Annotated in this window: 56 protein-coding genes, 1 tRNA gene and 1 pseudogene (2 of these 58 running past the window's edge); 27 read left to right on the top strand and 31 right to left on the bottom strand. The window is 59.1% G+C overall.

All coding sequences use genetic code 11. From position 1 onward, the window contains the following. Positions 1-699, bottom strand: partial view of an NAD-glutamate dehydrogenase gene (locus tag HGP14_RS21120; protein ID WP_168831843.1) — the 5' portion only. Its footprint begins 4,080 nt before the window's first position; only the first 699 of its 4,779 coding nucleotides appear in the window; it begins with the start codon at positions 697-699; its stop codon lies beyond the left edge, outside the window. A 266-nt stretch (positions 700-965) separates the two neighbouring features. On the opposite strand from HGP14_RS21120, the gene pdxY reads away from it, so the two are divergent. Both pdxY and HGP14_RS21110 read left to right on the top strand, forming a co-directional pair. After that, a complete protein-coding gene (pdxY, locus tag HGP14_RS21115) occupies positions 966-1,844 on the top strand; it encodes a pyridoxal kinase PdxY (protein WP_168831842.1) in 879 nt (292 codons plus the stop codon). Positions 1,845-1,916: 72 nt separating this feature from the next. Next, entirely contained in the window at positions 1,917-2,558 is a 642-nt protein-coding gene (locus HGP14_RS21110) for a carbonic anhydrase (RefSeq protein WP_168831841.1), read from the top strand. Between the two features lie 17 nt (positions 2,559-2,575). Here the strand turns inward: HGP14_RS21110 and HGP14_RS21105 are convergent, their stop codons facing one another. The 3 genes and pseudogenes from HGP14_RS21105 to HGP14_RS35250 all read right to left on the bottom strand — a co-directional run. Next, entirely contained in the window at positions 2,576-3,397 is an 822-nt protein-coding gene (locus HGP14_RS21105) for a lytic transglycosylase domain-containing protein (protein WP_168831840.1), read from the bottom strand. A gap of 179 nt (positions 3,398-3,576) precedes the next feature. Next, a complete protein-coding gene (locus HGP14_RS21100; RefSeq protein WP_168831839.1) occupies positions 3,577-4,611 on the bottom strand; it encodes an aspartate-semialdehyde dehydrogenase in 1,035 nt (344 codons plus the stop codon). A gap of 111 nt (positions 4,612-4,722) precedes the next feature. Then, a pseudogene (locus tag HGP14_RS35250) lies at positions 4,723-4,902 on the bottom strand (hypothetical protein); the annotation flags it as partial. A 249-nt stretch (positions 4,903-5,151) separates the two neighbouring features. Between HGP14_RS35250 and HGP14_RS21095 the strand changes: the two are divergent. Further along, complete coding sequence (locus HGP14_RS21095; protein WP_168831838.1) at positions 5,152-7,038, top strand: MFS transporter; 1,887 nt, start codon at positions 5,152-5,154, stop codon at positions 7,036-7,038. Positions 7,039-7,092: 54 nt separating this feature from the next. Here HGP14_RS21095 and lpxE read toward each other — a convergent pair whose 3' ends face one another. From lpxE to leuB, 3 genes are all read right to left on the bottom strand, one after another. Next, on the bottom strand, positions 7,093-7,821 hold the full coding sequence (gene lpxE, locus HGP14_RS21090) for a lipid A 1-phosphatase LpxE (protein WP_168831837.1): 729 nt from the start codon (positions 7,819-7,821) through the stop codon (positions 7,093-7,095). A 79-nt stretch (positions 7,822-7,900) separates the two neighbouring features. After that, positions 7,901-8,659: a phosphatase PAP2 family protein gene (locus HGP14_RS21085; RefSeq protein ID WP_168831836.1), complete on the bottom strand. Its 759-nt coding sequence runs from the start codon at positions 8,657-8,659 to the stop codon at positions 7,901-7,903. Positions 8,660-8,767: 108 nt separating this feature from the next. Beyond that, entirely contained in the window at positions 8,768-9,880 is a 1,113-nt protein-coding gene (leuB, locus tag HGP14_RS21080) for a 3-isopropylmalate dehydrogenase (protein WP_168831835.1), read from the bottom strand. 173 nt (positions 9,881-10,053) lie between these two features. Here leuB and HGP14_RS21075 point away from each other — a divergent pair, with 173 nt between their 5' ends. Continuing rightward, positions 10,054-10,986, top strand: a complete 933-nt coding sequence (locus tag HGP14_RS21075) for a pyridoxal-phosphate dependent enzyme (protein WP_168831834.1) — start codon at positions 10,054-10,056, stop codon at positions 10,984-10,986. A 52-nt stretch (positions 10,987-11,038) separates the two neighbouring features. On the opposite strand, the gene leuD is transcribed toward HGP14_RS21075, so the two are convergent. The 3 genes from leuD to HGP14_RS21060 form a co-directional block, all read right to left on the bottom strand. Further along, complete coding sequence (gene leuD / locus HGP14_RS21070) at positions 11,039-11,647, bottom strand: 3-isopropylmalate dehydratase small subunit (protein ID WP_168831833.1); 609 nt, start codon at positions 11,645-11,647, stop codon at positions 11,039-11,041. A 136-nt stretch (positions 11,648-11,783) separates the two neighbouring features. Beyond that, entirely contained in the window at positions 11,784-12,203 is a 420-nt protein-coding gene (locus tag HGP14_RS21065; protein WP_168831832.1) for a glyoxalase/bleomycin resistance/extradiol dioxygenase family protein, read from the bottom strand. A gap of 129 nt (positions 12,204-12,332) precedes the next feature. Then, the gene (locus tag HGP14_RS21060; RefSeq protein WP_168831831.1) at positions 12,333-12,563 is read right to left on the bottom strand and encodes a hypothetical protein; all 231 of its coding nucleotides are present in this window, start codon (positions 12,561-12,563) and stop codon (positions 12,333-12,335) included. Positions 12,564-12,676: 113 nt separating this feature from the next. Between HGP14_RS21060 and HGP14_RS21055 the strand changes: the two genes are divergently transcribed. Further along, positions 12,677-13,579, top strand: coding sequence for an HpcH/HpaI aldolase/citrate lyase family protein (locus tag HGP14_RS21055; RefSeq protein WP_168831830.1), 903 nt, complete (start codon positions 12,677-12,679; stop codon positions 13,577-13,579). Positions 13,580-13,583: 4 nt separating this feature from the next. Then, the gene (locus HGP14_RS21050) at positions 13,584-13,790 is read left to right on the top strand and encodes a DUF1737 domain-containing protein (RefSeq protein ID WP_168831829.1); all 207 of its coding nucleotides are present in this window, start codon (positions 13,584-13,586) and stop codon (positions 13,788-13,790) included. A 2-nt stretch (positions 13,791-13,792) separates the two neighbouring features. Here the strand turns inward: HGP14_RS21050 and HGP14_RS21045 are convergent, their stop codons facing one another. Continuing rightward, positions 13,793-14,230: a metallopeptidase family protein gene (locus tag HGP14_RS21045; RefSeq protein WP_168831828.1), complete on the bottom strand. Its 438-nt coding sequence runs from the start codon at positions 14,228-14,230 to the stop codon at positions 13,793-13,795. A gap of 162 nt (positions 14,231-14,392) precedes the next feature. On the opposite strand from HGP14_RS21045, the gene HGP14_RS35570 reads away from it, so the two are divergent. The 5 genes from HGP14_RS35570 to bfr all read left to right on the top strand — a co-directional run bounded on the left by HGP14_RS35570 (position 14,393) and on the right by bfr (position 21,397). Then, positions 14,393-15,340, top strand: coding sequence for an ImuA family protein (locus HGP14_RS35570; protein ID WP_246704525.1), 948 nt, complete (start codon positions 14,393-14,395; stop codon positions 15,338-15,340). Then, entirely contained in the window at positions 15,252-16,796 is a 1,545-nt protein-coding gene (locus tag HGP14_RS21040) for a DNA polymerase Y family protein (protein ID WP_312862160.1), read from the top strand. The genes HGP14_RS35570 and HGP14_RS21040 overlap by 89 nt, the downstream gene beginning before the upstream one ends. Next, on the top strand, positions 16,793-20,251 hold the full coding sequence (locus HGP14_RS21035; RefSeq protein WP_168831826.1) for an error-prone DNA polymerase: 3,459 nt from the start codon (positions 16,793-16,795) through the stop codon (positions 20,249-20,251). The genes HGP14_RS21040 and HGP14_RS21035 overlap by 4 nt, the downstream gene beginning before the upstream one ends. Before the next feature lie 314 nt (positions 20,252-20,565). Further along, complete coding sequence (locus HGP14_RS35565; RefSeq protein WP_246704520.1) at positions 20,566-20,940, top strand: (2Fe-2S)-binding protein; 375 nt, start codon at positions 20,566-20,568, stop codon at positions 20,938-20,940. Further along, positions 20,906-21,397: a bacterioferritin gene (bfr, locus tag HGP14_RS21025; protein WP_168831824.1), complete on the top strand. Its 492-nt coding sequence runs from the start codon at positions 20,906-20,908 to the stop codon at positions 21,395-21,397. Before HGP14_RS35565 ends, bfr begins: the two co-directional genes overlap by 35 nt. A 111-nt stretch (positions 21,398-21,508) precedes the next feature. On the opposite strand, the gene HGP14_RS21020 is transcribed toward bfr, so the two are convergent. The 6 genes from HGP14_RS21020 to rsfS form a co-directional block, all read right to left on the bottom strand. After that, positions 21,509-22,042: an RNA pyrophosphohydrolase gene (locus HGP14_RS21020; protein WP_168831823.1), complete on the bottom strand. Its 534-nt coding sequence runs from the start codon at positions 22,040-22,042 to the stop codon at positions 21,509-21,511. Between the two features lie 12 nt (positions 22,043-22,054). Then, positions 22,055-23,248, bottom strand: coding sequence for a divergent polysaccharide deacetylase family protein (locus tag HGP14_RS21015; protein ID WP_168831822.1), 1,194 nt, complete (start codon positions 23,246-23,248; stop codon positions 22,055-22,057). A gap of 81 nt (positions 23,249-23,329) precedes the next feature. Then, positions 23,330-24,652 (bottom strand): S41 family peptidase, encoded by a 1,323-nt coding sequence (locus HGP14_RS21010; protein ID WP_168831821.1) that lies wholly within the window; start codon positions 24,650-24,652, stop codon positions 23,330-23,332. Further along, positions 24,642-26,087, bottom strand: a complete 1,446-nt coding sequence (locus HGP14_RS21005) for a murein hydrolase activator EnvC family protein (RefSeq protein ID WP_409527093.1) — start codon at positions 26,085-26,087, stop codon at positions 24,642-24,644. Before HGP14_RS21005 ends, HGP14_RS21010 begins: the two co-directional genes overlap by 11 nt. A gap of 140 nt (positions 26,088-26,227) precedes the next feature. Next, positions 26,228-26,710 (bottom strand): 23S rRNA (pseudouridine(1915)-N(3))-methyltransferase RlmH, encoded by a 483-nt coding sequence (gene rlmH / locus HGP14_RS21000; protein WP_168831819.1) that lies wholly within the window; start codon positions 26,708-26,710, stop codon positions 26,228-26,230. Between the two features lie 113 nt (positions 26,711-26,823). After that, positions 26,824-27,264 (bottom strand): ribosome silencing factor, encoded by a 441-nt coding sequence (gene rsfS / locus HGP14_RS20995; protein ID WP_168831818.1) that lies wholly within the window; start codon positions 27,262-27,264, stop codon positions 26,824-26,826. Between the two features lie 200 nt (positions 27,265-27,464). Between rsfS and HGP14_RS20990 the strand changes: the two genes are divergently transcribed. Next, the gene (locus tag HGP14_RS20990) at positions 27,465-27,851 is read left to right on the top strand and encodes a winged helix-turn-helix domain-containing protein (protein ID WP_168831817.1); all 387 of its coding nucleotides are present in this window, start codon (positions 27,465-27,467) and stop codon (positions 27,849-27,851) included. Here the strand turns inward: HGP14_RS20990 and modC are convergent. From modC to modA, 3 genes are all read right to left on the bottom strand, one after another. After that, positions 27,842-28,909 carry a molybdenum ABC transporter ATP-binding protein gene (gene modC, locus HGP14_RS20985; RefSeq protein ID WP_168831816.1) on the bottom strand — a complete coding sequence of 356 codons (1,068 nt, stop codon included), beginning with the start codon at positions 28,907-28,909 and terminating at the stop codon, positions 27,842-27,844. The genes HGP14_RS20990 and modC overlap by 10 nt on opposite strands. Next, on the bottom strand, positions 28,906-29,607 hold the full coding sequence (gene modB / locus HGP14_RS20980) for a molybdate ABC transporter permease subunit (RefSeq protein WP_168831815.1): 702 nt from the start codon (positions 29,605-29,607) through the stop codon (positions 28,906-28,908). The genes modC and modB overlap by 4 nt, the downstream gene beginning before the upstream one ends. A gap of 71 nt (positions 29,608-29,678) precedes the next feature. Then, complete coding sequence (gene modA, locus HGP14_RS20975; RefSeq protein ID WP_168831814.1) at positions 29,679-30,473, bottom strand: molybdate ABC transporter substrate-binding protein; 795 nt, start codon at positions 30,471-30,473, stop codon at positions 29,679-29,681. A 293-nt stretch (positions 30,474-30,766) separates the two neighbouring features. On the opposite strand from modA, the gene HGP14_RS20970 reads away from it, so the two are divergent. Continuing rightward, complete coding sequence (locus HGP14_RS20970; RefSeq protein ID WP_168831813.1) at positions 30,767-31,552, top strand: class I SAM-dependent methyltransferase; 786 nt, start codon at positions 30,767-30,769, stop codon at positions 31,550-31,552. 253 nt (positions 31,553-31,805) lie between these two features. Here the strand turns inward: HGP14_RS20970 and HGP14_RS20965 are convergent, their stop codons facing one another. The 4 genes from HGP14_RS20965 to obgE are packed head-to-tail and all read right to left on the bottom strand — an operon-like array spanning position 31,806 to position 35,939. Further along, entirely contained in the window at positions 31,806-32,453 is a 648-nt protein-coding gene (locus HGP14_RS20965) for a nicotinate-nucleotide adenylyltransferase (protein ID WP_205927258.1), read from the bottom strand. After that, positions 32,428-33,711, bottom strand: coding sequence for a glutamate-5-semialdehyde dehydrogenase (locus HGP14_RS20960; protein ID WP_168831812.1), 1,284 nt, complete (start codon positions 33,709-33,711; stop codon positions 32,428-32,430). Before HGP14_RS20960 ends, HGP14_RS20965 begins: the two co-directional genes overlap by 26 nt. After that, entirely contained in the window at positions 33,704-34,873 is a 1,170-nt protein-coding gene (gene proB, locus HGP14_RS20955; RefSeq protein WP_168831811.1) for a glutamate 5-kinase, read from the bottom strand. Before proB ends, HGP14_RS20960 begins: the two co-directional genes overlap by 8 nt. Continuing rightward, a complete protein-coding gene (gene obgE, locus HGP14_RS20950; protein ID WP_168831810.1) occupies positions 34,860-35,939 on the bottom strand; it encodes a GTPase ObgE in 1,080 nt (359 codons plus the stop codon). The genes proB and obgE overlap by 14 nt, the downstream gene beginning before the upstream one ends. A gap of 84 nt (positions 35,940-36,023) precedes the next feature. Here obgE and HGP14_RS20945 point away from each other — a divergent pair, with 84 nt between their 5' ends. Beyond that, entirely contained in the window at positions 36,024-36,887 is an 864-nt protein-coding gene (locus HGP14_RS20945; RefSeq protein ID WP_168831809.1) for an endonuclease/exonuclease/phosphatase family protein, read from the top strand. A 39-nt stretch (positions 36,888-36,926) separates the two neighbouring features. Here the strand turns inward: HGP14_RS20945 and HGP14_RS20940 are convergent, their stop codons facing one another. From HGP14_RS20940 to rplU, 4 genes are all read right to left on the bottom strand, one after another. Further along, entirely contained in the window at positions 36,927-37,514 is a 588-nt protein-coding gene (locus HGP14_RS20940) for a GNAT family N-acetyltransferase (RefSeq protein ID WP_409527091.1), read from the bottom strand. Next, complete coding sequence (locus HGP14_RS20935) at positions 37,511-38,167, bottom strand: GNAT family N-acetyltransferase (RefSeq protein ID WP_168831808.1); 657 nt, start codon at positions 38,165-38,167, stop codon at positions 37,511-37,513. The genes HGP14_RS20940 and HGP14_RS20935 overlap by 4 nt, the downstream gene beginning before the upstream one ends. 122 nt (positions 38,168-38,289) lie before the next feature. After that, positions 38,290-38,559, bottom strand: coding sequence for a 50S ribosomal protein L27 (gene rpmA, locus HGP14_RS20930; RefSeq protein ID WP_022717527.1), 270 nt, complete (start codon positions 38,557-38,559; stop codon positions 38,290-38,292). Between the two features lie 36 nt (positions 38,560-38,595). Next, positions 38,596-38,913 (bottom strand): 50S ribosomal protein L21, encoded by a 318-nt coding sequence (rplU, locus tag HGP14_RS20925; RefSeq protein WP_168831807.1) that lies wholly within the window; start codon positions 38,911-38,913, stop codon positions 38,596-38,598. 303 nt (positions 38,914-39,216) lie between these two features. On the opposite strand from rplU, the gene HGP14_RS20920 reads away from it, so the two are divergent. Then, positions 39,217-39,306, top strand: a tRNA-Ser gene (locus HGP14_RS20920). 244 nt (positions 39,307-39,550) lie between these two features. On the opposite strand, the gene HGP14_RS20915 is transcribed toward HGP14_RS20920, so the two are convergent. Further along, complete coding sequence (locus HGP14_RS20915; RefSeq protein ID WP_168831806.1) at positions 39,551-40,060, bottom strand: hypothetical protein; 510 nt, start codon at positions 40,058-40,060, stop codon at positions 39,551-39,553. Positions 40,061-40,150: 90 nt separating this feature from the next. Next, on the bottom strand, positions 40,151-41,239 hold the full coding sequence (locus HGP14_RS20910; protein ID WP_168831805.1) for a DUF937 domain-containing protein: 1,089 nt from the start codon (positions 41,237-41,239) through the stop codon (positions 40,151-40,153). A 697-nt stretch (positions 41,240-41,936) separates the two neighbouring features. Between HGP14_RS20910 and rfbC the strand changes: the two genes are divergently transcribed. From rfbC to HGP14_RS20895, 3 genes are all read left to right on the top strand, one after another. Further along, a complete protein-coding gene (gene rfbC, locus HGP14_RS20905) occupies positions 41,937-42,500 on the top strand; it encodes a dTDP-4-dehydrorhamnose 3,5-epimerase (RefSeq protein ID WP_168831804.1) in 564 nt (187 codons plus the stop codon). A gap of 211 nt (positions 42,501-42,711) precedes the next feature. After that, positions 42,712-43,695: a UDP-glucose 4-epimerase GalE gene (gene galE, locus HGP14_RS20900; RefSeq protein ID WP_168831803.1), complete on the top strand. Its 984-nt coding sequence runs from the start codon at positions 42,712-42,714 to the stop codon at positions 43,693-43,695. A gap of 12 nt (positions 43,696-43,707) precedes the next feature. Further along, complete coding sequence (locus HGP14_RS20895) at positions 43,708-45,225, top strand: alkaline phosphatase family protein (protein ID WP_168831802.1); 1,518 nt, start codon at positions 43,708-43,710, stop codon at positions 45,223-45,225. A 5-nt stretch (positions 45,226-45,230) separates the two neighbouring features. Here HGP14_RS20895 and HGP14_RS20890 read toward each other — a convergent pair whose 3' ends face one another. Next, positions 45,231-45,734, bottom strand: coding sequence for a DUF1993 family protein (locus HGP14_RS20890; protein ID WP_168831801.1), 504 nt, complete (start codon positions 45,732-45,734; stop codon positions 45,231-45,233). A 278-nt stretch (positions 45,735-46,012) separates the two neighbouring features. On the opposite strand from HGP14_RS20890, the gene HGP14_RS20885 reads away from it, so the two are divergent. From HGP14_RS20885 to HGP14_RS20845, 9 genes are all read left to right on the top strand, one after another. Next, complete coding sequence (locus HGP14_RS20885; protein WP_168831800.1) at positions 46,013-47,071, top strand: dipeptidase; 1,059 nt, start codon at positions 46,013-46,015, stop codon at positions 47,069-47,071. 45 nt (positions 47,072-47,116) lie between these two features. Then, positions 47,117-48,760 carry an ABC transporter substrate-binding protein gene (locus HGP14_RS20880; protein WP_168831799.1) on the top strand — a complete coding sequence of 548 codons (1,644 nt, stop codon included), beginning with the start codon at positions 47,117-47,119 and terminating at the stop codon, positions 48,758-48,760. Between the two features lie 18 nt (positions 48,761-48,778). Further along, complete coding sequence (locus tag HGP14_RS20875; RefSeq protein WP_205927257.1) at positions 48,779-49,846, top strand: ABC transporter permease; 1,068 nt, start codon at positions 48,779-48,781, stop codon at positions 49,844-49,846. After that, positions 49,843-50,778: an ABC transporter permease gene (locus tag HGP14_RS20870; RefSeq protein WP_168831798.1), complete on the top strand. Its 936-nt coding sequence runs from the start codon at positions 49,843-49,845 to the stop codon at positions 50,776-50,778. The genes HGP14_RS20875 and HGP14_RS20870 overlap by 4 nt, the downstream gene beginning before the upstream one ends. Beyond that, the gene (locus tag HGP14_RS20865) at positions 50,775-51,608 is read left to right on the top strand and encodes an ABC transporter ATP-binding protein (RefSeq protein ID WP_168831797.1); all 834 of its coding nucleotides are present in this window, start codon (positions 50,775-50,777) and stop codon (positions 51,606-51,608) included. Before HGP14_RS20870 ends, HGP14_RS20865 begins: the two co-directional genes overlap by 4 nt. Then, positions 51,605-52,354 carry an ABC transporter ATP-binding protein gene (locus HGP14_RS20860; protein ID WP_168831796.1) on the top strand — a complete coding sequence of 250 codons (750 nt, stop codon included), beginning with the start codon at positions 51,605-51,607 and terminating at the stop codon, positions 52,352-52,354. Before HGP14_RS20865 ends, HGP14_RS20860 begins: the two co-directional genes overlap by 4 nt. A 161-nt stretch (positions 52,355-52,515) precedes the next feature. Beyond that, positions 52,516-52,701: a hypothetical protein gene (locus HGP14_RS20855; RefSeq protein ID WP_168831795.1), complete on the top strand. Its 186-nt coding sequence runs from the start codon at positions 52,516-52,518 to the stop codon at positions 52,699-52,701. Positions 52,702-52,838: 137 nt separating this feature from the next. Continuing rightward, positions 52,839-53,003, top strand: coding sequence for a hypothetical protein (locus HGP14_RS20850; protein ID WP_168831794.1), 165 nt, complete (start codon positions 52,839-52,841; stop codon positions 53,001-53,003). Positions 53,004-53,569: 566 nt separating this feature from the next. Further along, on the top strand, positions 53,570-56,527 hold the start of the coding sequence (locus HGP14_RS20845; protein WP_168831793.1) for a GH36-type glycosyl hydrolase domain-containing protein. It continues 5,535 nt past the right edge of the window; 2,958 of the gene's 8,493 nt are visible here — the first part of the coding sequence; it begins with the start codon at positions 53,570-53,572; its stop codon lies beyond the right edge, outside the window.

Raw genomic sequence — 56,527 nt, 5'->3', positions numbered from 1 at the left:
GGAATAGACATACTCGCGCATGCCGAGGAAGGTGAAGTTTTGGTCGCGTAGCCAAGTCAGGAAAGCCAGTGCCTCGTCGCGATCGGCCTTCTTGCGGCTGGCATTGTAGCTGCTGAGTTCGGCAATGACCGTGTCGAGCTTGGAAAGCATAGGCTTCCAGTCGGAAACGGCCTGATGAACCTGCTCCAACACCCCGAGAACGCGCTGCCGGAGGTCGGCGGATTGCTCGGCAGTCAGGGGCGAGATGTGAAGCTGGATATGGCTGACACGTTGTTCAGGATCGCTTGGTTCCTCGGCAGAATAAAGCACCGGCGCTTTGCCCTGCTCGATCACCAGGATCGGATGCACGGCCATATAGAGATCGCGGTAGGTGCTCGTAACCTCACCCATGACCGATTCGTAAAGGAACGGCATGTTGCGATCGGTGATCGTCAGGACCGAGACGGCCACGCCGGCGGGCTCGACATCGGGAAGCGTATCAACACTGACGCGAGGCGTCTTGCCATCCCAGGCCGAAAGCTCCTTTGCGGAATGAATGGCGGAAAGCGCCAGCATCTCCGGCGTGTAGCAATCGAGGTCGTCACCGCTTGCCCGGCCGAAAAGAATCTCCGGATCGAGATGCCGCTCGCCCGTCGCCGCAGCGATCTTCTGCGCGCTTTCGATTGGCTTTTCCCGTCGCGGATTGTTTCTGACAGCCATTTTAAGAGTTCCCCAGTTTGCGTGATTTCCTGCAAGTTAGCAGAAGATTTGTCGAAAAAATCTCTAAAAGAGGCCTCGCGACAGCAGCTTTCGTGCGTTTTTGACCCGCTTTGGATAAAATTCTGGAAGATTCTCCAAATTCTGGATCAGTCGAATCCGAAGCCTGCCAATTCGGCGAGAATTCCACGCGTCGATGAAGAACTGTTGACAGCCGCGCGGCAAAAGGATCATCAACAGCGCGTCGAATTCAGGGTCAAAAATCAATCATGTCGGATATCAACCAAGCAGGAACGGTGATTGTCGTCTCCAGCCATGTCGTTCGCGGTTCAGTCGGCAATCGGGCGGCTGTCTTTGCCCTCGAAACGCTCGGCCATCAGGTTTGGGCCCTGCCGACGATCGTTCTGCCTTGGCATCCCGGTCACGGCCGCTCGACACGGCTTACTTTTGCGGAAGCTGATTTCGATGCAGCCATCGACGATCTCATTCGCGCGCCATGGATCGGAGAGGTAAAAGCAGTGCTGTCGGGCTATTTCGGCAATGCTGCCCAGGCTCGCTCCGTCGCCCGTCTCGTCAGCGCCTTGCGCGAAAAAAATCCGGACCTGTTCTATGTCTGCGATCCGGTCATGGGAGATCTCGGCGGTCTCTATGTACCGGAAGCGACGGCGGCAGCGATCCGCGACCATCTCATCCCGCTTGCTTCGCTGGCAACACCCAACCGTTATGAACTGGCCTGGATGGCAGGTGCGCCACTGGAGGACAACACGGCGGTCATGGAGGCGGCCCTCTCGCTCGGTCCCTCACGCATGCTTGTTACCTCTGCGGTCCCCATGATGGCGGGAGGGACCGGAAATCTCTATCTCTCCGGCCGCCACGCGCTGCTTGCCGAACATCGCGTCATCGAGAATCCCCCGAATGGGTTGGGCGATCTTCTGGCGGCGGTCTTTCTCTCGCGGCTTCTTTCCGGAATGGATGACGAAAAAGCGCTGCAGCTTGCGACGGCCAGCGTTTACGAAGTGCTGGCGCGCGCGGTCAAACGCGGCAGCGATGAGCTCACGCTGGCAAGCGATTCTTCAAGCCTCTCGACGCCGATGGCCATGGTGCAGATGCGCCACCTCATGCATCCCGCGCAGCGGCGGAGGAATTAGCCGCAGGCGCTAGCTGCGCATTTCGCGCCTGCGGTAGTTGATCTTCGGGCGTTTGCGCGCTAATCGGAAGTCATGCAGCGTTTTCCAACCCCTCTTCTGGACGGTTACCGCAACTTCATGAACGGGCGGTATGCCGACGCTAGCGACCGCTACAGGACGCTGGCTGAAAACGGCCAGAACCCGACCACCCTGGTCATTGCCTGTTGCGATTCCCGCGCCGCGCCGGAGCTCATCTTCGATGCCGGCCCGGGCGAGCTTTTCGTCATCCGCAACGTTGCCAATCTCGTTCCGCCCTATGAGCCGGACGGTCATTTCCATGCTACCTCGGCAGCGCTGGAATTTGCCGTCCAGGCGCTGAAGGTGACGGATATCGTGGTGATGGGTCATGGCCGTTGCGGCGGCATTCGCGCGGCGCTCGACCCGAATGCCGAACCTCTTTCTCCCGGCGATTTCATTGGCCGCTGGATGTCTCTGGTGAAGGACGCCGCCGAGCAGATCGGCAGCAACGACATCATGACCCAGACCGAGCGCCAGACGGCTCTCGAACGCGTTTCGATCCGGAACTCCATCACTAATCTGCGTACCTTCCCGGAGATCAAGGCGCTCGAGAAAGAAGGCAAGATCGCCCTTCACGGCGCCTGGTTCGACATCTCAACCGGGGAATTGTGGGTCATGAACGCAGAGACACGCGACTTCATTCGCCCGGAAGTATAGCGCCTCCGGGCGGAAGCTTATTGGCCGTCGATCTGCTGGCCGATATAGGCGATTGCCTGCTGATACACCGTCGCAGCGTTCCAGCCCGCGATTGCGGAAAAATTCGGCTGACCGGGCTGATAACCGGCGCCGGCCTGCCAGCCGTGGCCCCTGAGAAAGTTCGCGGTCGAAGCCAGGGCGTCAGCCCGTGAGCCGACCATATCGACACGGCCGTCGCCATCGCCATCAGCGCCGAAACGGACGACATTGCGCGGCAGGAACTGTGTCTGGCCGATTTCGCCATGGGCCGCACCGCGGGCCTGCGGGTTCAGGTAGCCTTCGGAGACAAGCTGAAGTGCGGCATAGAGTTGATCGGTGAAATAATCGGAGCGACGGCAGTCGTAAGCGAGCGTCGAAACAGCAGACAGCGTATGCTGGTTGCCCATATAGCTGCCAAACCCGGTTTCCATACCCCAAATCGCAATCAGCGGGCCGGCCGGGACGCCGAAGCGGCGCTCGATGGAGGCAAACAGTGCCTGATTGGAGCGCTTCACGCCCCTGCCCCGGGAAATGATCGCCGCCCCGCCCCGCTTCTTCATGAAGGCGTCGAACGACAGCTTGAAGCTCTTCTGGCCGCGGTCGGCGGCGATGGTTTGCCTGTTATAGTTTACGTTGGCGAAGGCCCGGTTCAGGACCGATGGGCTGACGCCATTGGCCGCTGCTTCCTGCTTGAAATCGGCTACCCAGGCTTCGAAGCCTGCGCCGTTGGTGCCGCACTGGGCAGCCTTTGCCGCTGCCGGAACAGTGTGGAGCGCGCCCGCCGCCGCGATGGCCGCCACGAGGAATTTTGTCATGCGCATGAGAAACCCCGATCTCGATCTGCATAGGCCTAGCGCTGGGCAAGGATGCCATCGTGAGGTGATTTTGTCACGATCACCATTGGCGAGCCTGCTTCAGCGTGATTTTCCGGTCTTCGCAGGTAACCCCGCATATCCGGCGATATACGGGGCTGATAGCAAATTATGGTTAATGTTTGGTATCAGGCAGCCTTTTTGCGTGGCTTGACGAGACCGCGGTTGACGAGCAGCTCTGCAATCTGGATCGCATTGAGGGCAGCGCCCTTGCGCAAATTGTCTGAAACCACCCAAATGTTGAGGCCGTTCTCGACGGTCGCATCCTCGCGGATACGCGAGATGTAGGTCGCGTCTTCGCCGGCGGATTCGTATGGGGTGATGTAGCCGCCGTTTTCGTGCTTGTCGATGACGAGGCAACCGGGCGCATCGCGCAGGATGTCGCGCGCCTGATCGGCGGTGATTTCGTTTTCGAACTCGATGTTGACCGATTCCGAATGGCCGATGAAAACAGGAACGCGGACCGCGGTGCAGGTTACCTTGATCTTCGGGTCGAGCATCTTCTTCGTCTCGGCCAGCACCTTCCACTCTTCCTTGGTATAGCCATCTTCCATGAAGACGTCGATGTGCGGGATGACGTTGAAGGCAATGCGCTTCGTGAACTTCTTGTTCTCGATCGGATCGGCGACGAAGACGGCGCGAGTCTGGTTGAAGAGCTCGTCCATGCCTTCCTTGCCCGCGCCGGACACGGACTGGTATGTCGAGACGACGACGCGCTTGATCTTCGCGACGTCATGCAGCGGCTTCAAAGCCACGACGAGCTGAGCCGTCGAGCAATTCGGGTTGGCGATGATGTTGCGCTTCGTGAACTGTGTGACAGCGTCCGGGTTTACCTCCGGAACAATAAGCGGAACGTCGGCGTCATAGCGCCAGGCCGAAGAGTTGTCGATGACGACGCAGCCCTGCTGGCCGATCTTCGGCGAGAACCTCTTGGACACCTCGCCGCCCGCTGACATGAGGCAGATGTCGGTATCGGAAAAATCGTAATTTTCGAGATTGGAAACCTTCAGCGTCTTGTCGCCGTAGGAAACTTCCGTGCCTTGCGACCGTGCGGAGGCAAGGGCCACGACTTCATCGGCGGGAAAGCCCCGCTCGGAGAGGATGTTGAGCATCTCCCGGCCGACATTTCCGGTTGCTCCCGCAACTGCAACTTTGAAACCCATTTTCAAGCTCTCTTTCTCTTCTCTCCTCTTGTCCGGTGAGGGGAAGGCTGCGAAACGATCGCAGCTTCCTGTCCCCAGCCGGGCCGGGGAGAGAGCGGCAGGCCAGAGACGTCAGACGGTTTTCGTCGTCGTTTTGGCCTTGGTTTTGGAAGAAACCGGAACGGCAATACCCATCCCGGCACTCAGTGCCTGGTCATTGCGTTCAGCAATGGCGTGCTCGTCGCGAACCATGGATATTCCTTTTCCGTCGCTGCTCTTAGAAGGTTTTCCACAGGAGTCAAGGTTCTTGCGGCGTCCTTGCCCATTGAGGGCTTAGCAAAGGCGGCGTCTTGTTGCTTCTTCGCTGCAGTGAGGCCGCGCCATCGGATCACCCGCGTCAATCTGTCATTGCGTCTTAGACTAAAGTCATAATCCCAAAGCCTCTCTCTTTATCGGAATCCTTTTCTGTCACACTCGCGCTAGGCGAGTCGCATCCCAGGGACATGCTTTGAGGAGAGCATGGGGTGGGCTCGTTGCTCATCACTCTGTGGAGGACAGACAATGGCAAATGTCGCAAGCGTCGGCGGCGCAAAGGCCGCTCCGATGACGGGCGAGGAGAAGAAGGTTATCTTCGCTTCCTCGCTCGGCACGGTTTTCGAATGGTACGATTTCTACCTTTACGGTTCCCTCGCGACCTATATCGGCGCGACCTATTTTACCCAGTATCCGGAAGCGACGCGCAATATCTTCACGTTGCTCGCTTTCGCGGCAGGCTTCCTGGTTCGCCCCTTCGGCGCGCTGGTATTCGGGCGCCTCGGCGACCTCGTCGGCCGTAAATACACCTTCCTGGTCACGATCCTGATCATGGGTCTCTCGACCTTTCTCGTCGGTATTCTTCCGGGTGCTGCGACCATCGGCATTGCAGCTCCGATCATCCTGATCGCGCTCCGCTTGCTGCAGGGTTTGGCGCTCGGCGGTGAATACGGCGGTGCCGCCACCTACGTTGCAGAGCATGCACCGAACGGCCGCCGCGGTTACTTCACGTCGTGGATTCAGACCACGGCAACGCTCGGGCTTTTCCTCTCGCTGATCGTCATCGTCGCGGTTCAGTCTCTCATGGGATCGACAGCCTTTGCTGCTTGGGGCTGGCGCATTCCGTTCCTCGTTTCAGTCGTCCTGCTCGGCATCTCTGTCTGGATCCGTTTGAGGATGAACGAGTCGCCCGTCTTCCAGCGTATGAAAGAGGAAGGCAAAGGCTCGAAGGCGCCGCTGACGGAAGCGTTCGGAACATGGAAGAATGCAAAGATCGCGATCATTGCGCTTCTCGGCGCGACCATGGGCCAAGCCGTCGTCTGGTATGGTGGCCAGTTCTATGCGCTGTTCTTCCTGCAGAACGTGCTCAAGGTCGATTTGCAGGCTGCCAACATCATGGTTGCCATCGCGCTTGCGCTCGCAACGCCGTTCTTCGTCGTCTTCGGTGGGCTTTCCGACAAGATCGGCCGCAAGCCGATTATTATGGCGGGCCTGTTGATCGCGGCGGTCACCTACAACCCGCTGTTCAAGGCGATGACGTGGACTGCGAACCCGGCGCTCGCCGAAGCCCAGGCTTCGGTCCGTGCAACGGTTACGGCCGATCCGGCGGATTGCAAGTTCCAGTTCAACCCGACAGGCACGGCAAAGTTCACCAGCTCGTGCGACGTGGCAACGGCGTTCCTGACCAAGAACTCCGTGCCGTATGATGTTGTGCCAGGCCCGGCCGGCCAGCCGGCCACGGTCAAGATCGGCGACGAGACGGTCACCAGCTTCGATGCCGCCGCTGCCGGCGACAAGGCGAAGGGCATGACCGCCGCCTTCGAAAAGGGCGTCAACATTGCGCTTCACGATGCCGGTTATCCGCTGAAGCGCGCCGCCGCCAAGGTTCCCGATTCCAAGCTCGATGCCTTCATTGCCGCGAATCCGGAACTCGCTCTCAATGCCGACGCGGTACGCGCCGGCGAGAAGGAAACGATGCCTGCCGACAAGCTCGTGGCCGGCAAGTTGCTGACGGCCGAAGAGACTAACGGCGTCACCGACATGGCAGTGTATACGATTGCCAATGGCGGTACCTTCGCCATGGTCGCCGATCCGGCGCGCGTCAATTGGATTGGCACAATCGCCGTTCTCTTTGTCCTCGTTCTCTATGTGACGATGGTGTACGGCCCGATCGCGGCCCTGTTGGTCGAGCTTTTCCCGACCCGCATCCGCTATACCGGCATGTCGCTGCCCTACCACATCGGCAATGGCTGGTTCGGCGGTCTGCTGCCGGCAACCGCCTTCGCTATGAGCGCGGCGGCTGGCGATATCTACTACGGTCTGTGGTATCCGATTGTCTTTGCGGCAATCACGTTCGTCATCGGCCTGATCTTCCTGCCGGAGACGAAGAACCGCGACATCCATACGATGGATTGAGGTTTATCGACGCAAGGCTGAAAACACCCGGCGTTCGCAAGACGCCGGGTGTTTCTATGCGCGCAGGATGCGCTTGGGTGCCGGCCAGCCTTCGACGAGCTTGAAAAGGACGCCATAGCGCGAAAACACGATGGCGATCATCAGAGAAAACCAGCCGCCAAGAGCCAGCCCCGCGATCACGTCGCTCGGATAGTGCGCGCGGACCATGACGCGGGTCATGCCGAGCCAGAGCGCGCAGGCGAGAAAGGCGATGCGATAGCGCGGGAAGAGCAGCGAGAGGGCCGCGAAGAACGCTCCGATGGTGGTCGCATGTCCGGAGGGAAAGCTCTCAAAGCCGGAATGGCCCGAAAAGGGCGAGAAGGAAACAATACCGTAGTCGTCGAAATATTGCGGCCGGGCGCGGCCGATGGCGCGCTTCAGCAGGTTGGCGAGGACGCCGGAGAGCGCGATCGACGTCAGCAGATAGGCGCCGATCCAGCACATTTGCAACGCCTGGATCCGCGTGCGGAGTGATTTGACGATACGCAGCGCCGCGAGGCCCTCGAAGAAAAGGAAGGCGCTGACGATGATGATCCAGCCGGACGTGCCGAAATCCGTCAGCATGCGCCCGACGCGGCGGATGACCGGTGGCACGTGATTAGCGCCGACAGGGCCGTCGAGCAGGAGGATCGAGAGAATGACGGCATTGCAGGTGATGAAAAGACAGGTCTGCCACCGCAATTGAGGCATCCGGCAGGTGCTGCGCCGCCAACGCCTGTCGAGCGAGGAAAGTATTGCCTGCATCAAACCTTACCCGTTCGAAAGTAATTTTTTAGAACGGATTGACGCTATCAGTTCGCGGCGACAGTTTTTTTACGGAGGCTTAAATAAGCCGACTCAGCCGAGGGATGGGCCATCCATCGCGGCCGACGGCAAAGATCAGGCCGAAGCGGGCAAAAAGGATCGACATCGCAAAAGCAAACCAGGCACCGAGCGCCAGCCCGGCGGCGACATCGCTTGGATAGTGGACACCAATGATGACGCGGCTTGCGCCAAGCCAGAGGCCGACGCCAATGAAGACAAGCCTGAACCGCGGAAAGAGCAGTGCGAGCGCCACGAAGAGCGCGCCGATATTGGTCGAGTGGCCCGACGGGAAGCTCTGATGCAGGAAATCCATGCTGAAGGGCGAGAAACTGAAAATACCTTCCTGCTCATAGAGGAGTGGCCGCGCCCGGCCGATCAGAAATTTCAAGGTGTTGGCGACGGCGCTGGCGCAAATGACCGAAAGCGCGACATAAGCGGCCATCTGGCCGAAATAGACCATGCGGAACTTGCGTCGCACCTTCCAAAGCCGTCGTCGAACCGCGTAACCGGTGGCGAGAACCGTGCAGAGCCCCGCGAGAATCCAGGCAAGCCGGCCGATATCCGTCACGTCGCCGGCTATGGTGACCAAAGGCGGCGAAAGGCTTTTCACCGCCTCGCCGAGCGGCTTGTCGAAGACGAAAAAGGCAATGGCGACGACGTTGATTGCGAAAAGGGTAAATGCCTTCCAAGGAACTCTGCGATGGATCGTGCGCCGGGCCTCGTAGCGCTTGCGCAGGTACGACAGGAAGCCTGGCTTATGATTGACGGTGATGCTCATCCCATTCCTTCGAGGTTCGGGAATGGACATAGGAGCCGGAGCCTGGACCTTCAATAAAAAAGCCCTCGCGCCGGCCGGCGCGAGGGCAGAAACGTTTCACGTGAAATATCAGGCAGAAAGCGCCTTGAACTCGGAGAGGATCGCCTCGCCCATTTCAACCGTTCCGACTTTCCTTGCACCTTCGGCCATGATGTCGGCCGTGCGGATACCCTTGTCGAGAACGTTGGCGATTGCCTTTTCGAGGTTATCGGCTTCGGTAACCATATTGAAGGAATAGCGCAGGCACATGGCAAAGGAGGCGATCATGGCAATCGGATTGGCGATGCCCTTGCCGGCGATGTCGGGCGCGGAGCCGTGGACCGGTTCGTAAAGTGCCTTGCGTTTGCCTGTCTTGCCATCCGGTGCGCCGAGAGAAGCGGACGGCAGCATGCCGAGCGAGCCCGTGAGCATTGCGGCCACGTCGGAAAGCATGTCGCCGAACAGGTTGTCGGTGACGATGACGTCGAACTGCTTCGGCGCGCGTACGAGCTGCATGCCGCCGGCATCAGCCAGCATATGCTCGAGCTTGACGTCGGAATACTTCGCCTTGTGCGTCTCGGTCACCACCTGGTTCCAGAGCACGCCCGACTTCATGACGTTGCGCTTTTCCATGGAGCAGACGCGGTTCTGGCGGGTGCGGGCCATTTCGAAGGCGACGCCGGCGATGCGTTCGATTTCATAGGTGTCATAGACCTGCGTATCGATGCCGCGCTTCTGGCCGTTGCCGAGATCGATGATCTCCTTCGGCTCACCGAAATAAACGCCGCCCGTCAGCTCGCGGATGATGAGAATATCGAGACCTTCCACCAGCTCCGGCTTCAATGAGGAAGCCGACGCAAGTGCCGGATAGCAGATTGCAGGTCGCAGATTTGCGAAGAGCTCCAGATCCTTGCGAAGGCGCAAGAGACCGGCCTCCGGACGCACTTCGTAAGGAACGCTATCCCACTTGGGACCGCCGACGGCACCGAAGAGAACGGCATCTGCCGCAAGCGCCTTCTTCATGTCGTCTTCGGAGACGGCTGCGCCATGCGCATCATAGGCGCTGCCGCCGACCAGGCCTTCATCGGTGACGAAACCGGCCTTCATCTCCTCGTTCATGTAAGCAATGATCTTGCGGACCTCGCCCATGGCCTCGGGACCGATGCCGTCGCCCGGCAGCAGGAAAAGATTGCGCACTGTCATGAAATCCTCCACGGAAAAACAAGTTGCGGTTTCTTAGACCCCGGAAAACGGCATTTCAAGCAAGGGAGAGGCCGAATCGGTACGGTTTGCCGCGGTACCGGCCTTCCCTGATGTGTTGACCCCTGCCCGTCTCCGCGCCAAAAGATGGTCACGTTTCAAGAATGGAATTCAGAATGTCCTCTTCTCCACTGCATCTCAATACGCCGCTCCTTCGCACCGCCACCGATTACAGCGCCAATGGCAAGCCTTTGTGGCTCAAGCTCGATGCGCTGCAGCCTTCAGGTAGCTTCAAGATGCGCGGCGTCAGCAGGCTTTGTCAGCATGAGGTGGAAAATGGCGCGAAGGAAATCTTCTGTGCTTCAGGTGGAAATGCCGGGATCGCCGCGGCCTTCGCAGGCCGCGCGCTAGGTGTTCCGGTAACGATCGTCGTTCCCGAGACGACGTCGGCGGAGGTTCGCCAATCGATCGAGGCGACCGGGGCTTCGGTGCTGGTCCATGGTTCCGTCTTCGACGAGGCCAACGCCTATGCGATCAAGCTCTCGGAAGCCCGGCAGGCCGCCTATGTGCATCCGTTCGACCATCCTCTGCTTTGGGAGGGGCATGGCACGCTGATCGATGAGGTCGTGGCGAGCGGCACGCGCTTCGACTGCGTCATTGTGAGCGTCGGCGGCGGCGGCCTGCTTGCCGGTGTCGTTGCGGGGCTGAAGCGTAACGGGCTATCGCATGTGCCGGTCATCGCGGTGGAGACGGAAGGCGCTGCTTCGTTTCATGAGAGCCTCAAGGCAGGCGAGCGCATCACGCTGCCGGGGATCACATCGATCGCCAACTCGCTTGGCGCGCGGCAGGTTGCGCAGCATGTTTTCGATCTGCCGAAGCACCACCCAATCGAGAGCGTAACGGTGAGCGATGCTGAAGCCGTTGCCGCTTGCCTGAAATTCGCCGATGCCCATCGCATCCTGGTCGAGCCCGCTTGCGGGGCAGCGCTTGCCGTAGCCGACGTCCATCCGGGCCTGCTTTCGCGTTTCGAAAACCCGCTCGTCGAAGTCTGCGGCGGCATCGGTGTCTCGCTCGACAAGCTGAAGGTTTGGAAAGAGCGCTTTCTCTAAAAGAAAAAGCCGGGCGAAAGCCCGGCTTGATCGGTAAGGTGTTCCTGCTCGCTCAGGCAGCCCAGGGGTGCGAAGCGGCATTTTTCTTTTCGAAGCTGTCGATCGCCTTACCCTTTTCCATCGTCAGGCCGATGTCATCGAGACCGTTCAGCAGGCAATGACGCTTGAATTCGTCGAGATCGAACTTGATCGAGCCGCCGTCGGGGCCGGTGATTTCCAAATTTTCGAGATCGACCGTCAGTATGGCATTGGAGCCACGCGAAGCGTCGTCCATCAGCTTGTCGAGGTCTTCCTGGCTGACCATGATCGGCAGGATGCCGTTCTTGAAACAGTTGTTGTAGAAGATGTCCGCAAAGCTCGTGGAGATGACGCAGCGGATGCCGAAATCCAGAAGCGCCCATGGCGCATGCTCGCGCGAGGAGCCGCAGCCGAAGTTGTCGCCGGCGACGAGGATCTTGGCGTCGCGGTAAGCCGGCTTGTTCAGCACGAAATCGGCGTTTTCGGAACCGTCCTCGTTGTAGCGGGCTTCGGCGAAGAGGCCCTTGCCGAGGCCGGTGCGCTTGATGGTCTTCAGATAATCCTTCGGAATGATCATGTCCGTGTCGATGTTGACGACAGGCAGGGGCGCGGCGACGCCGGTGAGCTTCACGAATTTATCCATGACCTAGGCTCCAAATTCAGCGGATGTACGTTCGTTGATCAGCATCTAGTCCAGTTTCCCGCCGAAATGAAGGAGAATCTTTCTAAAATGGCGGCCACGCGGCGTTTCGCGCGGCCTGCCCATCGTGCATGCTCCGTTACTTGGACGTTTCGTTCAGCCCCCAGAGCACGCCGAATGGATCGCGAAGCTGGCCGTAGCGGTCGCCCCAGAACATCAGTTCGACCGGCATGACGACTTCGGCACCGGCAGCGACGGCGCGCTCCCACCAGGAGTCGATATCGTCGACGACCAGCTGGATGGCGAAGCCTTCATGGCCTTTGAAGGGATGACCGTATTCGGGATAGGCATCAGACAGCATGAGAGAGCTGCCGTTGATATAGAGATGCACATGCATCGTCCGGCCCTTCTCGTCGGCCGGCACGACATAGGCTTCTTCGGCGTTGAATGCCTTCTTATAGAATTCCGCGGCCTTGAGCGCGCCGTCGACCGTCAGATAGGGCAGCAGGCCGTTCTTGACCGCCGGCATCTTGGCGGGGGCGTTTTCATTGCTATCCATGTTCTTCCTCCGTCTCCTGATTTTTTAAGGTCCGGCATCATGGCCGACCGCTTCAAGGACGTAGGATTAGAACGGGAGCCGACAGCTCCATAAAGAATTTTTTGTGAAGGGCTGAATGGCCGGTTGCGATCAGAGGTCGATGATCGTGCCGCGGCCGTCGTTCCAGACGCGCATTTCGCGCTTTGCCTCAGCCTTGGCACGGACCGGAGCCGGCTTCATCTTCATCGAAAGCGCGCGGGCGGCCATGAGCACAGTCAGGATGCCACCGACGGCGAGCGTCACCGAAAAGGTGAGAGCGGCAAGCGCCACGAATACAGTGAACCCTGCCAGCATGACGAAGATGAAGCGTATATTCTGCATTGAGCTTAGAACCTTTCTTCGAAAGGGATGTGGTCCTTCTTCTGCCTCTCTGCAAGTCAAGCATGGCATTTTGTTGTCTTGCCAGGCTTCACAAAGCTTGGCACACATTTGTGATGAGCCGAAATCTTCCCACACGTTCCTTCAGCCTGCACCGTTCTGTGCTCAGCGTCCCCGCGATCAATACCCGCGCACTCGAAAAGACCTATAGCCTCGATTGCGATGCTGTTATTTTCGACCTGGAAGATTCGGTGGCGCCGGAGAAGAAGGAAGAGGCGCGCGAAGGGCTGAAAGCCTTCTTCTTCTCGGCGCGGCCCCTTGAAAACAAAGAAAAAATCATCCGCATCAATCCGCTATCATCGAACTTCGGCCATGCCGATATGGAGCTGGTTCTGGCGCTCGAGCCGGATGCGGTGCTTTTGCCGAAGGTTGACGAGCCACAGGACGTCATGACGGTCAGCGACCTGCTGAGCGATGCCGATGCGCCGGAAACGCTCAGAATATGGGCGATGATCGAAACGCCGCGTGGGATTCTGAACGCTGCGGCCACCGCCGAGTTCGGACGCACGCCGGGCTCACGGCTCGACTGCTTTGTCGTCGGACTGAACGACTTGCGGAAAGAGACGGGCGTTCTGCCGCAGCCGGGCCGCACCTATCTTGTGCCTTGGTTGATGCAGGTGATCCTTGCTGCGCGTGCCTATGGTCTCGACGCCATCGACAGTGTCTTCAATGATTTCAAAGAAATGGATGGCTTCGACGCCGAGTGCGCGCATGCGCGGGCCATGGGCTTCGACGGCAAGATGCTGATCCATCCGGCACAGATCGAGGCAGCCAACCGGCATTTCGCTCCGGACGAGGCGGCGACCCGTGAGGCGGAAGAGATCATCGCCGCGTTCGCCGATCCTTCAGCCGATGGCCTCAACGTCATCAATTTGAACGGCCGGATGATCGAGCGGCTGCATCTTGTCCAGGCGGAAAGTCTGGTTCATAAAGCCCGCCTCATTGCTGAACGGAAATGATAACATGAAGCTCTACCGTGTTCTGACTGGCCAGGACGACGCCGCATTCTGCCATCGCGTAACCGATGCCCTCAACAAAGGCTGGTCTCTGCACGGCTCTCCCTCACTGACCTTCAATGCCCAGACCGGCCAGGTGATTGCCGGTCAGGCGATCGTGAAAGAGGTCGAAGGCAAGCATTATCATCCGGACATGAAGCTTTCCGAGCAATAATCTCAGCGGCCGACGGCTTCCTCGGCGCTGGCTTCGATCCGCTCCATGTCTTCGTCGCTGAGCCCGAAATGGTGGCCGATCTCATGGATGAGGACGTGGGTGATGATGTCGCCCAGCGTTTCATCGTTTTCCGCCCAGTAATCCAGAATGGGACGCCGGTAGAGGCGGATGCGATTGGGCATCTCGCCGGTTTCGACGGTGAAGCGTTCGGAAATACCCCTGCCCTCGAAAAGGCCTAACAGATCGAACGGTGTTTCCAGCGCCATGTCTTCGAACACGTCGTCGTCTGGAAAATCCTCGATTTCGATCGTCAGATTGCCGGTCAACGACCGGAACTCATCCGGCAGATGGCTGTAGGCCTCCATCGCCAGGGACTCGAAGGTACTGAGCGTTGGGGCGTGGCGGTCGCGCCAATCCTCGCTCTGGTCTATGCGGGCCATGAAAATTCCCTTCCTTTGGCGCGCATATAGAGCCTTTGCGAAGGATTTTCGAGTGTGAAATCAAGGCAGGAATAAATTCACATGAAATTGCCTGTTGACTCTTCCCGGAAGCTCTGGAATCCATAAGAACATAACATGAACAAGACAATTGGAGTGAACGTCATGGCGAAGACAGCCGTGGCGCGCGAGCGGCTTTTTGCGCTCCGCGAAACCATTGCAAAGCTCGAGGGAAAGCCGGTGCCGGGGTTGGCCGCTGCCGAGCAGGAAGCGCTGGGCGAAGGCGGTTTTAGGAAGAAAACAAAAAGATCTCCACGCTTCTCCTTCCACATACCGGCGCTGGACGAGGCCTTGGATGGCGGCTTGCCGCTTGATGGACTAACGGAAGTGCGAACGCCGATGCTGCGCGATGCGGCGGCCAGCAGCGGGTTTGCATTGGCCCTTGCAGCAGTATTGCAGCGGCAGGACGAAGAGGAAGCGCACGGTCCCGGGCCCATCCTCTGGATTGCCGATAAAGTAGCCGCGATGGAGGCGGGCATTCCTTATGCGGTCGGCCTGAAGGATTTCGGCCTGCGGCCGGAGCGCTTTTTCTATGCGAGCCCGCGCAAGCTCGAAGACGCTCTGTGGCTTGCGGAAACGGCCATTGAAAGTGGGGTCTTTTCTGCAACCATTCTGGAGGTTCGCGGCAATCCAAAATCTTTCGGCCTGACCGAGAGCCGGCGCCTGCATCTCAGGACGAAGGCTTCGGGGCGCCCGCTTTTCCTGTTGCGGCAAGCTGGCGAGGAGGAAGCAAGCAGCGCCTGTTTCCGTTTGCTTTCCGAAACTGTGCCGGCTCAGGCGCGGCCACTGCCGGATGGTTTGATGCTGGGCGGTAGCATCGGCAATCCGGTCTTTCGTCTCACCCTGGAGAAGAGCCGTAATCCGGCTCCCCTCTCTTTTCTTTTGGAGTGGAACCCTCATGACCGCCGGTTTTTCCCTATTCACCAATCAGCCGACTCTCGCTTTCCAGGCGAGCTCGCAGCGCATTCTGGCGCTCAACTTCCCGCATCTTCCGACCGACCGGATAGCACGCAAGAGATGGGGTCTCTCCTGGCGTTCGGCCGGGCGTCCTGACGCGCCGCCGATCGTCTGCTCCGGACGGCTCAACAATGCCATGCGCCTGACGGCGTTGGATGAAGTGGCGGAAAAGATCGGACTGAAGCCGGGATTGGGCGTTGCCGAGGCACGGGCGATCCATCCGATCCTCGATGTCGTGGAGGAGGATCCCGCAGCCGACCAGCGTCTGCTCGAAGGCATTGCCGACTGGTGCGACCGTTATACCCCGCTGGTGGCACTTGACGGCAAGGATGGCCTGTTCCTCGATATCACGGGTTGCGCCCATCTTTTCGGGGGTGAACGGGCGATGCTCAAGGAAATATTGTCGCGCCTTCATCAAATGGGACTTGATGTCTACGGCGCCATATCGTCGTCGCCGGGACTTTCCTGGGCCGTCAGCCGCTACGGCCAGGGCGGAGTTATTGCGCCGGAGGAGGCCGAAAATGTTCTGGCCCCTCTCCCCGTCGCATCGCTTCGCCTCGACGAGAATGTCGTCGAGTCCCTGCAGAAACTGGGCTTGCGATATGTCGGCGATCTTCTGCAAGCGCCGCGGGCGCCGCTGACCCGACGTTTTGGCGCCAGCGTTCTGTTGCGGCTCGATCAGGCCTTGGGGCTGGATGAGGAGCCGGTTTCCCCTCGCCTGCCTGTGGCAAGCCTTTCTGCCGAACGCAGGCTCGCGGAGCCGATCGGCACCGAAGACGATATTCTTGCCTTGGCCGGACAGGTCGCCATGTCCTTGAAACCCTCCCTTGAAGCGCGGGGCGTTGGCGGCCGGCTTTTCGAGCTCGTTCTTTTCAGGGTCGATGGCCGCGTCTTTCGGATTTCCGCTGGCGCATCACAGCCGCTTCGTGAGCCTCACCGCATCGCATCGCTTTTTTCCGAAAGGCTGACGGCGATCCATGATGATCTCGACGTGGGGTATGGTTTTGAAATCCTGCGGATAAATGTGCAGCGCCACGAGGATTTCGCGATGCTGCAGGGCGATTTCGATGGTGACCGGCAAAAGGATGTTTCACTGGCGAATTTCGTCGATCAGGTTTCGGCCCGGCTTGGTGCGGATTGCCTGACGAGCTTCGATCTACGCGAAAGCCATGTGCCGGAGCGGGCTGCCTTCGCCGTTCCAGCAATCGACACTCTCTCGTCGCCTGCAGGGAAAGTGCAGGGCAGTTTTCCTGCAGCAAGAAGTGAACGGCCCTTGCGGCTACTCGGCCGGCCGGAGCTCATGGAGGCCTTCGCGATTGAAGTTCCGGACGGTGCGCCGGCCAATTTTCGCTGGCGCCGCATCCGGCATCGTATCGTCCGGAGCGAAGGACCCGAGAGAATCGGCATGGAATGGTGGATCGATGGCGCGGATGCCCCAGACCGCGATTATTTTCGCGTCGAGGATGACAGAGGCTATCGTTTCTGGATCTACCGCGAAGGTCATTATGGGCCGGCCATGCCCCAATGGTTCATGCATGGAGTTTTCGCATGAGCATGGGCTTCTTCGAAATCGGCGCAAAAACGAACTTTTCCTTTCTGGAAGGTGCTTCCAAGCCTGAGGAGATCGTGACCCAAGCCGCCATCCTTGGCCTTTCCGGGATCGGGATCGCCGATAGGAATTCCGTGGCGGGTGTCGTGCGTGCCCATGCCCAGATGAAGGCTCTTCGCAACAAGCATGAAAGGAAGCTGGCAGGGCGCCTGGAAGAGAAAGAGAAGGCGGAAGACATACTTACGCCCGTGCCATTCCAGCCGGGTGCCCGTCTCGTCTTCTGTGATCAGACGCCTGATATCCTGGCCTACCCGAAAGACCGGAAAGGCTGGGGGCACCTCTGCCGCTTGCTGAGTGCCGGTAACCTGAAGGACGGTGCCGTAAAGGGAACCTGCTTACTGGAAGAAGCGGACCTGATGGAATGGGGTGATTGCATGATGCTTGCTGTCGTGCCCGATCCTAACCTCATCAAGGATATTGGTCGCCGAAGCCTGTTTTCGGATTGCCTCCGGCTTCTGAAAGACCGGTTCGGCGCCAATCTTTTTCTGGCACTAACCCCCTCCTATAACGGCCATGATGCGCTGACATTTGCCGCTTTCTCCAACATGGCGGTACAAAACGGTGTGCCGCTGATCGCAACCAATCAGCCACTTTATCACGATAGGGCGCGTAGGCCGTTATCCGACGTCGTAACTGCCATTCGGGAGCATGTGGCAATCCCGAAGGCCGGTTTTCTGTTGGCGCCGAATGCCGAGCGCTATCTCAAGGAAAGCCGGGAGATGTCACGGCTCTTCAGGAACTATCCGGAAGCGATCGGAAATACCGGCAAATTTTTTGCCGGGCTGAAATTCTCATTGGACGAGATCAGTCACAACTATCCGGCTGAGAATGCGCCGGGAGAAACGGCGTATGAGACGCTTGATCGCCTGACACGAGCCGGTGCGGTGAAGCGGTATCATCCCGAGCCAGTTCCCGAAAAAATCCAGGACCAAATCGATTACGAACTCGATTTGGTCAGGCAGAAAAACTACGCGTCTTACTTCCTGACGGTTCATAGGATCGTCCAGCATGCGCGTTATGAAAAAAAGATCCTCTGCCAAGGCAGAGGGTCGGCAGCCAATTCCGTTATCTGCTACTGCCTGGAGATAACGGAAGTCGATCCTGCAAAAAGCACCCTGCTCTTCGACCGGTTCCTTTCCATGGATCGCGACGAGCCGCCGGATATCGATGTCGATTTCGAGCACGACAGGCGCGAAGAGGTCATTCAGTTCATCTATGAGACCTATGGTATAAACCATGCCGGGCTGACGGCCGGGGTGACCACCTACCGCACCCGCTCGGCCGGGCGTGAGGTAGCGAAGGCTTTCGGCCTGTCGGAGGACGTCCAGTCGGCGATCGGCAGTCTGGTGTGGGGTTGGTCGGATGACACTCTGTCCGAGCGCGAGGCAAAAGCGGCAGGCCTCGACATGTTCGATCCGATGACGAAAAACGTGCTGCAATATGCATCGGAGCTTCTGTCGTTCCCGCGCCACCTGACCCAGCATGTGGGCGGCTTCGTCATCACGCGGGACCGGCTCGACGAGATCGTGCCGATCATGAAGACGGCAATGCCCGGCCGTTACATGATCGAATGGGATAAGGACGACCTGGACAATCTCAAAATTCTGAAGGTGGATGTGCTGGCGCTCGGCATGCTGACCTGCCTGCGCAAGGCTTTCACGCTTCTTGAAGATCATTATGGGGTCCGGAAAACCCTCGCCGACCTCGGCAATAAGGAACATGGAGACGAGGGTAAGCCAGTCTATGCGATGATGTGCCGCGCCGATACGCTTGGCGTCTTCCAGATCGAGAGTCGGGCGCAGATGAGCATGCTGCCGCGGCTGAGGCCCGAGCGTTTCTATGATCTTGTCATCGAAGTCGCGATCGTGCGGCCAGGCCCGATCCAGGGCAATATGGTCCATCCTTATCTCAAGCGGCGCGAGCAGTTCAAAAGTGGTGCCGAGGTGGACTATCCAAGCCCAGAACTTAAGGATGTACTGGAGAGAACGCTTGGCGTCCCGCTTTTTCAGGAGCAGGCGATGCAGATCGCCATTACGGCAGCCGGCTTCGCGCCGGCGGAAGCGGACAAGCTTCGGCGCGCCATGGCGACATTCAAGCGAACCGGCACGATCGGAAATTTCGAGAGCAGGTTCATAGACGGCATGGTCGCCAAAAATTATCCTCTCGAATTCGCGCAGCAATGTTTTAATCAAATCAAGGGCTTCGGCGAATACGGCTTTCCGGAAAGCCACGCGGCTTCCTTCGCGCTGCTCGTCTATGCCTCGTCCTGGGTCAAAGCCTATTATCCCGATGTCTTCTGCGCGGCGATGCTGAATTCGCAGCCGATGGGCTTCTATGCGCCGGCGCAGCTGGTGCGTGATGCGCGGGAGCATGGCGTGGAAATTCGCGAGATCGATGTCAATCGTTCGGATTGGGACTGTCTTTTGGAGGAAGCGCGTTTCGACAGGCCGAAAGTCGATTTCCGGCACAAGGACATGCGCGAAATCATCCGAACGAAAAGAGCGGTTCGCCTTGGTTTCCGGCAGGTGAAGGGCCTTTCCGAAAAAGCCATCAACGAAAAATTGATTGCAAATCGAGGTGCCGGGTACGGATCGATCCGTGAACTCTGGCTGCGCTCAGGCCTCGAAAGATCGGAGATCGAACGGCTGGCGGATGCGGATGCCTTCCGTTCGATTGGTCTGTCTCGGCGGGAGGCGCTCTGGGCGGTGCGGGCGCTTGATGTGAAAAGTGCCGCAGAGAAACTGCCCTTGTTCGATCAGGTGTCTCATGCCGAACTGCAAATCGAGCCAAGCGTGACGCTGCCCGAGATGTTGCCGGGGGCGCAGGTCGTCGAGGACTATCGCTATCTTTCGCTATCGCTGAAGGCCCATCCGGTTTCCTTCCTGCGAGAGGATTTCCGGAGAGCAGGCATTACGCGTAACGTCGATCTTCTCAGCGTCCCGAACGGAAAGAGGGTGACGATTGCCGGGCTGGTGCTGGTGCGTCAGCGTCCGGGCACGGCCAAGGGAGTAATCTTCATGACGCTGGAAGATGAGACGGGTGTTGCCAATGCCATCGTCTGGCAAAAGGTTTTCGAGAAATACCGCCCGATCGTCATGGGAGCGCGGCTCGTAAAAATCCGAGGTAAACTGCAAAGTCATGGTGGTGTGATTCACACTGTCGTCGAGCATATCGAAGATATGACGCCCGCCCTCGGCCTCCTGAAGAAGGAAGCTCGGAGCTTCGGGGTCAGCGAGCGCGCCGACGAGACAATGAGGGCGACGGTCGATGCACGCGAAAAGAAGATGGCACGCATGCTCGAAAAGGCCGCGATTGAAAGGCGAATGAGGTCAACAAGCGGGCAGACGGATGGCGTAGAGACTGCTCAGGTCATGCCGAAGGGGCGCAATTTTCATTGATGCTGCCGTGCGACGAGAACGTTGCCGGGACGCCCCTCAGCGATCTGCATCATTGAAGCGATCCGATCCGGCCCAATCAATATCGTTTCAACCTGCTGAATCGTCACCTGTTTCGAAGAAAAACGGCAAGGACCATGACCTGTCTGTTCACCCACTGCGGTCGTGCCACCTCCGAGATCTCTAGGTGATGAGTGCCCACAATTCTTACGAGGCGCTTGCAGGATCGGAAGCGAAATGCGCGAGTTCACCCCGAACCTCACACGGCCATGTGAACGGGGGACAACCAGTCGCATGCTTTCGATCTCGATTTTTTCTTGACAGCCACCATCTTCTTTTGCAGAAAAGACGATAGTGAATGTCATGTTTGGAATGAAGACGTGCTTGTCTGCAGCTGCAATTACATAACTGACCACGAAATCCGCGAAGTCATCAACGAGCTTCTCGATCAGGATTGTTGGCAGCTTATTGTTCCGGCGAAGGTCTATCACGCCATGGAAAAGCGTGGTCGTTGCTGCGGCTGCTTCCCCAACGTCGTCGATATCATCATCCAAACAACCGAAGAATATCATGCTCGCCGCGACTCGACGGAGGGTGAGATATCTGATTTCATGTCCCGCCTGAAACAATTCCACGAGGATAACAGGAGGGCGGACATTGAAAGGCGACAAAAAAGTCATCGAGCGGCTTAACGAGGCGCTATTCCTCGAACTCGGTGCCGTCAATCAATACTGGGTCCATTACCGTCTTTTGGAAGACTGGGGCTACACCAAGCTCGCAAAGAAGGAACGCGCCGAATCCATCGAGGAAATGCACCATGCCGACCGCCTGGTCGCGCGGATCATCTTCCTTGAGGGGCATCCGAACCTTCAGACACTCGCGCCTTTGCGCATCGGCCAGAACGTCAAAGAAGTTCTCGAAGCCGACTTGGCCGGTGAGTATGACGCCCGCACGGCCTACAAGAAATCACGCGACATCTGTCATGACGCCGGCGACTATGTCTCCATGAAGCTGTTTGAGGATCTCCTCGCAGACGAGGAGGGCCATATCGACTTTCTCGAATCTCAGCTGCAACTGCTCGAGAAGATCGGCGAATCCAAATATGGCCAGCTCAATGCAGACTCGGCCGACGACGCAGACAAGGACTGAGGTCTGCCCACCGGCCGAAAAATTCGGCCGGTCCTCTTTTCCGTCGCATCGAGGCGATGTTCCTTTATCAGAGCTGCAGACTGGAGTCCTTCTTCGCGGAAGACGCCCTTCTTAATCCGGCGCTCTCAAGCCTGCCAGGTGGCTGAACTCTGATATGACCCGATCATAGACCGCTCGTTTGAAAGGCACGATCAAGCCGGGTAACTCCTGCATGGGCCTCCACTCCCAGGCATCGAATTCCGGCTCATGACCGCCTGGCGGTGGATTGATGGCGATCTCGCTTTCGTCGCCTTCAAACCGGAAGGCGAACCAACGTTGTGTCTGGCCACGATATTTTCCCTTGAGGCCAATGCCGATCAGCTGCGGCGGCAGATCATAATTGATCCAGTCCTTGGTCTCTGCCAACAGTGTCACGGTTCTGATGCCGGTTTCCTCGTGGAGCTCCCGGTAGGCGGCCTCCAGGGGATCCTCGCCCTTGTCGATACCCCCTTGCGGCATCTGCCAGAGGTGCGGTGAACCATCATACTCGGCATTGCCGTCCGGAATACGTCGGCCAGCCCAGACAAGGCCGTCGCGGTTAAGGATCATGACACCGACGCAGGGGCGGTAAGGCAGGTCTTCGGCTTTGACTATCGCCTGGTTCACGGGGCATGCTCCTCAAGGGTTTTTCGGATCGGTGGCGAGAGCCGCGACGCCGACGACCTCGATGCCGCGCATGCCTGCCTCTTCGCTCCATTTGGCGATAGCGTCAATACTCTCGTCGAAGGCCGAGGCGACACCGATAGCTTGACCGTTCCGCTTGGCGATGCGCTCGAGCTCGTCGAGTTTCTGCAGGATCGCGTTGGTATCGACCTGTCCGTCGAGTTGCAGATCCGCGAACGCATAGGGAAGTTCGGTGCCTTTTGCGACAGCCTCCGTCTTTGACTGCGCGGAAGACCCGTCGTCGAGAAACAGCAAGCCGCGCTTGGCGACATCGCGCATCACCGGTTCAAGAGCGTCCGGATTGGAGAGAAAGCGTCCCCCCTGGTAATTCATGATGCCTGTGTAGTTGGTGATTTCGCCCATCGCCCGGTGCAGGCTCTCGATGTTCTTTCCAGGCGATTTCGACGTCAGCAGCGTCTCCGGACCAGGATCATTAGCTGGGTAATCGAATGGCTCCATTGGAATTTGCATCATGATCTCATGACCGCTGCGACGCCCCTCCTGCATCCAGCGCTGCAGGCTGTTCCCGCTCGCTGCGAATGCGAGGGTGATCTCTTCGGGAAGTTCCTTGATAGCGCGTTGCGTGCCCGTCTGGCTGAGGCCAAGGCCGCTGACGACAATTGCAACCCGGGTGCCGCGAGCGCCGGACCACGGCCGCGCATACTGATCCATCGGGCGGCGGCCATCCGGTCCGACAATCGGCAGCCGGCCGAAGGAGCTGTCTTCCAGCAGGCTTTCGTTCGGCATCGCCGCCATCCGCGGATCCTGGCCGATCTGCATAGCGTCCACCAGCACCGGACCGCTGCCGTCGCGTGGTCGCGGACTGTACTTTGTCACGACGGAGCCATCACCCGTCGTCATCTTTTCGACGTTGGCGCCGGAGCGAGGGTCCGAGCGAGGCATGCCGCTTCCCGTCTGGCTTTGCGTGGAGGCTCTTTGGGTCGTGTCCGTTGGCGGTGACGCCGCCACATCCGTCGCAGGCGGTTTCGCCTGTTGAAGGCCGTCGTCACGGAACGCTGAGTAGAGTGAAAATCCGCCGATCGCGATCAGGCAGAGGCTGGCGACGACGCGGCCGATCCGCAGTACGCCTGGACGCCTGGGGCCAGCCTTACGGTTTTGGCCCAATGGTGCATGCAAATCCGTTCCCAATTTCCTCGCCCGCCCCAAAACCGGGAAACAGCAGAAAGCTATCAGGCGGGATCAATACTCCCGCCTGATAGCATAGCAAAACTACTTGGCAGATACGGCCTTAGCCGGATTCGGCGGGAAGGACGGGTCGGTCTTGACGCCGCGAAGCAGGTCGAGCGCATAGTTGAGCTGGATGTCATCCTTCGGATCCGGCGGCACGTAGGCAACGGAGCCCGAGCCTTCATCGGTCTCGCTCTGACCCTTGATGTGGCCGCGCAGGCTGGATTCGCCTTCGGTCACCATCTTGCCCTTCAGATCGTCCGGCAGGGGTTCTTCGACCTTGATGTCCGGCGTAATTCCAGTGCCCTGGATAGAGCGGCCCGACGGGGTGTAGTAGAGCGCCGTCGTCAGACGGAGCGCGCCGTTCTCGCCGAGAGGAATGATCGTCTGGACAGAGCCCTTGCCGAACGACCGAGTGCCGAGAACGGTCGCACGGCGAAGATCCTGCAGAGCGCCGGCGACGATTTCCGAAGCCGAAGCCGAGCCGCCGTTGACGAGCACGATCACCGGCTTGCCATCCGTCAGATCGCCGGGACCGGCATTAAAGCGGCGGGTTTCATCCGGGTTGCGGCCGCGAGTCGAGACCACTTCTCCCCGCTCAAGGAGAGCATCAGAAACCTTGATTGCCTGGTCGAGCAGGCCGCCTGGATTGAGACGCAGGTCAAGAACATAGCCCTTGAGCTTGTCGGCCGGAACCGTCTCCTTGATCTTGGTGATCGCCTTTTCAAGGTCCGGATAGGTCTTTTCGGTGAAGGAGATAACCCGGAGATAACCGACGTCGCCTTCGACACGTGACTTTACGGCCTGGACGGCAACGATGTCGCGAACGATCGTCAGCTCGATCGGCTTGTCTGCACCCTTGCGGATGAGCGTGAGTTTGATCGGCGTGTTGACCGGGCCGCGCATCTTTTCGACGGCGTCTTCGAGCTTCAACCCGCGCACCGACTGGCCGTCGATTTCCGAGATGTAGTCTCCGGCAAGAACGCCAGCCTTGGCGGCGGGGGTATCGTCGATCGGGGTGATGACCTTGACGAGTTCGTCTTCCATCGTCACTTCGATGCCGAGACCGCCGAATTCACCCTTCGTCTGGGTGCTCATGTCTTCGGCATCTTTGGCGTTCATGTAGCTTGAATGCGGATCGAGGGATGAGAGCATCCCATTGATGGCATTTTCGATCAGCTTGTCTTCTGCGGGCGGCGTAACGTACTGGGCCCGCACGCGCTCAAAAACGTCACCAAACACCGACAGTTCCTTGTAGGTGGATGCTCCGGCCGCCTCGGCCGGCACTCCCGCGGCATAGATGACACTCATACCGGTCGCGCCCATCAATGCGCCGACCAAAACAAGAGAAGCCCTACGAATCATTGCGTGCCTTTCCAGTATCTCTGGCGGTCCACCAAGGCCGGGAATCGACCGGTTTTCCGTCTTTTCGAAATTCAATGTAAAGCGTCGGCCTGTTGGTTTCCAGCGCCAATGCTGTTGCGCTCGCGACTCTTTTCGCACCCATCACGGCCAATGGCTCCCCGGCGAAAACAAATTTCCCCTGGCGGGTGCTGATCATGTCCATTCCGGAAATCACCAAGTGGTATCCATCGCCCGCATCGAGGATGATCATCTGGCCGTAGCTGCGGAACGAGCCGGCGAAAACCACTAGTCCGTCCGCCGGCGCAGTCACCACCGTGTCCGGATTGGTGGCCAGTGTCATTCCCATGGCCTCGTGTCCGGTGCCATCGGCATCGCCGAATTGGCGCAGAATCTCGCCCGCCACGGGCAACTCCAACTTCGCCTTCAACTCTCCGAACGGATATGCGGGCGCAATACGGTTTTTATCGGGCACACCATTCTCGGCAAGCGCCTTGGCCTGCGCCCGCTGCTCCTCGGTGAGGAGCCTCCGGTTCTCCTCTTCCCGGCGGGCCGCCTCGGCGGCCTCACGGACGGAGGAAATCTGCGATTCCATCGAGGCCACAAGGCTCTCCAGCGTCGTCGCCTTGCCCGCCAGTTCCTCCGAACGTTTCTTTTCGGCTTCAAGATCTGCGGCATTGCTGCGATTGAGCTTGTCGTTTTCGGCAAGCAGCATGTCCATGCGCCGCTCTTCCTCGATGTTGTTCGTCATCGTGGCGGCAAGATTTGCCTTTTCCTTGGTGGTCGCTGCCTGCAGGGCCGCGAGGTTCGCCAAGTCGCCGGCGAGCTTGTCGGTCTCCTTGCGCATACCGGGCACGACCGCACCGAGCAAAATGGCACTGCGCACGGAGGCAAGCGCATCGTCCGGCGTTACGAGGAGGGCAGGGGGCGGATTGCGGCCCATTCGCTGAAGGGCGGCGAGCACTTCGGCGAGCAGGCCGCGGCGCTCATGTAACGAGCGGTGGATGGCATCTTCCTTGACGCCAAGATCGGCGAGCTTCTTTTCGCTTTCCAGCATCTGCCTTTCAAGCGTCTTGCGCCGGGCAGCGGAATCGATCAGCGCCTGGCGGATATTCGTGCTGCTCTTGTCCAGATCGGCAATGCTTTTTTGCAGCGCGATGACTTTGTCGGATGAAAGATTGATCGTTTTCGACAGCGCCTCGAGCTCTGCGCGGGTTTCGTCCCGCTTCTTTGCGAGCTCTGCAGCCGGATCGGGCGGAACCTCATCCGGGGCGGGAACCACGTCAGTTGCTGCATTGGGCGTAGCGGGCTCCTGAGAACTTTCGGCCGTCGGCATCTGGGCCGGTGCGTCTTGAGCAAATGCACCGGTTCCGCCGAGATCGGACTGAGCGAAAATTGCCGTCGCGCCGAGGCCAGCCGCCAGTACGGGCAGGATCAGTCTCTTTCGCTTAGGGGCAGTTCTCGTCATGCGCGTTCAGGGTAACTCTCAAATCGCGCGGAGACTAAGCCGATTTGGCATCATTTGCCAGAACGATTGGCAAAGAGAGCCGCGCTTGGCAAGACACGGCTTCGTGACCGTCAGGCGCGATGATAGGGATGACCGGCAAGGATGGTCACGGCCCGGTAGAGCTGTTCCGCGACGAGTATTCTAACGAGCTGATGCGGCCAAGTCATCTTGCCGAGGCAGAGAATCAGGTCGGCTCGGTCGTAAAGCGCGGGATCAAGGCCGTCGGCGCCACCGATTGCAATCATCAGGTCGCGCTTGCCCTGATCGCGATAGGTACCCAGCAGATTTGCAAAAGCTTCGCTATCCACTGCCTTGCCGCGCTCATCGAGGAGAATAAGGACGCTGCTCTCGCCAAGCGTCTTTTGAAGCATGGCCGCCTCTTCGCGCTTGCGCGTTTCCGCATTCGAGGCGCGGCTTTCGGCGACTTCTGCCACGCGGGAAAATTCCAGGCCGATTCCAGGACCAGCCTTGGCAAAACGTTCGAAATAACGGGCCGCAAGATCTTTCTCGGGGCCGGACTTCAGCCGTCCCACCGCAAAAAGACCCACACGCATTCATCCGCTCCCGTCACGCCTCAAAAGACACAATACCAAGATGTGCCGGTCCTCATGTTGCCGGCTATTCTGTGCCCCGTCTCAGGCGCCGGATAAACGGTCCGGACGGCCTGTCAGTGCCGCGTTTCTTCCATATCCGGAGCTGCCCACATCTTTTCGATGTTATAGAACTCGCGGATTTCAGGACGGAAAACGTGCACAATAATATCGCCGGTGTCGATCAAAATCCAATCGCCACCTTCCTGACCTTCGACACGGGCTGTTCCGAAGCCTTCGTCCTTCAGGTCGGTGAGGAGGTGATCCGAGATCGCCAGGACATGGCGGTTCGATCGGCCGGAGACGACGACCATGTAGTCGCCCAGCGCAGATTTCCCAGCAATGTCGATGGTAACGATATCTTCTGCTTTAGAGTCCTCAAGGCTCGTGAGGACGGCTTGCAGGGCGCGGGCGGCGGCATCGGCGCCACTTTCCGGGCTCTTCGGGACAACGGCGAGCGCTCTTCCCTTGGCTTGTACTGTTGTCAGTGCTTTTCCTTTCTTGGAATAACAGAACATGCGCATCACTGATTTGGACGAACCAAATCATGAGTTAAGATAGGCATCAAACCATTAATCTTTCAAGACACGCGCTCCGTTTCATTCAGCGAAGCTTAAGTTCGCGCAAAAGATTGTCTCACCGCGGTGGAGGAGGGGTTGTGTACAGCGCGGTCGGCCAAGCGTAAAGTATTGGCGATTTTCGGGAATTGTAGAACTGCATGGACACTACCGCCAAACATCAAATCGTTCCCATCCTCCGCATCAGCTTTCCGCAGGAAGATCGGCTTGGCCGCGGCAAGATGGAGCTTCTCGAGCACATCCGCGAAACCGGCTCGATTTCGGCGGCGGGCAGGGCGATGGATATGTCCTACCGTCGCGCCTGGATTCTGGTCAGCGACATGAACCGAATGTTCAGCGACCCAGTGGTCGAATCTCAACGCGGTGGACAGAAGGGCGGCGGTGCGGCCCTGACGCCCTTTGGCGAGGAGCTGCTCTCGCGTTTCCGGCGCATGGAAGCGACAGTGCGGGCTAGCCTGGCGAGCGATCTCGCCTGGCTCGAAAGCAACCGCCGACCGGTCGACGCGCCGAGCAACACTCAAGGCTGAAGCGCGACTGACTTGACGACGGCGAAGACCGGCTTGCCGGATACAAGGTCAAGCCTCTCGGCGGAGAGCATCGTGATCCGCGATAGGATGATATCGCCGCCGCAATCGATCTCGACTTCGACCGTTCCGTCGTCCTCCGGCGATATCTTCCGTACGCTTCCCTCTATGATATTCAGGGCGCTCAAACCCTCAGGCCTCGTGGTCGCCAGCATGACCTCACGGGAAGGGATGTGCACGCGGACGCGCTTGCCCTGCGACACACCAGCGGCAGGAACATAAAGGCGCGACGTCTTTAATACGAGCGTTGCAAGGCGATGCTTTTCATCAAGCTTTTCGACAATGCCTTCGAGAAGGGCGCCTGCGTCGCGCGGGTCCTCCGCTGCCGAAGGCCGGCTCAGCACGTCCGTCGCATTGCCTGCGGCCTCGACCCTGCCGTCGCGCATCACCACGACCTGGTTTGCAAGGCGGGCCACCTCGGCGATCGAGTGGCTCACATAGACGATCGGGATCTCAGTCTCGTCCCTCAGGCGTTCGAGATAGGGCAGGATCTCCGCCTTGCGAGTTTCGTCGAGTGCCGCGAGCGGTTCGTCCATCAGCAACAGGCGAGGAGAGGAAAGCAGCGCGCGGCCGATCGCGACCCGCTGCTTTTCACCACCTGAGAGCGTGGAAGGACGCCGGTCAAGAAGGCTTTCGATGCCGAGCAGATCGACGATGCGGTCAAAGCTGCCGGCGCCTGGAGCCTTCGCCGCGAACCAGCTTCCGTAGGAAAGATTGTTTCGAACGTTTAGGTGCGGAAAGAGCCGCCCGTCCTGGAAAACATAGCCGAACCTGCGGCGATGGCGGGGGACAAAGATGCCTTTCGCGGTGTCGGTCAGCGGCTCGCCGTCCAAAACAACAAGGCCCTCATCCGGCCGGACCAGACCGGCGATGATGCGGATCATCGAGGTCTTGCCAGAGCCGGATCGGCCGAAAAGCGCGGTCAGGCCGGCTTTCGAGGTGAAGGCCGCATCAAGGGTGAAGGCGCCGAATCGGTGTTTGGTTTCGATCGTCAGCGTCATTCCGGGTCGACCCTCCGGCCTGCGAGATGCGCCATGAACTCCGAGGCCAGCAGCGCGGCCATGGAGACGACGATCGCAACGACGGTAAGACGCATGGCGCCGGCGTCGCCGCCGGGAACCTGCGTAAACGTATAAATCGCCGTCGACAGCGTCTGCGTCTCACCTGGGATGTTCGAGACAAAGGTGATGGTCGCGCCGAATTCACCCATAGCCTTGGCGAAGGACAGGATCATCCCGACGATGATCCCGGGCAGCGTCAGCGGCAGGGTAACCGTGAGGAACACCCAGAGCGGGCTTGCTCCCAGCGTTCCCGCCGCTTCCTCCACCTTGCGGTCAATCGCCTCGATCGAAAGCCGGATGCTTCGCACCATCAGCGGGAACCCCATGACGGCGCAAGCAAGCGCCGCACCGGTCCAGCGGAAGGAAAAGACGATCCCGAAATATTGATCCAGCAGGCTGCCGATTGGCCCGCGCCGGCCGAAAAGGATCAACAGAATGAAGCCAGTAACGACGGGCGGAAGGATGAGGGGCAGATGGATCACGCCATTGAGGACGGATTTGCCATAGAAGCGGCCGCGCGCCAGCAGGAGTGCGACGAGGATGCCGAAGGGCAGGCTCGCCAGCATGGCAACAACTGATACGCGCAGGCTGAGAAACACTGCGGTCCATTCTTCATCGCTGAGGCCGAACAGGTCCAAGCAGTGTCTCCAAAAAAAGAAGGCTTGCCGAAGCAAGCCTTGACGCTATGTCGGGGCGCCCGAAACCGCAATCACTTCAGAACAGTAAAGCCCTGCTGGGTGAAGAACGGAGCTGCCTTGTCCGACTTCAGGAAGTCGAGATAGGCAGATGCGTCCGGATTCTTGCTCTCGGCAAGCAGCGCGATCGGATAGATGATCGGCGGATGGGAATCGGCGGGGAAGGTGCCGACAATCGCCACACCCTTATCGGCGGCCGCATCCGTTTGATAGACGATGCCGTAAGGGGCTTCGCCGCGAGAAACGAGCGCCAGCGCTGCGCGAACGCTCTCGGCATAGGCGGCCTTCGGTTCAACCGACTTCCAGATGCCGAGCTTGTCGAGCGCCGTCTGGCCATACTTGCCGGCCGGGACAGATTTGGGTTCGCCCATGGCAAGCCTGCCGTCGCCGATCAGACCTGAGAGGTCGAAGCCCTGCTTGATGTCGACCGGCTTGGCGTTGTCCTTGGCTGCGACAAGAACGAGGCGGTTACCCAGGAGATTGGAACGGGTGTCGTCCTTGATGAGCTTCTTTCCGGCGACGTAGTCCATCCAATTCAGGTCGGCGGAGATGAAGACGTCGGCCGGCGCAGCATTTTCGATCTGCTTGGCAAGCGCCCCACTGGCGGCATAGGAGGCGACGGCTTCCTTGCCGCTTTCCTTTGCCCAGGCCGCGTTCGCGGCGTCGAGCGCATCCTTGAGGCTCGCTGCCGCAAAGACGGTCACTTTGTCAGCGGCGCTTGCGGAGTCCGGCGCGAGTCCGGCGGCGGCGATCCAGACTGCAGAAATGATGCCGATCGAACTTTTTATCCATTGGCGAAAAGTAGGCATGTTTTGGAACCTCCAGGTCGAAATATCCGTAGGAATATATCGATATCGGTGGAATGGCTAGAGGGATAGTTGGCGAATGTATAGCAAGATGCCTATAGGTTCTTTTATGTGAATATCTGCAATTTTGTACAACATTACCGGGATATTCGCGTATCGATTGAGAAAATGACGGTAAATTTAAAGTAAAATCGGCGATCAAATGGCTTGAATTTGCCAAAAATAGCCTATCTACTCGCCGCCTTCTTTGGGCCGCCTGGCAAATTGAATGGTAAGAAACGAGGATCAACGATTTCATGAATTCGACGACGCGGAAATTCATCTTTCACGACTTGCAAACGGTTGAAGGATACATCGATCCGCCAGACGCACTCGTGTTTCTTTCATTGTTGCAAGGCCAACAGGGCAGGGCGCTTGACGGGGGAATTGCTGAAATCGGTGTCTTTTATGGGCGCTCCTATTACCTGTTCAGGAAGATCTGTGGCCCTGACGCAAAACTGCTTGCAATCGACCTGTTCGACATCGGCAAGACGAGCGACGGCGTGTCGCTCCAATACAGCCGGTTTCTGGAGAATGGCCGGCGGTTGGGGCTCGAGGTCGACGAGAACCTGATTGTCAAGGGCGATAGCACCAAGCTGACCGCGACTGAAATCAGGGAAAAGATCGGCGAAGTGCGCTTCTTCAGTATCGACGGGGGACATATGCTGCAGCATGTCGCGGCCGACAGCCGGCTGGCGATGGATTCGCTTGCGAAGCATGGGGTCGTCGCATTCGACGATACGTTCAACCCCGCGTGGCCCGAAGTGACCGTTGGCGTCGCGGATTTCCTGCGAGAGCGAGGATCGGAGTTCTCCGCCTTTTGCATGACGAAATACAAAACCTATGTCTGCCGGCGGGAATTCCATGAGTTTTACTATGGCATGATCGCTGACGCGCCGGATCTGACGGCTTTCGACCACGTTGAGACGGAATTTCTCGGCTCCCGGGTTGCAAGGCTGCACAACCCGATCAGCAGGCGCATGGTCTACGAGTTGATGGTTCGTTCGGGCATGAGCGCATTTTCCGAGCGCGTTTATCGCTAAGCCCTAGCGTGTGCCGCAAAAAGCGGCACAGGATCAATGCATATAGGGAAGAGCTTTGCGACTCCTGCATTGCTGCAATGCAATATACAGACTTCCAGTCTCGCGAGATCATGATAAAACATACTTATCGAAACGGCGATCTCCTCCTCCCAAAGCCGTTAGATAGAGATCGGCAACACTCCTCCTCCCAGTTGTCGATCAAGTTTATAAAGCCCGACGGATCTCCTCCCCCGTCGGGCTTTTCATTTGCGCCTTACTCAGCGGCTTTGCGAAGTGCGGTCGAACTCAGTGTCGAGCGCGGCCCGTGGATGAAAGTCCAGGCGGGAGCCGACTTCTTCCACAGTGCACGGGCATCATCCTCGTCGATACGCGCGAAAGCGAAGGTCTTCGCCAATTTCGAGGAGAGATAGGAAAGCGTCGAGCCGGGCCGATCGATGACGGCGATCGGGAAGGTGCGCGCGATGTCCTGCCACTTTTGCCATTTGTGGAAGCTCTGCAGACTATCGGCGCCCATGATCCAGATGAAATGGACGTGCGGATTGCGCGCCTTCACCTTGGCGAGCGTATTTGCCGTGTAGCTGACGCCCAGCGTCTGCTCGAACGCGGTCACCTTGATATGCGGATCGGTTGCGATCGCTTCGCTGAGCGCGATCCGCTCGGAAAGCGGCGCAAGATGGTTGCGATTCTTCAGCGGGTTGCCGGGTGTCACCATCCACCAGAGCTGGTCGAGGCCGAGGCGCCTTATGGCGATCTCGGCGACCAGCGCATGCCCCTCGTGCGGCGGATTGAAGGACCCGCCGAAAAGACCGACAACCATGCCACGCTCGACATGCGGCATGCGAAGATACCGTCGGTCCATGCCGTCAGTCGTCACGTCAGGGCCGCGTTTGTCCGGTGCCATGTACACGGTACTTGAATGAGGTGAGCTGTTCGACGCCGACTGGACCGCGGGCGTGCATCTTGCCCGTTGCGATGCCGATTTCCGCTCCCATGCCAAATTCCCCGCCATCGGCAAATTGCGTCGAGGCGTTGTGCAGCAGGATGGCAGAATCGATCTCAGTGAAGAAGCGCCCGACGACCGCCGGATCTTCTGCAATCACCGCTTCTGTATGGTTCGATGAATACTTCTGGATGTGGTCGATTGCACCGGAAATGCCGTCGACGACGGCAACGGAAATGACCGCATCGAGGTATTCCGTCGACCAGTCCTCTTCCGTGGCCGGCTTCATGCCCGGGGCGACTTTCAGCACCGTCGCGGAAGCGCGGATTTCGCAGCCGGCATCGGCAAGCCCTTCAAGAAGGGGCGTCAGATGAGTGCCGATTGCCGCGCCGTCGACAAGCAGGGTTTCAACGGCACCGCAGATACCCGTGCGGCGCATCTTGGCGTTGACGATGATCGCTTTTGCCATTTCGATGTCGGCCGAGGCATCGACATAGATGTGGCAGAGGCCTTCGAGGTGGGCGAAAACCGGGACGCGGGCCTCGTTCTGAACGCGAGCGACGAGGCTCTTGCCGCCGCGCGGCACGATGACGTCGATTGCTCCCTCAAGGCCCCGCAGCATGGCGCCGACGGCGGCGCGATCCGAAACCGGAACGAGCTGGACGGCGTGTTCGGGGAGGCCCGCTGCCCTCAGCCCCTCAACCAGGCAGTCATGGATCGCCTGCGATGAGCGGCGGGAATCCGAACCGCAACGCAGGATAACGGCATTGCCGGCTTTCAGGCAAAGCGCACCGGCATCCGCCGTCACATTCGGTCGGCTTTCAAAGATCACCCCGATGACGCCAAGCGGTGTCCGAACGCGCTCGATCTTCAACCCGTTCGGCCGGTCCCAGGCACTGATGACTTCGCCGATGGGATCCCTCAGCGCGGCAATCGCCCGAATGCCGTCAGCCATCTCGGCGATGCGCTTGTCGTTGAGCGTCAGACGGTCGACGAAGGAGGCAAGCATGTTGGAGCCCGCGACGTCCTGCAGATCCTTCACGTTTTCCGCAAGGATATGATCCTTGCGGGCGACGATCGCATCGGCCATGGCGTTCAGAGCCCTATCCTTTGCCTCGGTGGACGCAAAGCCCAACGGTCGTGCCGCAGCCTTGGCCTTGCGGCCGATGTCATTCATCAGCGCGTCAATGTCAGGGCTTTGCACAACGGTATCAAGCATAGCTCGCGTCCTTCTTCTGCCTTTCCGATTTCGGATTTACCTGTGATGTCATGACCATGTCGTCACGATGGATCATCGCGGCGCGACCTGCATAACCGAGGATCGCCTCGATTTCCGCTGATTTGCGGCCAACGATCTGGCGGGCTTCGTCCGCGTCGTAACCGGCAAGGCCACGGGCGATCTCGCGGCCGGACGGACCGATGATTGCCACCGTGTCGCCGCGGCTGAAAAGGCCAATTACCTTGCGCACGCCAGCCGGAAGCAGGCTCTTGCCTGCACCCAGCGCCGTCACTGCACCATCGTCGATGTGCAGTTCACCAGCCGGCTGCAGCTGGCCCGCAATCCAGGTCTTGCGCGCGGTAACGGGCGTACCGGACGGCGCGAACCACGAGGAGCGCGCACCATTCGCCATTGCCGAGAGCGGGCTATCCGTCTTGCCAGAAGCGATGATCATTGCGCAGCCGGAAGTCGTCGCGATCTTGCCAGCGTCTATTTTCGTGCGCATGCCTCCGCGTGACAGCTCGGAGGCGGCTCCGCCTGCCATGGCCTCGATTTCAGGCGTGATCTCAGCGATCGTCTCCAGGAATCTGGCATCGGGATCGAGATGCGGAGGCGCGGTGTAGAGGCCATCGATATCCGACAGCAGGATCAGCAGATCAGCACCCGTCATCGTCGCGACACGGGCTGCGAGGCGGTCATTGTCGCCGTAGCGGATTTCGCTGGTCGCGACCGTGTCGTTCTCATTGATGATCGGCACGGCGCCGATCTTCAGCAGCTGGTTGATCGTCGCGCGCGCATTGAGATAGCGGCGGCGTTCTTCCGTGTCTCCAAGCGTCAGCAGAATCTGCCCGGCAACGATCTCGTCGCGCGACAGGCTCTCCGACCACGCCCGCGCGAGCGAAATCTGGCCAACGGCTGCAGCCGCCTGGCTCTCCTCCAATTTCAGTGCCCCGGAGGGTAGATCGAGAACCGAACGGCCGAGTGCGATGGCGCCGGAGGAGACGACGAGGACATCGGCACCTTTCGCCTTCAGTGCGGCGATATCGGCGCACATGGCATCCAGCCACGCCTTCCTGAGGCCGGTCTTGCGGTCAACGAGGAGCGCCGAGCCGATTTTGATGACGATGCGGCGATATCGATCAAGCGGCTTACGCGTCGTCATCCGTCCGTTCCTCGTCAGCCGACGCCATGTCGCGGTGCCGCAACTTCGGCGCCTTGGCCGGCTTTTCGCCGCCCGCGTTCGCTTCAACGATGATGTCGCGCAAAGCACGCAGGACCTCGGTCATGCCCTTGCCGGTCGCGGCAGAAATCTGGAACGGCGTCTTGCCGCAAGCCTTGGCAAGCTCCTTGGTCTTCTTCTTCAGCGTTGCGTCGTCGAGCACGTCGATCTGCGAGAGTGCGACAATTTCCGCCTTATCGGTGAGTTCGTTGCCATAGGCCTCAAGCTCGTTCTTCACGGTCGTATAGGCCTTGCCGACCTTTTCTTCCTGAGCCGAAACCAGGTGCAGCAGCACGCGAGTCCGCTCGACGTGACCAAGAAACCGGTCGCCGATGCCGACTCCTTCATGCGCGCCTTCGATCAGACCCGGAATATCCGCGAGGATGAATTCCTGGCTGTCGATGGTGGCGACGCCGAGGTTCGGGTGCAGGGTCGTGAAGGGATAGTTGGCGATTTTCGGCCGCGCGCGCGTCACAGCGGCGAGGAAGGTCGATTTGCCCGCATTCGGCAAGCCGACGAGACCGGCGTCAGCAATCAGCTTCAGATGCAGCCAGATCGTCTTCTCTTCCCCGGCCAGGCCGGGATTTGCCCAATCCGGCGCCTGATTGACCGAGGACTTGAAATGCGCATTCCCGAAGCCGCCGTTGCCGCCGGCGGCAAGCCGGAAGCGCTGGCCCTCTTCGGTAAGATCGCAGATCAGTGTTTCCTGGTCCTCTTCCAGGATCTGCGTCCCGACTGGGACTTTGAGCGTCACGTCGTCGCCGTTCGCGCCGGTACGGTTTTTGCCCATACCGTGCATGCCGATCTTGGCCTTGAAATGCTGCTGGTAGCGGAAGTCAATGAGCGTGTTGAGGCCGTTGACGGCTTCAACCCAGACGTCGCCGCCGCGTCCGCCGTCGCCGCCATCCGGTCCGCCGAACTCGATGAATTTCTCGCGCCGGAACGAAACGCTGCCCGCGCCGCCGTCACCAGACCGGATATAGACCTTTGCTTCGTCGAGAAATTTCATTTTACTTCCATCACCGGTGGTTCTGTACGCGCCCCATCCTGCCGCTTTCGATATAGGCGGTTCAAGCCGAGGTCAAAGATTATCGTGAAGTTTGCGAGCTATAACATACAGTACGGCTTCGGTCTTGACGGGATCTATGATCTCAACCGTATCGCCAGGAGCATCGCGGCCGCGGATATCATCGCCCTTCAGGAGGTGACCAGAGGTTTCTCCGAGAACGATTTTGCCGACATGGTGGACGATCTCGCGGCTCTTTTTCCCAACCATTTCTGGGTCTATGGAGCGCCCTGCGACGTGCATGTCGATACCGGCGACGACGGCTTTCCACCGCGCGGGACCCGCTTCCAGTTCGGCAACATGATCCTCTCCCGCTGGCCGGTCCTTTCGACGCGTACCCTGCTTCTGCCGCGCGGCCGCACCGTCACGAAACTCAACCTGCAGCGCGGGGCGATTGAGGCCGTCATTGACACGCCGGACGGCGCGCTCCGCGTCTATTCCGTTCACCTCGATCACGTCTCGGCAGACGAGCGCATCCGTCAACTCGCCTTTTTGAACGAGCGGATCAACGCGTTCCCGTTCGAGGGCGGATCCTTGACGGGTGCTGGCGAGTTCGGAATGGCGGAGCTGCCGCTGCCCGAAGATTACGTCGTCATGGGCGACTTCAATATGGTGCAGGAATCGCCGGAATACTGTTCGCTTGCCGGTACCGCGGACAAGTCTTTTGGCCGGGTTCCGAGGATCGGCACACCTGTCGACGCACTGGCGGTGCTGGAGGCCTATCCGCCCGGGAGCTACAGCTGGATGGACCCGAAGGATCACGACAAACGCATGCATCTCGATTACTGTTTCGTCAGTTGCGGGCTGCAGAGAAGGCTGAAATCCGCTTATGTGGATACGCAGTCGGTGGGTTCCGATCATTTTCCGCTCTGGGTCGAGATCGGCAGGTAGGGGAGACGCCGCAGCAGGGCTGCGGCGTTTCGTGTCTGTTCAAGCAGCCTTCGTGATCTGCAGCGCGCCGGGCTGAAGCACGGTCTCGATATGCGACACCATGGTGTTGCGCGCGAAGCTGTAGACCTCGCTGCACCCGCTCATCCGGAAGCCAAGCTTTTCCTGCAGTCTGAGCGAAGCCGGATTGTCCGCGAACACGCCCGAATGAACTGCTGTCTCCGGCATTCGCCGGGAGAAGCGCTCGAGCATTGCCGCAACGGCCTCGCCCATATAGCCCTGCCGCCAGAAATAGCGGTTCAGCCAATAGCCAAGGTGCCAGCGGCCGTGGCGGAGTTCCAGCGAGACGACACCGATATGGGCATCTTCACCGCTGGTGATCGCCATGTGCCAGTCCGTCAGCGCGCCGGACGTTACCGGGACGAGCCAGTCCAGCGCATCCTGCCGGTCATACGGAGCGGGCACGCGGGCAAGCATGCGGGTGATCGCGAAATCGGAAAGCGATTCCGCGATCGCGTTCGCATCGCTTAGCCGATGCGGGCGAAGCGTCAGCCGGGCCGTGGTGACGACCGGCACGGGGCCGGGCGTCATTGCTTGGGGCTTCAGCCGCTGCAAGGTGGGGGCGCTCATGACAGGCTCCCCCAGCTTCTCAGCGACATCCAGGTCTTCCGGTCGAGCCGGTACCATTCGACCGGCACGTTGCTGCCAAGCGCCAGCGAGGCGGCAAGCCCCGAACCCTGGAACTGGAAACCGCATTTCTGGATGACGCGGCGCGATGCGACGTTGGTCACCCGGCAACGAGCGTCGATCTGATCGACGTTTTCGCGAGTACGGAAGACCATATCGATCAGTGCGTGGCACGCTTCGGTCGTATAACCCTGCCCCCAATAGGGCTCACCCAGCCAGTAGCCGATCTCGACGGTGCGCCCGTCGGCATGCGGCTCGACCCCGCAGCACCCCATGAATGCGCCGTTCTCGGCCTTAGTGATGGCATAGACGCACTTACCAATCTCGCCATTCTTCGTCCGACGCACGAAGTCGGCAGCATCATTGGCAGTATATGGGTGCGGCATACGCGATACCATTGTGGCGACTTTGGCGTTGTTGGCGAGATGGGAAAGGGCGTCGATGTCTTCTTCGTGGGGCGCGCGCATGACGAGCCTTTCCGATAACAAGACAGGGCAATCGGTCCTTAACCGCTCCGGCCTCAGCCGCTCCTTGGGAGACCTCTGGTCTTCCCGGGGTGACCGGGATTGGTCTACCCTTATCAGTTCGCCTTGCATGTTCAGTCCTCCTATGGACAAAGAAAAAGGGGAGATGGCGCCCCATCTCCCCTGTTTTCTGAACTGAACCTGTGCGGTCAGCCGGGTCGATGAGACGCCGGCTGTTTTAGAGCGCTACCGGCTTATTCCGCTGCTTCCGCTTTCGGCATTACAGACACGTACACGCGACCATTGGCCTTCGTTCGGTAGTCCACATTGCCTGCCGTAAGCGCAAAAATGGTGTGGTCCTTGCCGAGGCCGACGTTGGCGCCCGGATGCCACTGCGTACCGCGCTGACGCACGATGATGTTGCCTGCGATGACGGCTTCGCCGCCGAACTTCTTCACGCCAAGGCGCTTGGATTCGGAATCACGACCGTTGCGCGACGAACCGCCAGCTTTTTTGTGTGCCATTGGAGTTCTCCTTTAAACCTTGAGTCCCGAGATCGATTACTTGGCTGCCAGGATGTCCGTGATGCGGACAACCGTGTGATGCTGGCGATGACCGCGCGAGCGCTTCGAGTTCTGACGGCGGCGCTTCTTGAAGGCGATGACCTTCTTGCCACGGTTCTGCTCGACCACTTCGGCCTTTACCGATGCGCCCTTGATGAAGGGAGCCCCGATCGCTGCATCGGCGCCTTCGCCGATTACGAGGACTTCGGTGAATTCAATGGAGTCGCCAGCGGTGGCTTCAAGCTTCTCGATGGTCAGCACGTCGTTGGCTGCCACACGGTACTGCTTACCGCCGGTCTTGATGACTGCGAACATTTTTTGATCCTTTCATGTTCGATCCAGCTCTCCCCGCAAAGCGCAGGTGGCCGTCTTTTTATCAGTCTGACTTAAGCAGGGATTTCAGGGCGATGCCCGGAACTCTGTCTGCCGGTGAAACCCCGCGCGGGCGCGAGGCGGCCAAGGCACGGACTTTTCCACGCCTATTGCGTGAGCGGGATACGCGACTGTCAAAAACGTGTCAAGGCAAAAGGATGAAAAGCTCTGCAGTTTCGTCTTGCCAGCCTTCCTTTTGATCGCTATGAGACACCCCGCGCCGAACAAGCGCCAACCAACGACCGCGGAGAGGTGGCAGAGTGGTTGAATGCACCGCACTCGAAATGCGGCATAGGTGCAAGCCTATCGGGGGTTCGAATCCCCCCCTCTCCGCCAGAAACTCTGTTGATCTCAGATAGATAGTCCTATTTCACCTAGGGTGAATGTGGAACTGTATACGGGCACGATCACGACAATCACGGAGCCACGCTGACGGCGCTCCCGTTCGGGGCCAGATGCTATATTCAGGACCGATTATTTTTTATTGCGGTGTTCGGGGCTCGTAACTTCTCCAACGCCGCAACCTCGAAGCTGCGGCGCTAGGGGCAAGGCAATCCTGTCCAGTTACGATGCGCACGGATCAGGTTGAGCTTTGGTCAAGTTTCAGCGCTGCCGAAATCTCGGCAAGCGTGGCTTTTTCGACATCGCTCACCTTTACGCCGCCAAAACCAAGAAAGCCGCCTTCCTTTGCGGCTTCGGCAACGCTCTCGCTAATCCGGTAGAGCCAGGTCTTAAGCGCGGTGGCGGCCTCTGGCGCCTTGGATGCGACAATATCGCTGGTCTGCCGCAACACGGCAATGCATTTGGTCTTGATTTCATCCGGCTTAGAGCCCTTGAGCTTTTCCTGAAGGCCTTCCCGCGCGGCAGTTATTCCTTCCGAAGTCTCGAAGTCGCTGACGAGTGCGGAGACGAGCGAGTTCGCTCCGGGATCGGTCTTGGCCTGGAGCAGCGCGCGTGCGCTGGCCATTCCTTCTTTCAGCATGCCCCAAAGTCCACTTGGCTCGGCGGCGGTGACGGCAATGCCTGCCACCATCACGCTTTGCAGCAGCAACTTCCATTCGTCGGGCGTAAATGTTGATTTGTCAGCCATCGTCTCCGATCCTCTTTTCTTGCTGTTCATCTGGGGGAAGCGAGCGGATTTCGAACGCCGGCCGTGGCCGGCGATCGATTTCACCTGCGGTCAAGCGGGCAGGGTCGCAAGTTTTGCCCTTAGCGAATCGACTGTGGGCTTTAGAACGTCGGATACGCCGGGGATGGTCAGGATCTTGTCGAATAGCCCGTTAAGTGTCGACATCATTGGCTTGAGCATGCCTGCAAGTGCGGTCTTTTGCTCTGCCGAAAGTTGTCCGATCGTCGCCGCGACCTTGTCAATTTCGCCTTCGGCTGCCTGCAGCTTGGGGAGGGCTGCCTGCGCCGACGGCGCGTCGGTGATGCCGGTGACTGCGGCTTGCAGATTTGTGAGGGTATCCGTGAGCTGTTTGCCCACATCGATATCGCCAACCGTCAGGTTCGGCGTCGGGACCGCGCTTTGCGGGACGGTCTGTTCGGTTGGCCGTGCGAAGATATAATAGAGCGCTGCCAAGATCACGAGCGCCGCAATGAACCAATAAAGCCAGCGACGGGGTGCGGACGCCGACGCGGTGCGCTGGCTGACATTGCTCACAGACGATGCAGTTGCCGCCGCTCGGCCAGCTGCCTGACCTGTCGCCGTTCGCATGGAACCACCGAGCGCACTCAAAAGGCCGGTGCCGCCAAGCATATCGCTGACACCTGAAGGCAAAGCGGAGACAATGTTGTCCTTTTGACTGGCGAGAAGACTGGCAACGCCGTTGGCGCTGAGATCGTTGCCGCCTTGCTGGGCAACACCGCCCATGACAATCGGGGCCAGCATGCCCAGAAGGGAACTGCTCGCGTTCTTGTCAAGGCCAGCGTAGCTGCCGACCGCGTTCGCCAATGCTCCGCTGTCGCCAGCTCCGAACAACGATGACAGGATTTGCGAACCGGTCTGGCCAAGGGACGTCTGGCCATTCGGCGTGAGCATTCCGGCAAGGTTGCCGAGTGCGCCACCCTGCTGTCTCGCAGCGTCGGCGATTTTCTGTGCTCCGCCAGATTGCGCCGCAATGCCGCCAAGACCGGCCAGCAGCGCAGGCACCGCAGCCGCTATCGCACGCTGCGTCTTGGCGGCGTCGAGGCCAAGCGCGCCCGCCAGGCGACCGATCAAATCCGGCGTCAGCAGTTGCATGATGGATGAAACAAGATTGCTGGCCATTGAACTTTCCTCCGCAGCTTCGGATCAGAAACAGCTTAAACGGAAATTTCGCTCGAATCCGGCACTTGACTAAATCCTCCTGCCTCGAACGGAGGGTATTATCTTTTATGCCGGACATATTTCCTGCCGGATGAAAGTATGAAGGAGGCAGCGCAGGCGGCGTAATATTAGCATCTAATGCTATATTTCGCTAGAGAGACGAGTCTATTCTTCGAAAGATTGTGATGGCCTTTGATCAGGTGTGGAGTAATCCTTGGCTCCTCTCTAGAGGCATCCTACGCGTGATCTTCAATATCGATTGGAGATCACATTGGCGAATGTCGGTGATGGTATAAGTTTAGCATAGGCGACTGATATTATCCGTTACATGGATCGTATTCTATAATGCACACTGGATTTTGTTATAAAACTTCCTTATTCAAGAAGAAATGTCACGCGTAACTCTGATGCAAAAATACATTGCCTAAATTCACGGTACGTGTCGGGTTTTTACGTCGGGTTCCGTGTTAAAGTTTACTTTAGGTACCAAGGATCATGCGCAGGTAATTTCCCAGCTTTTGGCATTGATCCTTAATGGAATACTGAAATCAGAAAGGAGGCGAGCAAATGACGATTGCTTATAATTGCCTTCGAAAGGGATTTTGTAGCGTTAACGTTCTATCGTCGTGATGGCCGAGCCAGGGATACGGGGAGCAGCATGAAGTTTCACGAAACGCCTTTGCACGGGGTCTACGTCATCGAACCGGAGCCGCGTGGGGACGAGCGCGGATGGTTTCAGCGCGTGTTCTGCGAACGGGAGATGGGTGACGCCGGTCTCGAAAGCCGCTTCGTACAAGTCAACAATTCGTTCAACGCCGAAGCCGGCACTCTCCGTGGGCTGCACTACCAGCTCCCTCCATCGCCGGAAGTGAAGATCGTCCGGTGCCTTTCCGGGGCGCTATGGGACTGCATCGTTGATCTCCGGCCCGATTCCCCGACATATCTCCGGTGGCATGGAGTTGAGCTGACGGGCGAGAACCGGCTGGCATATTATGTGCCTCGCGGCTTTGCCCATGGGTTTGTGACGCTCAGGCCCAATACCGAGACGTTGTATCTTGCCAGCGGATTCTACGATCCGAAGGCGGAGCGCGGTGTGCGGTGGAACGATCCCAAGTTCAGTATCGCTTGGCCGGTCAAGGGGGCTTTGATCTCGGAAAAAGACTCCAATTGGCCCGACTTCGATGAAGGGTTTCACGGCGTCGAGAGCCTACGCGGCGTCTAGCTCATTGGACGCTTTCGCATGAGCAGCGAGCCTATTAGGGCTTATTTGATCGGCCCTCGGCCAAAAAAATTGCCTGCTGTTTAGCCCTGTAGTCCAAAGGTTTGGCGTCCTTCCGATGGTGCGCCGCAGCATGCCGGGCAGATTCGTTCTTTTTCTTGCCGTCCATCTCCTCTAAGTCTTCTCACATCCGCTGTGGAAGCAAAGGTGATATATGGCAGGTGAAACTGTTCTCGTGGTCGGCGGTGCCGGCTATATCGGCTCTCATACGTGCCTCGATCTGGCAAACAAGGGATACAAACCCGTCGTCTTCGACAATTTCTCGAACGGCCACCGCGAATTCGTAAAATGGGGACCGGCCGAGGAGGGCGATATTCGTGATCGCGTCCGGTTGGACGAAGTGCTCGCAAAGCATAAGCCCGCGGCGATCCTGCATTTTGCGGCGTTGATCGAGGTCGGGGAGTCGGTAAAGGACCCGGTCTCCTTCTACGAGAATAATGTCATCGGCACGCTGACCTTGCTTTCGGCCGCACAGGCGGCGGGTATCAACGCTTTCGTCTTCTCGTCGACGTGCGCGACATACGGGCTGCCCCAGAGCGTGCCGCTCGACGAGACGCACCGGCAGGTGCCGATCAATCCTTACGGACGGACCAAATATATCGTCGAGCAGGCTTTGGCCGATTACGATCAGTATAAAAATCTGCGTTCCGTGATTCTGCGCTACTTCAATGCGGCAGGCGCGGATTTCGAGGGCCGTATCGGAGAATGGCATCAGCCGGAAACGCACGCCATTCCGCTCGCGATCGATGCGGCGCTCGGCCGCCGGCAGGGCTTCAAGGTTTTCGGCAGCGACTATGAGACGCGCGACGGCACCTGCGTGCGCGACTATATCCACGTGCTCGATCTGGCCGATGCCCATGTGCGGGCGGTCGAATATTTGCTGAAAGGCGGAGAGTCCGTTGCGCTGAACCTGGGAACAGGAACGGGGACGACCGTCAAGGAACTCCTCGGCGCGATCGAGGATGTATCGCAGCGGCCTTTCCCGGTTGAATATATCGGGCGCCGGGAAGGCGATTCGCACACGCTGGTCGCCAATAACGACAAGGCTCGCGATGTGCTTGGCTGGGTACCGCAATATGATCTCTCCCGGATCATCCAGTCGGCATGGAACTGGCATTCGAGATCCAATCAGCACTGAGGCTGGCAATTCATGAAGCGGCCGAATGTTCTTCTGATCACCGCGGACCAATGGCGCGGTGATTGCCTTTCGGTGGCTGGCCATGCCTGTGTCAGAACGCCGAACATCGATGCGCTGGCAAAAGAGGGCGTGCTTTTTCGCAATCATTTTGCTGGTGCGGCACCCTGCTCGCCGGCGCGGGCGACGCTCTATACCGGCCTTTACCAGATGAACCACCGCGTTTGCCGGAACGGTTCGCCGCTTGATCGTCGCTTCGACAACCTGGCGCTCGCGGCACGACGTGTCGGCTATGATCCAACCCTGTTCGGCTACACGGATACCGCGCCCGATCCGCGCGGGCTGGATAGAAACGACCCGCATCTGACGACCTATGAAGGCTTGTTGCCGGGATTCACGGCGCGCCAGCTCCTGCCTGAGCATGAGAAGCAGTGGCTTTCGTGGCTCAGGACGCGCGGGCACGCCGACGCGATCAGCCGGGATATTCATGTCCCGGCAGGTGCAGCACCTGGTGAGATTTCGGCGGAGACGACCGTCTATTCCAGGGATGAAACGCAGACCGCGTTCTTGACCGGTGAATTCATACGCTGGCTGGGCGAACAGGATGCGCCATGGTTCGCACATGTCTCCTTCCTGCGGCCGCATCCGCCATTTTCCGGGCCCGAGCCCTATGCCACCATGTTCAATCCCGGCGACGGGCCGCAATTTGCGCGGGCGACGAGCCATGAGGCGGAACAGGCGCTGCACCCCTATCTCGCCTATGCGATGCCGAAGAACGGCAAGGGCAGCTTTATCCATGGCGCCGAAGGCCAGGTCAGCGACTGGCGGGCGGAGGACTTCGCCGCGATCAGGGCGATCTACTACGGGATGATCGCCGAGGTGGATGCGCAGCTCGGCCGGATTTGGCAGGCGCTGAAGGATCACCGTGCCTGGGACGACACGATCGTCATCTTCACCTCCGATCATGCCGAGATGATGGGCGATCACTGGACGCTCGGCAAAGGCGGTTTTTTCGATGGCAGCTATCACATTCCGCTGGTGATCCGCGATCCCAAGGGGCCGATGAAAGGCCATGTTGTCGAGCGCTTCACGAGTGCCGCGGATATCTTTCCAACGCTTTGCGACAGCTTGGCGGTTGAGGCGGAAAACGATCTCGACGGCCGCTCATTGCGGCCGTTCATCGACCGCGGCGATGCCGATGAATGGCGCGATGCGGCATTCTGGGAGTTCGATTTCCGCGATATTGCTCATGGCGAGGCCGAGAGCCATTTCGGTTTGATGTCGAACCAGTGCAATCTCGCCGTCATCCGCGATCAGCGGTTCAAATATGTCCATTTCACCGGCTTGCCGTCTCTGCTCTTCGATCTTGAGGCCGATCCGATGGAGCTCAACAATCTCGCTGGCAATCGCGAATACTTGGCAACGCGCCTGGACTATGCCGAGAAGCTGCTTTCGCTTCGGGCACGGCATCTCGATCAGACGCTTGCCTATACGGAGCTGACGGAAAAAGGGCCGGTTACGCGCCGGCCCTGATAAGGTTACGAGAGGCGCCCAAGATAGTCCATCTTGCCGACCGGCACGCCTTGATTGCGCAGGATGGCATGTGCCGTCGCCACGTGAAAATAGAAGTTCGGCAGCGCAAAGGTCGTGACGTATTCATCGCCGCGGAAGGTGATCTTGTTGCCGCCGGGGGCAATTGTCACTTCATTCGCTTCGGTGCCGTCGAGCGCTTCAGGCGCGATAGAAGCGAGGTAGGCTTCCGTCTTATCAAGGCGTTCGCGAAGCTCGGCGATCGTCGTTTCGTTGTCTTCAAATTTCGGTGCTTCGGTCTTGGTCAGCCGGGCGACCGCAAGCTTGGCACTGTCGGTCGCGCGCTGATACTGGCCGGATAGCGGCAGCATATCGGGTGCCAATCTGGCGCCGACAAGTTCGTTCGGATCGATCCCCTTGTCTTTTGCATAGGTTTCGGTCTTGTCGAGGTAGTTTCTCAGCGTGGCAAGCCCGCGCTGAAAGACAGGAACGGTGAGGCGGTACATGGACATAGATCTCTCCTGAGGCAAAATGATTTGCGGTTGCGGTGAGCATTTAGGCGTTCGTTATGACGATTTCATCGGCTCGACGGCCGCGCTCATTCAAATTCCTGCGGAGCTCGACGGTGCCCGCAAATCAGCGAGAGCGCGTCTTCAGTGCCCGGTTTTTCGCCATCAGCCCAAAGTCTTTTATCCATCAAATAATTTTCAAAGAGGGGGCTGGCTAATTCCGCCAGCTTTTCTATTCTGCCCGCTTGTTATTTGCCCGGAAGGGCAGAGCAGGAAGACAGATGCAGTTCGTATTCGATGGCCACAATGACGTTCTTCTCAGGCTTTGGACACATGAAAGGGATGGCGGCGACCCAATCGCCGAATTTCTGAACGGGACGACATCGGGCCATATCGACGGACCTCGCGCCAGGCAGGGCGGCCTCGCAGGCGGCCTCTGCGCCATCTATGTGCCCTCGGGCGATCTTGTCTTCGCCGACCCGGATCAGAACGGGCACTATGTAACGCCGATGGCCGCACCCCTCGACCGTCTGCCGTCGCTGGGCATCGCGACCGAGATGGCGGCGATCGCGCTCCGCCTCGACAAGGCGGGCGCATGGCGGCTATGCCGGACAGTCAAGGACATTCGCAGCGCCATGGAGAGCGGTGTTTTTGCGGCCGTCATGCATATGGAAGGCTGCGAGGCAATCGGGCCCGATCTTGCGGCCCTCGAAGTGTTTTATGCGGCGGGGCTGCGGTCGCTCGGACCGGTCTGGAGCCGGCATAATATTTTCGGACATGGCGTGCCTTTCGCCTTTCCGATGTCGCCGGATACGGCGCCAGGGCTGACAGGTGCCGGTTTCGATCTGGTGCGCGAATGCAACCGCCTTGGCATCATGATCGATCTATCCCACATCACCGAGAAGGGCTTCTGGGACGTTGCGAGGACGACGGATCAGCCGCTCGTCGCCACGCATTCGAACGCGCACGCCCTGACGCCGGTCGCGCGCAATCTGACCGACAAGCAGCTGGATGCAATCAGAGAGGGCAACGGTCTCGTCGGTCTCAATTATGCGACGGCAATGTTGAGGGCCGACGGCCGCTCGGACGCTGAGACGCCGCTCTCCGATATGATCCGCCATATCGACTATCTCGTCGATCGAGTCGGGATCGATTGCGTTGCGCTCGGCTCCGACTTCGACGGCGCCACCATTCCGGAGGAAATCGGTGATTCGGCTGGCAACCAGAAGCTGATTGCTGCTCTCCGGGACGTTGGATATGGTGAGGAAAATCTAAGAAAGCTCGCCAGCGAGAACTGGCTTCGGATCCTGGCTTCGGCGTGGAAAGAGAAGAACGCCTGAGCCAAATACTGCTTTATAATCAATCAAGAACAGGGGAACAGACCGATGATGGTTACCAAACTCAGCCGCAACTTTCGTGCTCTTTCCGCAGGGGCGGCGCTTTCGCTTCTCATGCTGACGGCGCCCGCTGCCTTCGCGGAGACGCCAAAGGACACCGTCGTCGAAGGCTTTGCCTTCGACGACATCATCACCATGGATCCAGGCGAGGCTTTCGAGATTTCGACGGCCGAAATGACGAGCAACACCTATAGTCTTCTCGTCCGGCTCGACATGAAAGACACGTCGAAGGTCGTCGGCGATCTCGCGGAGAGCTGGAGCGTCTCCGACGATGGTCTCACCTACACGTTCAAGCTGAAGCCCGGTTTGAAGTTCGCTTCCGGCAACCCAATCACGGCCGAGGATGTTGCCTGGTCCTTCGAGCGTGCTGTCAAGCTGGACAAGAGCCCGGCCTTCATTCTCACGCAATTCGGCTTGACGGGAGACAACGTCACCGAGAAGGCGAAGGCGGCGGATGAAAACACCTTCGTCTTCACCGTTGACAAGCCCTATGCACCGAGCTTCGTGCTGAACTGCCTGACGGCAACGGTTGCCTCCGTCGTCGACAAGAAGCTCGTCATGGATCACGTGAAGTCCGTCACCGTCGATGCCGATCACAAGTACGACAACGACTTCGGCAATGAATGGCTGAAGACCGGCTACGCCGGCTCTGGTGCCTACAAGCTCCGCGAATGGCGTGCCAACGAGGTCGTGGTGCTGGAGCGCAACGACAATTACTATGGCGACAAGCCGAAGCCGAATCGTGTCATCTATCGCTACATGAAGGAAAGCTCGGCGCAGCGCCTGGCGCTCGAGGCCGGCGACATCGACATCGCCCGCAACCTTGAGCCGGGCGACTTCGACGCCGTCTCGAAGAACGCCGATCTGGCGACCACAAGCGCGCCAAAGAGCACGATCTACTACGTCAGCCTCAACCTGAAGAACGAGAACCTGAAGAAGCCGGAAGTGCAGCAGGCCTTCAAATATCTCGTCGATTATGACGCCATCGGCTCGACCCTCATCAAAGGCATCGGCGAAATCCACCAGACCTTCCTGCCGAAGGGCCAGCTCGGTGCGCTTGACGAAAATCCGTTCAAGCTCGACGTCGCCAAGGCAAAGGAACTGCTGGCGAAGGCCGGTCTTCCGGATGGCTTCTCCGTCACTATGGATGTTCGCAACACGCAGCCGGTAACCGGCATTGCCGAATCCATGCAGCAGACCCTCGGACAGGCCGGCGTAAAGCTGGAAATCATTCCGGGCGACGGCAAGCAGACGCTCACGAAGTTTCGCGCCCGCACGCACGATATGTATATCGGCCAGTGGGGCTCGGACTATTTTGATCCGAATTCGAATGCCGATACCTTCACGGCGAACCCGGACAATTCGGACGCCGGCACCAACAAGACGCTCGCATGGCGCAATACCTTTGAAGCGCCGGAACTCGACAAGGAAGCCAAGGCTGCTCTGCTCGAGCGCGACAGTGCCAAGCGTGCTGCAATGTACCAGGACATCGAGAAGAAGTACCTGGAAAACAGCCCCTTCGTCTTTATCTTCCAGCAGATCGAAGTGGCCGGTTACCGCAAGAACCTGAAGAACTTCAAGCTGGGTCCGAGCTTCGACACCAACTACGTCGGCCCGATCGCCAAGGAATAATCCGGTAGGATTGGTTCATTGAGCATTGTCGAAACCAAAATGGAGGCGCGGCCCGCAAAGGGCCGGGCCGTTCCTCTTGCGAAAGCAATCGGGCGTTTCCTGATTGCTGCCGTGACGACCTATCTTGGACTTCTGGCCGTCACCTTTTTCATTGGCCGCGTGGTGCCGATCGATCCGGTTCTCGCGATCCTTGGCGACCGGGCGCCGACGCACGTCGTCGAGCGGGTGCGGGAAGAGATGGGTTTCAACCTCCCGCTCTACCAGCAATTCTTCATCTATCTGAAGGGGATTCTTTCCGGCGACTTCGGCAATTCGGTATTGACCACGAACCCGGTGATGACCGACATCCGGCGCGTGTTTCCGGCGACGATCGAACTGGCTACGCTCGGTACGCTGATCGGCGCGGCGATCGGCATTCCGCTCGGCGTGCTGGCGGCTGTCCGGCGCGGCAGCATCGCTGACCAGGTCGTGCGTGTCATAGGCCTGATCGGCTATTCGGTTCCGATCTTCTGGCTGGCGCTGATCTCGCTTGTCGTCTTCTATGCGAAGCTCAGATGGGTCGCTTTTCCGGGCCGTATCGACATCGTCTATGAATATAGCTTCACCCCGGTGACCGGCTTCTACCTGATCGACAGCGCAATGCAGGGGCAATGGGACGTCTTCTACGATGTGTTTCGCCACATCGTCCTGCCTGCCTCGCTGCTCGGCTATTTCTCGCTCGCCTATATCAGCCGCATGACCCGCAGCTTCATGCTGAACGAACTCGGCCAGGAATATGTCGTGGCCGCGCGCGCCAAGGGCCTTTCGGAGACCCGGGTGATCTGGGGCCATGCATTGCGGAACGCAGCCGTGCCGCTTGTCACCGTGATCGCGCTTTCCTACGCCGGCCTTCTCGAAGGCTCGGTGCTGACGGAAACGGTGTTCTCGTGGCCGGGCATCGGACTTTACATCACCAATTCGCTCCAGAATGCGGACATGAATGCGGTCCTGGGCGGTACGATCGTCATCGGCACCGTTTTCATCACCATCAACCTGTTGTCCGATCTTCTCTACCGCACGCTCGATCCAAGGACGCGAAGCCAATGACGGTTCCAGCAAGTCAGACGGCGCCGATGACCCGCCGCGAATGGTTGCTATCCGATCGCCCGCAATCGCGTATGCAGGCCCGTCTCGGACGCGCCTATGTGACATGGCGCCAGTTCGCCGCCAACAGGCTGGCCGTCGTCGGCCTGGCGATCATCATCGCACTGCTTCTGATTGCGGCCCTCGCCGGTGTGATTGCAACACACTCACCGGTCGTCGGCGATCTGAAGAATGCGCGGCTCCTGCCGCCTGGAACCGGCGAGTACCTTCTCGGCACGGATGATCAGGGCCGCGACATCTTCTCACGCCTGATCTATGGATCGCGGCTGACGCTGTTTGTCGTGGTGCTGGTCGCGATCATCTCGGCACCCATCGGGCTGATTGTCGGCACCGTTTCCGGCTATGCTGGGGGCTGGGTCGATGCCGTGCTGATGCGCATCACCGATATCTTCCTGGCCTTCCCCAAGCTGGTGTTGGCGCTTGCCTTCGTTGCTGCGCTTGGTCCGGGCATCCAGAATGCGATCATCGCAATCGCGATCACCTCCTGGCCGCCCTACGCCCGAATTGCCCGTGCCGAAACCCTGACGGTACGGCGTTCCGACTACATCTCGGCGGTCAAGCTGATGGGCGCCTCGCCGATCCGCATCATCATCCGTCACGTGATGCCGCTCTGCATCTCGTCGCTGATCGTGCGTGTGACACTCGATATGGCCGGCATCATTCTGACCGCAGCCGGTCTCGGCTTCCTTGGTCTCGGCGCGCAGCCGCCGCTGCCGGAATGGGGGGCGATGATCGCCTCGGGTCGCCGCTTCATCCTCGATCAATGGTGGGTAGCAGGCATGCCGGGTATTGCAATTCTCATCGTCAGCCTGGGTTTCAACCTACTCGGCGACGGTTTGCGCGATGCGCTCGACCCCAAGGAGAGCGGCCAATGACGGATTTGCTGACGGTCGGGAACCTGAGGGTCAGCTACCCAACGCGCACGGGTGTGATCGAAGCCGTTCGCGGCGTGTCCTTTACCCTCGGCAAGGAGCGCCTCGGCATCGTCGGGGAGTCTGGATCCGGCAAATCGCAGACCGGCCGTGCAATCATGGGGCTTACGCCCAAGCACGCCATCGTCACGGCGGACAAGCTCGTCTTCGACGGCATTGATCTGCTTTCAGCCTCGGCGAAAGAACGGCGGCTCCTGCGCGGCAAGCGCATCGCCATGGTGCTGCAGGATCCGAAATATTCGCTCGATCCGGTGATGTCGATCGGCCGGCAGATTTCCGAGACTCTGAGAACGCATGAGAAGGTCAGCAAGGCGGAGGCGACCGAGCGGGCGCTTGCCATGCTGGAGGCTGTACAGATCCGCGATCCGAAGCGCGTCTTCGATCTCTATCCGCATGAGGTCTCGGGCGGGATGGGCCAGCGAGCGATGATCGCCATGATGCTGATCGCCGGGCCGGATCTGCTGATCGCAGACGAGCCGACCTCGGCGCTCGATGTCACCGTGCAGCTCGACGTTCTCAAGATCATGGACAAGCTCGTTTCAGAGCGCGGCATGGGACTGATATTCGTGTCCCACGACCTGCGGCTTGTTTCGTCGTTCTGCGACCGCGTCATTGTGATGTATGCGGGAAAGATCGTTGAAGAACTGAGAGCTTCGGACCTCAAGAATGCGCAGCATCCCTATACGCGAGGGCTTTTGAACTGCATGCCGCAAATCGGGGAAGATCGCCATCCGCTGCCGGTGCTCGATCGCAAACCGGAGTGGGCTCAATGAGCGCTACGCTTTCGGTCGAAAATGTCAGTGTCGCCTACGACGATTTTCTGGCGCTGAAAGATGCCAGCATCGCCGTGGCTCAGGGCGAGTCCTTCGGCCTGGTTGGCGAATCAGGGTCCGGGAAATCGACCTTGCTTCGTGCGGTGGCGGGTCTTGCTCCTGTCACCGGCGGCACTATTCGTATTCATGGCGAGTCGCTGCATGGTTCAAAACGCAGCAAGGCCTTCTACAGAAATGTCCAGATGGTGTTTCAGGACCCTTATGGTTCCTTGCATCCGCGGCAGACGATCGACCGCTTGCTGATCGAGCCCTTGGCAATTCACGGCATCAGAGACAGCGACAAGCGTATCGCACGCGCGCTCGATGAGGTTGGGCTCGGAAACGGCTTCCGCTTTCGCTATCCACACCAGCTCTCCGGCGGACAGCGGCAGCGCGTGGCAATTGCCCGGGCGCTGATCGTCGAGCCGTCGATCCTGTTGCTGGACGAGCCGACATCGGCGCTTGACGCTTCGGTGCAGGCGGAAGTGCTCAATCTCCTGGAGCAGATCAGACGCGACCGCAAGCTGACCTTCGTAATGGTAAGCCACGATCTCGGTGTCGTTACTCATATGTGCGAAAGGCTTGCCGTGATGCGCAACGGCGCGGTCGTGGAACGGCTGACCTCCGGCCAACTCGCCAATGCGGATGTTCAAGAAGACTACACGCGAAATTTAATGATCGCGAGCAAAGGCTTCGTCAAAGCCTGAAACCCAGCTTTTATCAAGTATCTGAAATGCCTGGATGTGCCTGTGTGTTAAGGTTAAATGCTGGTTAAAAGACGACCATTCGGCTAGACTATTGACAGCGGCTTTTCATCTGTCATGATCCTGTTAACGCTTGTTAGCTTTCGTGATCGTGGAGGTAACGCATGTTCTTTCTCGGTGGGATGACCATGGGATATCTCGACCCTCCGGCCAAGGCTGGACGCACCGAACGGGCACCCATTTCCATTCCTGCGGAGAAAGACCGCCGATTGATCGAAGCTTCCGGTGCCCAGCGGGAAGAAAATGCGATCGAGCGTTCATTGATCTGGGCATGGCGCACGCTTTGCTGAGCCAATCGTCGGGTGCGGGTTAGATTTTCCATCCTCTGCGCCTTGGAAGGAAATTTATCTCTACCTACCATATAGAGAATATAGGAATGTGGCGGCGATTGACTGCGGCATCAACGAAAACAAGACGGAGGCAACACATGGCAGACTTGGGTATTTCGCATACTCACGCGAACCATTATAGTTCCGCACCGGCAAAGAAGCTGACGTCGACGCGTCACAAAATTCACTTCGCGCTGAACGCGACCCTGTTCGCTGCGGCGTTCGTCTTCGTTGCAGCATTGGTCTGCGGCCTTATCAGTTGACGATTATGCTGGCGCCTTGCCAGCACACTTATCCTACATAGCTCGCGCAGCATTCTGGCCTTGCAGATTGTCGGGCCTAAATGCCTCCTAGACGAGGCGGGAGCTTTGGTCGGAAACAACGATCCGCCAGACGTACCGTTTGAACTCCCCTGAGAAAATGGAAAATGCGATGGCTGCGCGAAGCGTTCGGACATGCGTCCGAGCGATATCGCCAATTGCCGCGCGGCGATAAATTGAAGTCCGGTGCCACAACGGTGCCGGATTTTTCTTCGAGTAACTCCAGGCTACAGAAATGACGCGAAGGGTGCAGCGCAATTGATGTCTCTTGACTTGAATTATCGCGATGGTGTCCAACTTTCCGGAGTGCCTCTTGGGGTGGAGTCAAAAGGCAGCAGTGGCCCGCGGGGGGCACGCAGCAGATCGAGCCTAAACCCGTTTAGTATCGAGGATCTGCGTCCCTTGCGTCTTTATGCAATGGCTTTGGACCGTTCATGCGACAGTCATAATTGCCGGTGCAAAAGGCTAGCGAAATTATCATAACGTTGTTTGGATCCAGAACCGAACCCATGACCATTTCCATTCCGTCTTCAGCGTCCTCACGCGAGTCCGAAACGAAGCACATCGATTACGGCGATGCGATCCGCTCGACCTATCTCTCCATCGAAGACATCAAGGCGATGGGTGCTGCGGTCGCTCGCAAAAGCGTCGTTTCGCTGCCCGGTTTTGCGCCGTTCGATTTCTTTGCGCGGCACAAGGAGAACGAGAAGGAAATCCTTCGCGTCTATCGCACAACCGCGACCGACGTGGAATCAGGCGAGACCATCACGCCCGCCGCAGAATGGCTTCTCGATAACCATTACATCGTCGAAGAGGCAATCCAGGAAATCCGCCGGGACTTCCCGCGGCGCTTCTATCGCGAGTTGCCGACGATCAATGTCGACGGTGTCCAGATGCCGCGCACCCTGGTGCTCGCCTGGCTCTATGTCGCCCATACTCACAGCACGGTTTCGCAAGAGAGCCTGACGGCGCTTGTCGACGGTTTCCAGCAGAGCGAAACGCTGCGCATCGGTGAGCTCTGGGCGTTGCCGTCGCTCGTCCGTTATGTGCTCGTCGAAAACCTCCGCAGGATTTCGAGCCGCGTCGAGCACAGCCGCCGCTTGCGTCGCCGCGCCAACGAAGCCGCCGACGAACTCGTGCGCCTGACCGATCCGGCGAGGGCTGCAGATTATCTGAGAACGCTGGAACCGCTTGCCGAGGACAATACCTTCTCGACGCAGTTCCTCTATCGCATGCGCGACGGTTCGCAGGCTTCCAGTCTTGCGATCGCCTGGCTCGACGAGCGCTTACAGCTGCTCGGCCGTGACACCGAAGAAGCGACAATGGCGGAACACAGCCGCCTGTCCTCCGGCAATGTCACGATGGGCAACATCATCCGGAGCCTTCGCGAGATCGACGACACGGAGTGGTCGGTCTGGGTGGAGCAGGTCAGCCACGTCGACAAGCTGCTTTGGGAGAATTCCGATTACGGCGCACTCGATTCAGGGTCGCGAAACAAGTACCGCAAGCAGATCGAAAAGCTCGCCAAGCGCTCGCCGCTGACGGAGATGGAAATCGCTCAGCTGGCGCTCGACATGACTTCCGAAGCGAGGGCTTCCGAGGAGCCGCAGCCGCATGAGCCGAATGTCGGTGGCTTCCTTACCGGCATGCACCGGCCGAAATTCGAGGCGCGGGCCAATTATCGGCCGACGATCGCCCAACATCTTGTTCGAGCAGTCCGCAAGCTCAACTGGCTGTCGATCGCGGCTCCCGTCTTCCTACTCACCATCATCGCAATGGCGATCGTTGGGCACTTCATGGCGGCCGCAGGCATGGGCGCTTTCGCAATCGCGGTGCTGCTCGTCATGTTCTCGCTTCCGGCATCGGAGGGGGCGACAGGCCTGTTCAATACTCTGCTGTCTTTCTTTGTAATACCGGCACGGCTTGTCGGCTATGAGTTCAAGGAAGGCATTCCGAAGGACGCGCGCACGCTTCTGGCGGTGCCATGCCTTATTTCCAACCGCGACAGCGTCGACGAACTGGTTCGCAATCTCGAGGTTCACTATCTCGCCAATCCGCGGGGCGAAATCTATTTCGCGCTGCTGAGCGACTGGCCGGATAGCACCGTTGAAGAGACGGCGAACGATCTCGAAGTGCTGGACTATGCCCGCCGCGAGATCGCCAATCTTTCAGCCCGCTATGCCTATGATGGCAAGACACGCTTCTATCTCCTGCATCGCCGCCGCATTTATAATCCGTCCGAGGGCGTCTGGATGGGCTGGGAGCGCAAACGCGGCAAGCTGCACGAACTGAACATGCTTCTGCGTGGCGACAGCGACACGACCTATCTGCCGGGCGCCAACGTAGCCCCCGCCGATGTTCAGTACGTCATGACGCTCGATTCCGACACGCGCCTGATGCGCGATGCGGTCACCAAGCTTGTGGGCAAGCTCTATCACCCTATCAACCGTCCGGTCATAAATCCGAAAACGGGCCGGGTCGAAAGCGGCTACGGCGTGCTGCAGCCGCGCGTGACCCCGTCGCTGACGACCGGAAAGGACGCTTCGGTATTCCAGCGCGTCTTCTCCATCAACCGCGGCCTCGACCCTTATGTGTTTACGGTTTCCGACGTCTATCAGGACCTTGCGGGCGAGGGCACGTTCACCGGCAAGGGCCTCTACCACGTCGATGCCTTCGAAGCTTCGCTGAAGGGCCGCGTCGAGGAGAACTCGGTTCTCAGCCACGATCTTCTCGAAGGCTCGATGGCGCGCTGCGCGCTCGTCACTGATCTCGAGCTGGTCGAAGATTTCCCGGTCCGTTACGAAGTCGAGACCTCGCGCCAGCATCGCTGGGCGCGCGGCGACTGGCAGCTTCTTCCGTATATGTTCAATCCGAAATACGGCGTCACCGCCCTCGGGCGCTGGAAGATGTTCGATAACCTCCGCCGGTCGCTGACGCCGATCGCCTGGTTCTTCGCCTCCGTGCTCGGCTGGTATTTCATGAGCCCGCTTGGGGCGCTCGTATGGCAGATACTTCTGATCTTCTGCCTCTTTGTCGCGCCGACGCTCTCGCTCATCCACGGCATCATTCCGCGTACCAGCGATATAGTTGCGCGCGCACATCTCTATACCGTCTGGTCGGACATCCGCGCCGCCAACGCTCAGGTCGCCCTTCGTATCGTCTTCATTGCCGACACGGCGTGCATGATGGCCGATGCAATCGGCCGTTCCCTTTATCGTCTCTCCGTCAGCCATAAACTGATGCTGCAATGGCGCACCGCCGCTAGCGTGCAAGCCCGCGGGCAGGGAACGATACTCTCCTACTACAAGGCGATGTGGCATGCGCCGGTGCTTGCCCTGCTTGCTCTCGGCTTTGCCGCGCTTTCCGGGGACAACGCATTCCTCGTCGGCATTCCGTTTGCCTTGTTGTGGATCCTGTCGCCGCTCGTTGCCTGGTCTGTCAGCCAGTCGGCAGAAACCGAAGACCGG

Origin of the sequence: Rhizobium sp. P32RR-XVIII (genome assembly GCF_012641395.1) — a bacterium.
Taxonomy (GTDB): Bacteria; Pseudomonadota; Alphaproteobacteria; order Rhizobiales; family Rhizobiaceae; genus Rhizobium.
The sequence above is the reverse complement of the archived record's forward strand: the minus strand, read 5'-3'. Positions and strand labels throughout refer to the sequence as shown.

Bases quoted from the DNA above. Each gene is read 5' to 3' on its own strand.
- HGP14_RS21045 (WP_168831828.1), bottom strand. From the start codon at position 14,230: ATGGCCCGCATAGACCAGAGCGAGGATTGGCGCGACCGCCACGCCCCA.
- HGP14_RS21095 (WP_168831838.1), top strand. From the start codon at position 5,152: ATGGCAAATGTCGCAAGCGTCGGCGGCGCAAAGGCCGCTCCGATGACG.
- HGP14_RS21010 (WP_168831821.1), bottom strand. From the start codon at position 24,652: ATGATTCGTAGGGCTTCTCTTGTTTTGGTCGGCGCATTGATGGGCGCG.
- HGP14_RS20860 (WP_168831796.1), top strand. From the start codon at position 51,605: ATGAGCGCTACGCTTTCGGTCGAAAATGTCAGTGTCGCCTACGACGAT.
- HGP14_RS21100 (WP_168831839.1), bottom strand. From the start codon at position 4,611: ATGGGTTTCAAAGTTGCAGTTGCGGGAGCAACCGGAAATGTCGGCCGG.
- rplU (WP_168831807.1), bottom strand. From the start codon at position 38,913: ATGTTCGCAGTCATCAAGACCGGCGGTAAGCAGTACCGTGTGGCAGCC.
- galE (WP_168831803.1), top strand. From the start codon at position 42,712: ATGGCAGGTGAAACTGTTCTCGTGGTCGGCGGTGCCGGCTATATCGGC.
- HGP14_RS21035 (WP_168831826.1), top strand. From the start codon at position 16,793: ATGAGCATGGGCTTCTTCGAAATCGGCGCAAAAACGAACTTTTCCTTT.
- HGP14_RS21110 (WP_168831841.1), top strand. From the start codon at position 1,917: ATGCAGCGTTTTCCAACCCCTCTTCTGGACGGTTACCGCAACTTCATG.
- HGP14_RS20915 (WP_168831806.1), bottom strand. From the start codon at position 40,060: ATGGCTGACAAATCAACATTTACGCCCGACGAATGGAAGTTGCTGCTG.
- HGP14_RS21050 (WP_168831829.1), top strand. From the start codon at position 13,584: ATGAAGCTCTACCGTGTTCTGACTGGCCAGGACGACGCCGCATTCTGC.
- lpxE (WP_168831837.1), bottom strand. From the start codon at position 7,821: ATGCAGGCAATACTTTCCTCGCTCGACAGGCGTTGGCGGCGCAGCACC.
- leuB (WP_168831835.1), bottom strand. From the start codon at position 9,880: ATGACAGTGCGCAATCTTTTCCTGCTGCCGGGCGACGGCATCGGTCCC.
- HGP14_RS20885 (WP_168831800.1), top strand. From the start codon at position 46,013: ATGCAGTTCGTATTCGATGGCCACAATGACGTTCTTCTCAGGCTTTGG.
- HGP14_RS21075 (WP_168831834.1), top strand. From the start codon at position 10,054: ATGTCCTCTTCTCCACTGCATCTCAATACGCCGCTCCTTCGCACCGCC.
- HGP14_RS20935 (WP_168831808.1), bottom strand. From the start codon at position 38,167: ATGCAAGGCGAACTGATAAGGGTAGACCAATCCCGGTCACCCCGGGAA.
- HGP14_RS20870 (WP_168831798.1), top strand. From the start codon at position 49,843: ATGACGGTTCCAGCAAGTCAGACGGCGCCGATGACCCGCCGCGAATGG.
- rsfS (WP_168831818.1), bottom strand. From the start codon at position 27,264: ATGTTCTGTTATTCCAAGAAAGGAAAAGCACTGACAACAGTACAAGCC.
- HGP14_RS21055 (WP_168831830.1), top strand. From the start codon at position 12,677: ATGAGCCGAAATCTTCCCACACGTTCCTTCAGCCTGCACCGTTCTGTG.
- rlmH (WP_168831819.1), bottom strand. From the start codon at position 26,710: ATGCGTGTGGGTCTTTTTGCGGTGGGACGGCTGAAGTCCGGCCCCGAG.
- rfbC (WP_168831804.1), top strand. From the start codon at position 41,937: ATGAAGTTTCACGAAACGCCTTTGCACGGGGTCTACGTCATCGAACCG.
- HGP14_RS20940 (WP_409527091.1), bottom strand. From the start codon at position 37,514: ATGAGCGCCCCCACCTTGCAGCGGCTGAAGCCCCAAGCAATGACGCCC.
- HGP14_RS21065 (WP_168831832.1), bottom strand. From the start codon at position 12,203: ATGGATAGCAATGAAAACGCCCCCGCCAAGATGCCGGCGGTCAAGAAC.
- HGP14_RS35570 (WP_246704525.1), top strand. From the start codon at position 14,393: ATGGCGAAGACAGCCGTGGCGCGCGAGCGGCTTTTTGCGCTCCGCGAA.
- HGP14_RS20880 (WP_168831799.1), top strand. From the start codon at position 47,117: ATGATGGTTACCAAACTCAGCCGCAACTTTCGTGCTCTTTCCGCAGGG.
- pdxY (WP_168831842.1), top strand. From the start codon at position 966: ATGTCGGATATCAACCAAGCAGGAACGGTGATTGTCGTCTCCAGCCAT.
- proB (WP_168831811.1), bottom strand. From the start codon at position 34,873: ATGACGACGCGTAAGCCGCTTGATCGATATCGCCGCATCGTCATCAAA.
- HGP14_RS20895 (WP_168831802.1), top strand. From the start codon at position 43,708: ATGAAGCGGCCGAATGTTCTTCTGATCACCGCGGACCAATGGCGCGGT.
- modA (WP_168831814.1), bottom strand. From the start codon at position 30,473: ATGCCTACTTTTCGCCAATGGATAAAAAGTTCGATCGGCATCATTTCT.
- HGP14_RS20855 (WP_168831795.1), top strand. From the start codon at position 52,516: ATGTTCTTTCTCGGTGGGATGACCATGGGATATCTCGACCCTCCGGCC.
- HGP14_RS20990 (WP_168831817.1), top strand. From the start codon at position 27,465: ATGGACACTACCGCCAAACATCAAATCGTTCCCATCCTCCGCATCAGC.
- HGP14_RS20965 (WP_205927258.1), bottom strand. From the start codon at position 32,453: ATGGCACCGGACAAACGCGGCCCTGACGTGACGACTGACGGCATGGAC.
- HGP14_RS21085 (WP_168831836.1), bottom strand. From the start codon at position 8,659: ATGAGCATCACCGTCAATCATAAGCCAGGCTTCCTGTCGTACCTGCGC.
- HGP14_RS21060 (WP_168831831.1), bottom strand. From the start codon at position 12,563: ATGCAGAATATACGCTTCATCTTCGTCATGCTGGCAGGGTTCACTGTA.
- modC (WP_168831816.1), bottom strand. From the start codon at position 28,909: ATGACGCTGACGATCGAAACCAAACACCGATTCGGCGCCTTCACCCTT.
- HGP14_RS20850 (WP_168831794.1), top strand. From the start codon at position 52,839: ATGGCAGACTTGGGTATTTCGCATACTCACGCGAACCATTATAGTTCC.
- HGP14_RS20865 (WP_168831797.1), top strand. From the start codon at position 50,775: ATGACGGATTTGCTGACGGTCGGGAACCTGAGGGTCAGCTACCCAACG.
- HGP14_RS20970 (WP_168831813.1), top strand. From the start codon at position 30,767: ATGAATTCGACGACGCGGAAATTCATCTTTCACGACTTGCAAACGGTT.
- HGP14_RS20910 (WP_168831805.1), bottom strand. From the start codon at position 41,239: ATGGCCAGCAATCTTGTTTCATCCATCATGCAACTGCTGACGCCGGAT.
- obgE (WP_168831810.1), bottom strand. From the start codon at position 35,939: ATGAAATTTCTCGACGAAGCAAAGGTCTATATCCGGTCTGGTGACGGC.
- HGP14_RS20960 (WP_168831812.1), bottom strand. From the start codon at position 33,711: ATGCTTGATACCGTTGTGCAAAGCCCTGACATTGACGCGCTGATGAAT.
- leuD (WP_168831833.1), bottom strand. From the start codon at position 11,647: ATGGATAAATTCGTGAAGCTCACCGGCGTCGCCGCGCCCCTGCCTGTC.
- HGP14_RS21105 (WP_168831840.1), bottom strand. From the start codon at position 3,397: ATGCGCATGACAAAATTCCTCGTGGCGGCCATCGCGGCGGCGGGCGCG.
- rpmA (WP_022717527.1), bottom strand. From the start codon at position 38,559: ATGGCACACAAAAAAGCTGGCGGTTCGTCGCGCAACGGTCGTGATTCC.
- HGP14_RS20890 (WP_168831801.1), bottom strand. From the start codon at position 45,734: ATGTCCATGTACCGCCTCACCGTTCCTGTCTTTCAGCGCGGGCTTGCC.